Source organism: Clostridium sp. C105KSO13 (assembly GCF_001517425.1).
Lineage (GTDB): Bacteria > Bacillota > Clostridia > Lachnospirales > Lachnospiraceae > Muricomes.
The window spans coordinates 57,672-115,342 of the sequence record NZ_FBWL01000171.1; the positions used below are offsets into that span (position 1 = coordinate 57,672).

51 protein-coding genes (2 of these 51 cut by a window edge) are annotated in these 57,671 nt (G+C 43.1%); 43 read left to right on the plus strand and 8 right to left on the minus strand.

Annotation, left to right across the window (positions count from 1 at the left end):
- The 8 genes from BN3456_RS13805 to dnaJ form a co-directional block, all read left to right on the plus strand.
- On the plus strand, positions 1 to 1,499 hold the 3' portion of the coding sequence (locus BN3456_RS13805) for a DNA internalization-related competence protein ComEC/Rec2 (RefSeq protein ID WP_176699210.1). Its footprint begins 766 nt before the window's first position; the window shows 1,499 of its 2,265 coding nt (coding positions 767-2,265); its start codon lies off the left edge, out of view; it ends in the stop codon at positions 1,497 to 1,499.
- Positions 1,500 to 1,546: 47 nt separating this feature from the next.
- Entirely contained in the window at positions 1,547 to 2,530 is a 984-nt protein-coding gene (gene holA, locus BN3456_RS13810; protein ID WP_089985010.1) for a DNA polymerase III subunit delta, read from the plus strand.
- 52 nt (positions 2,531 to 2,582) lie between these two features.
- Positions 2,583 to 4,397: a translation elongation factor 4 gene (gene lepA, locus BN3456_RS13815; RefSeq protein WP_089985012.1), complete on the plus strand. Its 1,815-nt coding sequence runs from the start codon at positions 2,583 to 2,585 to the stop codon at positions 4,395 to 4,397.
- Entirely contained in the window at positions 4,387 to 5,586 is a 1,200-nt protein-coding gene (hemW, locus tag BN3456_RS13820; RefSeq protein WP_347458065.1) for a radical SAM family heme chaperone HemW, read from the plus strand. Before lepA ends, hemW begins: the two co-directional genes overlap by 11 nt.
- Before the next feature lie 179 nt (positions 5,587 to 5,765).
- Positions 5,766 to 6,821, plus strand: a complete 1,056-nt coding sequence (gene hrcA, locus BN3456_RS13825) for a heat-inducible transcriptional repressor HrcA (RefSeq protein WP_089985016.1) — start codon at positions 5,766 to 5,768, stop codon at positions 6,819 to 6,821.
- A gap of 3 nt (positions 6,822 to 6,824) precedes the next feature.
- Positions 6,825 to 7,535, plus strand: coding sequence for a nucleotide exchange factor GrpE (gene grpE / locus BN3456_RS13830; protein WP_347458066.1), 711 nt, complete (start codon positions 6,825 to 6,827; stop codon positions 7,533 to 7,535).
- 37 nt (positions 7,536 to 7,572) lie between these two features.
- On the plus strand, positions 7,573 to 9,444 hold the full coding sequence (gene dnaK, locus BN3456_RS13835; RefSeq protein WP_089985018.1) for a molecular chaperone DnaK: 1,872 nt from the start codon (positions 7,573 to 7,575) through the stop codon (positions 9,442 to 9,444).
- A 93-nt stretch (positions 9,445 to 9,537) separates the two neighbouring features.
- Positions 9,538 to 10,731, plus strand: a complete 1,194-nt coding sequence (dnaJ, locus tag BN3456_RS13840) for a molecular chaperone DnaJ (protein WP_089985020.1) — start codon at positions 9,538 to 9,540, stop codon at positions 10,729 to 10,731.
- A gap of 93 nt (positions 10,732 to 10,824) precedes the next feature.
- Here dnaJ and BN3456_RS13845 read toward each other — a convergent pair whose 3' ends face one another.
- Together BN3456_RS13845 and BN3456_RS13850 are read right to left on the minus strand one after the other, a co-directional pair.
- Entirely contained in the window at positions 10,825 to 12,012 is a 1,188-nt protein-coding gene (locus BN3456_RS13845) for an MBL fold metallo-hydrolase (protein WP_089985022.1), read from the minus strand.
- A gap of 18 nt (positions 12,013 to 12,030) precedes the next feature.
- Positions 12,031 to 12,672, minus strand: coding sequence for a DUF542 domain-containing protein (locus BN3456_RS13850; RefSeq protein ID WP_089985025.1), 642 nt, complete (start codon positions 12,670 to 12,672; stop codon positions 12,031 to 12,033).
- Between the two features lie 299 nt (positions 12,673 to 12,971).
- On the opposite strand from BN3456_RS13850, the gene BN3456_RS13855 reads away from it, so the two are divergent.
- Positions 12,972 to 13,670 carry a S1 RNA-binding domain-containing protein gene (locus tag BN3456_RS13855; RefSeq protein ID WP_347458067.1) on the plus strand — a complete coding sequence of 233 codons (699 nt, stop codon included), beginning with the start codon at positions 12,972 to 12,974 and terminating at the stop codon, positions 13,668 to 13,670.
- Positions 13,671 to 13,888: 218 nt separating this feature from the next.
- On the opposite strand, the gene BN3456_RS13860 is transcribed toward BN3456_RS13855, so the two are convergent.
- The gene (locus BN3456_RS13860) at positions 13,889 to 14,776 is read right to left on the minus strand and encodes a LysR family transcriptional regulator (RefSeq protein ID WP_089985029.1); all 888 of its coding nucleotides are present in this window, start codon (positions 14,774 to 14,776) and stop codon (positions 13,889 to 13,891) included.
- A 112-nt stretch (positions 14,777 to 14,888) separates the two neighbouring features.
- Here BN3456_RS13860 and mdcA point away from each other — a divergent pair, with 112 nt between their 5' ends.
- The 5 genes from mdcA (at position 14,889) to BN3456_RS13885 (ending at position 21,412) form a co-directional block, all read left to right on the plus strand.
- Positions 14,889 to 16,535 carry a malonate decarboxylase subunit alpha gene (mdcA, locus tag BN3456_RS13865; RefSeq protein ID WP_089985032.1) on the plus strand — a complete coding sequence of 549 codons (1,647 nt, stop codon included), beginning with the start codon at positions 14,889 to 14,891 and terminating at the stop codon, positions 16,533 to 16,535.
- Between the two features lie 44 nt (positions 16,536 to 16,579).
- Positions 16,580 to 18,019, plus strand: a complete 1,440-nt coding sequence (locus BN3456_RS13870) for an aldehyde dehydrogenase family protein (protein ID WP_176699211.1) — start codon at positions 16,580 to 16,582, stop codon at positions 18,017 to 18,019.
- A 75-nt stretch (positions 18,020 to 18,094) separates the two neighbouring features.
- The gene (locus BN3456_RS13875; protein ID WP_089985037.1) at positions 18,095 to 18,994 is read left to right on the plus strand and encodes a sugar phosphate isomerase/epimerase family protein; all 900 of its coding nucleotides are present in this window, start codon (positions 18,095 to 18,097) and stop codon (positions 18,992 to 18,994) included.
- 16 nt (positions 18,995 to 19,010) lie between these two features.
- Positions 19,011 to 19,979 carry a D-2-hydroxyacid dehydrogenase gene (locus BN3456_RS13880; protein WP_089985039.1) on the plus strand — a complete coding sequence of 323 codons (969 nt, stop codon included), beginning with the start codon at positions 19,011 to 19,013 and terminating at the stop codon, positions 19,977 to 19,979.
- A 167-nt stretch (positions 19,980 to 20,146) separates the two neighbouring features.
- Positions 20,147 to 21,412 (plus strand): SLC13 family permease, encoded by a 1,266-nt coding sequence (locus BN3456_RS13885; RefSeq protein ID WP_089985041.1) that lies wholly within the window; start codon positions 20,147 to 20,149, stop codon positions 21,410 to 21,412.
- 218 nt (positions 21,413 to 21,630) lie between these two features.
- Here the strand turns inward: BN3456_RS13885 and BN3456_RS13890 are convergent, their stop codons facing one another.
- Positions 21,631 to 22,458, minus strand: a complete 828-nt coding sequence (locus tag BN3456_RS13890; RefSeq protein WP_089985044.1) for an Mrp/NBP35 family ATP-binding protein — start codon at positions 22,456 to 22,458, stop codon at positions 21,631 to 21,633.
- Positions 22,459 to 22,627: 169 nt separating this feature from the next.
- On the opposite strand from BN3456_RS13890, the gene BN3456_RS13895 reads away from it, so the two are divergent.
- Both BN3456_RS13895 and BN3456_RS13900 read left to right on the plus strand, forming a co-directional pair.
- Entirely contained in the window at positions 22,628 to 24,280 is a 1,653-nt protein-coding gene (locus tag BN3456_RS13895) for a putative manganese-dependent inorganic diphosphatase (RefSeq protein WP_089985047.1), read from the plus strand.
- A 26-nt stretch (positions 24,281 to 24,306) separates the two neighbouring features.
- Positions 24,307 to 24,906 carry a flavin reductase family protein gene (locus tag BN3456_RS13900; protein ID WP_089985567.1) on the plus strand — a complete coding sequence of 200 codons (600 nt, stop codon included), beginning with the start codon at positions 24,307 to 24,309 and terminating at the stop codon, positions 24,904 to 24,906.
- Here BN3456_RS13900 and galT read toward each other — a convergent pair.
- Entirely contained in the window at positions 24,890 to 26,380 is a 1,491-nt protein-coding gene (gene galT / locus BN3456_RS13905) for a UDP-glucose--hexose-1-phosphate uridylyltransferase (RefSeq protein ID WP_089985050.1), read from the minus strand. The genes BN3456_RS13900 and galT overlap by 17 nt on opposite strands.
- A gap of 14 nt (positions 26,381 to 26,394) precedes the next feature.
- Positions 26,395 to 27,600 carry a galactokinase gene (locus BN3456_RS13910; RefSeq protein WP_089985052.1) on the minus strand — a complete coding sequence of 402 codons (1,206 nt, stop codon included), beginning with the start codon at positions 27,598 to 27,600 and terminating at the stop codon, positions 26,395 to 26,397.
- Positions 27,601 to 27,813: 213 nt separating this feature from the next.
- Between BN3456_RS13910 and BN3456_RS13915 the strand changes: the two genes are divergently transcribed.
- From BN3456_RS13915 to BN3456_RS13925, 3 genes are all read left to right on the plus strand, one after another.
- Complete coding sequence (locus BN3456_RS13915; protein WP_089985055.1) at positions 27,814 to 28,665, plus strand: AraC family transcriptional regulator; 852 nt, start codon at positions 27,814 to 27,816, stop codon at positions 28,663 to 28,665.
- Positions 28,666 to 28,831: 166 nt separating this feature from the next.
- Positions 28,832 to 29,551, plus strand: a complete 720-nt coding sequence (locus tag BN3456_RS13920) for a polysaccharide deacetylase family protein (RefSeq protein ID WP_347458068.1) — start codon at positions 28,832 to 28,834, stop codon at positions 29,549 to 29,551.
- A gap of 35 nt (positions 29,552 to 29,586) precedes the next feature.
- The gene (locus BN3456_RS13925; protein ID WP_089985569.1) at positions 29,587 to 30,903 is read left to right on the plus strand and encodes a replication-associated recombination protein A; all 1,317 of its coding nucleotides are present in this window, start codon (positions 29,587 to 29,589) and stop codon (positions 30,901 to 30,903) included.
- Here the strand turns inward: BN3456_RS13925 and BN3456_RS13930 are convergent.
- Together BN3456_RS13930 and BN3456_RS13935 are read right to left on the minus strand one after the other, a co-directional pair.
- Positions 30,880 to 31,392 (minus strand): DUF4364 family protein, encoded by a 513-nt coding sequence (locus BN3456_RS13930; RefSeq protein WP_089985057.1) that lies wholly within the window; start codon positions 31,390 to 31,392, stop codon positions 30,880 to 30,882. The two genes, BN3456_RS13925 and BN3456_RS13930, sit on opposite strands and share 24 nt — an antisense overlap.
- Complete coding sequence (locus tag BN3456_RS13935; protein WP_089985060.1) at positions 31,385 to 32,311, minus strand: TIGR01212 family radical SAM protein; 927 nt, start codon at positions 32,309 to 32,311, stop codon at positions 31,385 to 31,387. The genes BN3456_RS13930 and BN3456_RS13935 overlap by 8 nt, the downstream gene beginning before the upstream one ends.
- Before the next feature lie 284 nt (positions 32,312 to 32,595).
- On the opposite strand from BN3456_RS13935, the gene rho reads away from it, so the two are divergent.
- From rho to BN3456_RS14045, 24 genes are all read left to right on the plus strand, one after another.
- Positions 32,596 to 33,945, plus strand: a complete 1,350-nt coding sequence (gene rho, locus BN3456_RS13940) for a transcription termination factor Rho (RefSeq protein ID WP_089985062.1) — start codon at positions 32,596 to 32,598, stop codon at positions 33,943 to 33,945.
- A gap of 115 nt (positions 33,946 to 34,060) precedes the next feature.
- Positions 34,061 to 34,261, plus strand: coding sequence for a 50S ribosomal protein L31 (rpmE, locus tag BN3456_RS13945; protein WP_089985065.1), 201 nt, complete (start codon positions 34,061 to 34,063; stop codon positions 34,259 to 34,261).
- 70 nt (positions 34,262 to 34,331) lie between these two features.
- Positions 34,332 to 35,327 (plus strand): DUF1385 domain-containing protein, encoded by a 996-nt coding sequence (locus BN3456_RS13950; protein ID WP_089985067.1) that lies wholly within the window; start codon positions 34,332 to 34,334, stop codon positions 35,325 to 35,327.
- 2 nt (positions 35,328 to 35,329) lie between these two features.
- The gene (prmC, locus tag BN3456_RS13955; protein WP_089985070.1) at positions 35,330 to 36,199 is read left to right on the plus strand and encodes a peptide chain release factor N(5)-glutamine methyltransferase; all 870 of its coding nucleotides are present in this window, start codon (positions 35,330 to 35,332) and stop codon (positions 36,197 to 36,199) included.
- Positions 36,200 to 36,232: 33 nt separating this feature from the next.
- Positions 36,233 to 37,309, plus strand: coding sequence for a peptide chain release factor 1 (prfA, locus tag BN3456_RS13960; protein ID WP_089985072.1), 1,077 nt, complete (start codon positions 36,233 to 36,235; stop codon positions 37,307 to 37,309).
- Between the two features lie 557 nt (positions 37,310 to 37,866).
- Positions 37,867 to 38,046, plus strand: a complete 180-nt coding sequence (locus BN3456_RS13970; protein WP_089985078.1) for a helix-turn-helix domain-containing protein — start codon at positions 37,867 to 37,869, stop codon at positions 38,044 to 38,046.
- Between the two features lie 20 nt (positions 38,047 to 38,066).
- Entirely contained in the window at positions 38,067 to 39,101 is a 1,035-nt protein-coding gene (locus BN3456_RS16640) for an SNF2-related protein (protein ID WP_347458069.1), read from the plus strand.
- Positions 39,098 to 39,469, plus strand: coding sequence for a hypothetical protein (locus tag BN3456_RS16645; protein WP_347458070.1), 372 nt, complete (start codon positions 39,098 to 39,100; stop codon positions 39,467 to 39,469). The genes BN3456_RS16640 and BN3456_RS16645 overlap by 4 nt, the downstream gene beginning before the upstream one ends.
- Positions 39,470 to 39,560: 91 nt before the next feature.
- Positions 39,561 to 39,971, plus strand: a complete 411-nt coding sequence (locus BN3456_RS16650; protein ID WP_347458071.1) for a hypothetical protein — start codon at positions 39,561 to 39,563, stop codon at positions 39,969 to 39,971.
- The gene (locus BN3456_RS13980; protein ID WP_347458072.1) at positions 39,968 to 40,171 is read left to right on the plus strand and encodes a restriction endonuclease; all 204 of its coding nucleotides are present in this window, start codon (positions 39,968 to 39,970) and stop codon (positions 40,169 to 40,171) included. Before BN3456_RS16650 ends, BN3456_RS13980 begins: the two co-directional genes overlap by 4 nt.
- The gene (locus tag BN3456_RS15985; RefSeq protein ID WP_176699212.1) at positions 40,164 to 40,301 is read left to right on the plus strand and encodes a hypothetical protein; all 138 of its coding nucleotides are present in this window, start codon (positions 40,164 to 40,166) and stop codon (positions 40,299 to 40,301) included. Before BN3456_RS13980 ends, BN3456_RS15985 begins: the two co-directional genes overlap by 8 nt.
- A 29-nt stretch (positions 40,302 to 40,330) precedes the next feature.
- A complete protein-coding gene (locus BN3456_RS13985; protein WP_089985570.1) occupies positions 40,331 to 42,067 on the plus strand; it encodes an ABC transporter ATP-binding protein in 1,737 nt (578 codons plus the stop codon).
- 56 nt (positions 42,068 to 42,123) lie between these two features.
- Complete coding sequence (locus BN3456_RS13990; protein ID WP_089985080.1) at positions 42,124 to 43,023, plus strand: DUF2156 domain-containing protein; 900 nt, start codon at positions 42,124 to 42,126, stop codon at positions 43,021 to 43,023.
- Between the two features lie 13 nt (positions 43,024 to 43,036).
- On the plus strand, positions 43,037 to 44,224 hold the full coding sequence (locus BN3456_RS13995; RefSeq protein WP_089985082.1) for a pyridoxal phosphate-dependent aminotransferase: 1,188 nt from the start codon (positions 43,037 to 43,039) through the stop codon (positions 44,222 to 44,224).
- 13 nt (positions 44,225 to 44,237) lie between these two features.
- Positions 44,238 to 45,320 (plus strand): histidinol-phosphate transaminase, encoded by a 1,083-nt coding sequence (hisC, locus tag BN3456_RS14000; protein WP_089985085.1) that lies wholly within the window; start codon positions 44,238 to 44,240, stop codon positions 45,318 to 45,320.
- Positions 45,317 to 45,826, plus strand: a complete 510-nt coding sequence (locus BN3456_RS14005) for a COG2426 family protein (protein WP_089985088.1) — start codon at positions 45,317 to 45,319, stop codon at positions 45,824 to 45,826. Before hisC ends, BN3456_RS14005 begins: the two co-directional genes overlap by 4 nt.
- 113 nt (positions 45,827 to 45,939) lie before the next feature.
- On the plus strand, positions 45,940 to 46,398 hold the full coding sequence (locus BN3456_RS14010; protein WP_089985572.1) for a hypothetical protein: 459 nt from the start codon (positions 45,940 to 45,942) through the stop codon (positions 46,396 to 46,398).
- Positions 46,399 to 46,471: 73 nt separating this feature from the next.
- Complete coding sequence (ispG, locus tag BN3456_RS14015; protein ID WP_089985091.1) at positions 46,472 to 47,533, plus strand: flavodoxin-dependent (E)-4-hydroxy-3-methylbut-2-enyl-diphosphate synthase; 1,062 nt, start codon at positions 46,472 to 46,474, stop codon at positions 47,531 to 47,533.
- A complete protein-coding gene (locus BN3456_RS14020) occupies positions 47,521 to 52,020 on the plus strand; it encodes a PolC-type DNA polymerase III (protein WP_089985092.1) in 4,500 nt (1,499 codons plus the stop codon). Before ispG ends, BN3456_RS14020 begins: the two co-directional genes overlap by 13 nt.
- Before the next feature lie 93 nt (positions 52,021 to 52,113).
- Positions 52,114 to 53,349, plus strand: coding sequence for a serine hydroxymethyltransferase (gene glyA / locus BN3456_RS14025; RefSeq protein WP_089985095.1), 1,236 nt, complete (start codon positions 52,114 to 52,116; stop codon positions 53,347 to 53,349).
- Positions 53,350 to 53,497: 148 nt separating this feature from the next.
- Positions 53,498 to 54,808 carry a phenylacetate--CoA ligase family protein gene (locus BN3456_RS14030; RefSeq protein ID WP_089985097.1) on the plus strand — a complete coding sequence of 437 codons (1,311 nt, stop codon included), beginning with the start codon at positions 53,498 to 53,500 and terminating at the stop codon, positions 54,806 to 54,808.
- Positions 54,809 to 54,812: 4 nt separating this feature from the next.
- On the plus strand, positions 54,813 to 56,558 hold the full coding sequence (iorA, locus tag BN3456_RS14035; RefSeq protein ID WP_089985574.1) for an indolepyruvate ferredoxin oxidoreductase subunit alpha: 1,746 nt from the start codon (positions 54,813 to 54,815) through the stop codon (positions 56,556 to 56,558).
- A 2-nt stretch (positions 56,559 to 56,560) separates the two neighbouring features.
- Positions 56,561 to 57,130 carry an indolepyruvate oxidoreductase subunit beta gene (locus BN3456_RS14040; protein WP_089985100.1) on the plus strand — a complete coding sequence of 190 codons (570 nt, stop codon included), beginning with the start codon at positions 56,561 to 56,563 and terminating at the stop codon, positions 57,128 to 57,130.
- 86 nt (positions 57,131 to 57,216) lie between these two features.
- Positions 57,217 to 57,671 carry the 5' portion of an ACT domain-containing protein gene (locus BN3456_RS14045; protein WP_347458073.1) on the plus strand. 25 nt of this gene lie beyond the right edge of the window, so the window shows 455 of its 480 coding nt (coding positions 1-455); it begins with the start codon at positions 57,217 to 57,219; the stop codon falls past the right edge of the window.

Here is a 57,671-nt window from a genome sequence, read left to right on the forward strand (position 1 = left end):
TGTTCTGGATCAGGATAGGAGCTGATATAACCGGAAGGGACTACGATATGCCTACCAGTCTTGCACTATCAGCGGCAGTAATCGCGACATGGCAGCCACTGTACCTTTTTGACGCCGGATTCCTGTTATCGTTCGGTGCCCTTGCAGGAATCATTGTGGTGGCTCCTTGCATGGAATTCTGTTTTATTAGAGATAAGAAGGGGGAGCGATATCTGAAAGGGTTTTGCTCCGGCCTGGCAGTCAACACGGCACTTCTTCCGATTATGCTCTATTTCTTTTTTGAATTTCCGCCTTATTCTATTCTTTTAAATCTCTTTGTAATACCCCTGACATCGGCTTTGATGGGGGGAGGAATCATAGGCTCTGTGGCTGTACTTGTAAGTAGTCATGCAGGGAGACTTTTTTTCCTTGGCTGCAAATGTATCCTTTATTTGTATGATAAAGCATGCCAGGTAAGTCTGGGGCCTCCGGGGAGCAGGATTGTGACAGGACAGCCATCTAAAATAATGGTTTTTGTTTATTATGCAGTTCTGGTCTTGTTTTGCGCTATTATTGGCAGGTGCAGAGAGCATCAGGAATATGAGAAGGAAGGCATCTTTGTATTGAGTGACAGCAGGCAAAGAAAAGTGATAGGAGGTATGATACCGGCGGTACTGGTTCTGGCCCTCATATTATCATGTCAGCTTACTTATGGTGTGCGAGGTAAACTTAAAGTAACCATGCTGGATGTAGGGCAGGGTGACGGTTTATACATAAAGGGTCCTGAGGGTACCAACTTTTTTGTGGATGGCGGGAGCAGTGATGTCTCCTCTGTGGAGAAATATCGGATAGAACCTTTTCTGAAATCCCAGGGAGTGGCAGCCCTGGATTATGTTTTTATTTCTCACGGCGATATAGATCATATGTGTGGGATAGAAGAGCTGTTGGAAAATCAGGGTATGGGAATTCATGTAAAAAATCTTGTGCTGCCTCCGGAAGAAGTACAGGATGATGCACTAAAAGATCTTGCGGTGAAAGCAGACCGATACCAGACAAGAGTTGTAACAATGAAGAAGGGGGAGGTCCTAAAAGAGAGGGAAATGAAGTTTACCTGCATAGCGCCATCTACAAAATATCAAGGAGAAACAGGAAATGCTGCCTCCATGGTACTGGAGTTACAATATAAAGAATTTGATATGCTTTTTACAGGAGATTTAGAGGGAGCTGGAGAAAAACTTTTAGAGGAGAGCGGAGACCTGAGAGAATATGACGTATTAAAGGCAGCACATCACGGTTCAAAAAATTCCGGATCAGAGGAATTTCTGAAACAAACTGTTCCTAAAATCACATGGATATCATCAGGACAAAATAACAGGTATGGGCATCCCCACGAGGAGACACTAAAAAAATTAGAGGCAATAGGAAGCCGGATTTACAGTACACAAGAATCGGGGGCTGTAAATCTGACTACAGATGGGAAAAGAATACGGGTTTCACCCCATATTGCAGAGGCAGATTAAGGTTTATCTTTACAAATTAGAGAGCTTTCCTATATAATAGAAGCGTTATGAAGAGTTTGAATGAAGATTTAAAGACAGGACAATTCAAGCAGATATATCTTCTCTATGGCGAAGAAAATTATCTGAAGAAACAATACAGAGACCGCCTCACAAAAGCGATGATTCCAGACGGGGATACTATGAATTATGCCTATTTTGAAGGGAAAGGCATAGATGTCAGGGCAGTGATCGATTTAGCTGAGACGCTGCCTTTTTTCTCCGACCGTCGTCTGCTTGTACTTGAAGACAGCGGCCTTTTTAAGAGCGCGGGAGCAGATCTGGCCGAATATGTCAAGGATATGCCGGAGACTACCTCTTTGATTTTCATTGAAAAGGAAGTGGACAAGCGCAGTAAACTGTATAAGGCTGTGAAGGACAAAGGGCATATTGTAGAGCTGCCGTTTCAGGATGAGAGAACTCTGAAAAAATGGATTCTGGGGCAGGTTCGCAGAGAAAATAAGCAGATCTCGGAATCTACCGTCATGCATTTATTGAATAAAGTAGGTACAGATATGGAAAACATTCAAAAAGAGTTGGAAAAACTGCTGTGCTACACTTTGGACAAGAAGACCATTATGCCGGAGGATGTGGATGCAGTCTGCATCACTCAGGTATCCAATCATATTTTTGATATGGTGGATGCAGTGGCGGATAAAAAACAGGAGCAGGCCCTTCATCTATATTATGAACTGCTGGCTTTAAAGGAGCCTCCCATGCGGATTCTGTTTATGATGACCCGGCAGTACAGGATATTGTATCAGGTGAAAGATCTGTTGAAAAAGGGTTATGGAAGAAAAGAAATTGCATCCAGGGCCGGCCTGCATCCTTTTGTAGCAGGAAAATGTATGGAACAGGCAAAGCATTTTCAGTCCCGGGAGCTTCGGTCTGTTATGGAGGACAGTGCTGGGATAGAAGAAAGTGTAAAGACGGGGCGCCTTACGGATACACTTGCTGTGGAGCTATTTATTGTGAAGCATTCATCGAGAAATTGACGGTGATATTAAATTTGAGTAATTATATATGGAAATGTGGGAGGAATGGAAATTGTCGGAGATAGATCAGAGTAAAATACGGAACTTTTGTATTATTGCACATATAGACCATGGGAAATCCACTTTGGCGGACCGGATTATTGAAATGACGGGGCTTCTGACCAATCGGGAGATGCAGTCCCAGGTTCTGGATAATATGGAACTGGAGAGGGAAAGAGGAATTACGATTAAAGCACAGACTGTACGTACCGTATACAAGGCGAAAGATGGGGAAGAATATATCTTTAACCTGATTGATACACCCGGACACGTGGACTTTAATTATGAAGTGTCCAGGAGTCTTGCTGCGTGTGACGGTGCAATCCTTGTAGTGGATGCAGCACAGGGGGTGGAAGCCCAGACACTTGCAAACGTATATCTGGCATTAGACCATGATCTGGATGTCATGCCGGTAATCAATAAGATTGATCTTCCAAGTGCAGATCCGGACAGAGTAAAAGAGGAAATTGAGGATGTCATAGGAATTGACGCCGATGATGCACCTTTGATTTCCGCAAAGACAGGACAAAATGTAGAAGAAGTGCTGGAACAGATTGTGGAGAAGATACCTGCCCCCCGGGGAGATTCATCTGCCCCTCTGCAGGCACTGATATTTGATTCGGTTTACGATTCCTACAAAGGGGTCATTGTCTTCTGTCGTTTAATGGAAGGAACAGTGAGAAAAGGAAACAGGATTCAGATGATGGCCACAAAAGCAACGGCAGAGGTTGTGGAAGTAGGCTATTTTGGAGCGGGACAGTTTATACCTTGTGAAGAACTTGCAGCAGGGATGGTAGGATACATTACCGCCAGTCTGAAGAATGTAAAGGAGACTCATGTGGGCGATACAATAACAGATGCTCAAAGGCCTTGTAATAAGCCGCTTCCGGGTTACAAGAAGGTAAATCCTATGGTGTATTGTGGTCTTTATCCTGCAGATGGAGCTAAATATCCGGATTTGAGAGACGCTTTGGAAAAGCTGCAGCTTAATGATGCCTCTCTTCAATTTGAGGCAGAGACATCTGTGGCGTTGGGCTTTGGCTTCAGGTGTGGCTTTCTCGGACTTCTTCATTTGGAGATTGTGCAGGAACGGCTGGAAAGAGAATATAATCTGGATCTGGTGACCACAGCACCCAGCGTTATCTACAAAGTGTATAAGACAAACGGGGAAATGATAGAACTGACCAATCCCACAAATCTGCCGGATCCTGCGGAAATCGAGTATATGGAGGAGCCGGTGGTAAAGGCTGAAATTATGGTTACCTCTGAATTTATCGGTGCAATCATGGACTTGTGTCAGGAGCGCCGGGGCGTTTATCAGGGTATGGAATATATGGAAGAGAACCGTGCGGTTTTGAAGTATCATTTACCACTCAATGAGATTATCTATGATTTCTTTGACGCCCTTAAATCTCGTTCCAGAGGATATGCTTCTTTTGATTATGAAATGTTGGGTTATGAAAAATCTGAACTTGTGAAACTGGATATCCTTATTAATAAAGAAGAAGTAGATGCCCTTTCCTTTATCTTACACGCCAGCACTGCCTATGACAGAGGCAGAAAGATGTGCGAAAAATTGAAGGAGGAGATTCCAAGGCAGCTGTTTGAAATTCCGATTCAGGCAGCAATCGGCAGTAAGGTGATAGCCCGGGAGACAGTAAAGGCAATGCGCAAGGATGTCTTAGCAAAATGTTATGGCGGCGATATTTCACGAAAGAGGAAACTCCTGGAGAAACAAAAAGAAGGAAAGAAGAGGATGCGTCAGGTGGGCAATGTGGAAATCCCACAGAAGGCCTTCATGAGCGTACTGAAGCTGGATGATGATTAAAGAGATGGAACTGTATCTGCACATTCCTTTTTGTGTCAGAAAATGCGCATACTGCGATTTCCTTTCCTGGGCAGCGGACGAAAAGATACGGCAGAAATACGTGGATGCTCTGATAAAGGAAATAAAAGGGTATGGAAATATTTATCATGACAGGGTTAAAATATCCACGATTTTTGTGGGAGGGGGGACACCTTCCGTTTTAACGGGGGAACAGATACGGCATATATGCGGGGCATTACGTCAAAGTTTTCAAATTTCGGAAGATGCAGAAATTACAATGGAAATCAATCCCGGAACAGTAACGGATGAGAAACTTTGCCTCTGGAGGCAGGCGGGAATTAACCGGTTAAGCATTGGTCTTCAGTCTGTAAATAATGAAGAATTGAAAATGCTGGGACGAATTCACACCTACGAAGAATTTTTGGATACTTACGGTGCAGTGAGAAGGCAGGGATTTCAAAATGTCAATATTGATTTGATATCTGCCATACCGGGGCAGACCTTGGAAAGCTGGAAGGAAACACTTGCTAAGGTGGCTGAACTAGAGCCTGAGCATATTTCCGCCTATAGTCTGATTGTGGAAGAAGGGACACCATTTTATCAGAGGTACAAAGGAAGTGGAAAGATTACGAAAAAGACCGAGGACTCTTTACAATCCGGGGAAGGTACAGACAGGTATCTTCCCCTTCCTGATGAGGAGACGGAACGGTCTATTTATGAGTCAACAGGTGAGCTGTTAAAACGATACGGCTACAGCCGGTACGAAATATCTAATTATGCAAAAGAAGGGTATGCATGCCGTCACAATTTGGGATACTGGGAGCGTAAGGATTATCTGGGAATCGGATTGGGAGCATCCTCTCTTGTAAATCATACCAGGTATCACAATACTGCAGACTATAAAAAATATATGAGAGGAATAAAAGAGCAGAAGGATATTCGTGAGGAGATAGAAGAACTGTCCAGGTCTGATGAAATAGAGGAGTTTATGTTTCTCGGTCTTAGAGAGACAAGAGGAGTCTCGGCAGCGGAATTTGAAAAACAATTTGGAAAAACAATAACGGAGGTTTACGGAAAAGAATTAAAAAAGCTGGAATCAAGAAATCTGCTTGTGTGCGCAGGGGACAGAATTTACCTTACAAAACGGGGGGTCGATATCAGCAATACAGTTTTTGTTGAATTTTTGTAACTATTTAGAAGGGCAAAAAATACATGAACGGTCTGAACTGCTATATCTTTTAATAAAAAATGTATAAACAGTGTTGACAAAAAGAGATGCCGGTGATATCTTAATATACGTAAGGTATTAGCACTCGAAACAAAAGAGTGCTAATAAACATAAAAAGCTGACTTAGGGAGGAGGGTTCTATGCCTGCAGATATAAGTGAAAGAAAATTGACAATACTCAAGGCCATTATTCAGAATTATCTGGAGACAGGGGAACCGGTAGGTTCCAGAACTCTTTCAAAATATACAGATCTTAACTTGAGTTCAGCGACCATCCGCAATGAGATGGCGGATTTGGAGGATTTGGGCTATATTTTCCAGCCTCATACTTCAGCAGGGCGGATTCCTTCAGATAAAGGATATCGGCTGTATGTGGATATGCTGATGGAGGACAAAGAGCAGGAAATCACAGAACTGCGTAACACCATGCTGGAGAAGACCGATAAGGTGGATAAAGTATTAAAGCAGGCTGCTAAGGTGCTGGCTGCAAATACGAATTATGCGACTATGGTGTCAGCCCCGGTCAATAACAGGAATACTCTGAAATTTATTCAGCTTTCCCAGGTGGATGCAGAACAAGTTGTGGCCGTGATTGTGTTGGGCGGCAATGTTATTAAGAACAAGATTATTCAAGTGGGAGAGACCATAAGTAATGAAAACTTACTGAAGTTGAACATGCTTCTAAATACAACTTTGAATAGCATGTCTATTGAGCAGATTAATCTGGGTCTGATAGCAAGGCTGAAAGAGCAGGCAGGAATTCACAGTGAAGTGATCGGTGAGGTTCTGGATGCAGTAGCTGATATTATCCATGTAGATGAAGATATGGAGATTTATACAAGCGGTGCCACTAATATCTTCAAATATCCCGAGTTGAGTGATAACCAGAGTGCACAGGAGATTATCAGTGCATTTGAAGAAAAGCAGCAGCTGGCGGATCTTGTTACTGAGACACTGGCCAGTGAAGACAGTCATGGAATTCAAGTATATATCGGTGATGAAACTCCGGTCAAGACCATGAAAGACTGCAGTGTTGTAACTGCAACATACGAACTGGGAGAAGGTATGAAAGGTACCATAGGCATTATCGGCCCTAAGCGCATGGACTATGAACATGTTATGAGGACGCTGAAAACTCTGCAAAGTGAGTTGGACGCGATATATAATAGGGAATCAAAAGAACAGGAAGGTGAATAGCTGGTGGGAGAAAAGATGAGCAATGAAGATATGGTAAAGGAAGCAGTGGAAGAAGCAAAAGCTAAAGCAGCTGTGGAAACCGAAGAAGAGACAGCTAAAGACGAGGCTGCAAAGAATGCAGCAGACCGGCCGGCCCCCCCCGTGGAAGATGTTTCGGATGACACACCGGATACCCAACAGGAAGAAAATTCCGGTGCAACAGCAGAAGAGCAGCCAGAGCCCAAGGATGAGAAAGAACAGTCCGGCAGAAAAAAGTTTGGCAGAAAATCAAAGAAAGATGAAAAGGACGAGAAGATAGAGGAACTGACAGACAGACTCACTCGTCAGATAGCAGAGTTTGATAACTTCCGCAAACGTACTGACAAGGAGAAATCCCAGATGTACGAAATAGGTGCGAGAGATATCATAGAAAAGATTCTTCCGGTGGTTGATAATTTTGAACGCGGCCTTGAGGCTGTGTCGGAGGGAGAAGAATCCAATCCCTTTGCAGAGGGCATGGAGAAAATTTACAAACAGCTTATGGCTGCATTTGAAGAGATCGGCGTTAAGCCGATTGAAGCGCTCGGCGCTGAATTCAATCCGGATTTCCACAATGCGGTCATGCATGTGGAGGATGAAAATCTTGGTGAGAATATTGTAGCGGAAGAATTTCAGAAAGGCTACACTTACCGGGACAGCGTAGTGAGACATAGCATGGTAAAAGTAGCAAATTAAGTATTATCCGTAATTAAAATTTTTAGGAGGAAATATTATGGGCAAAATAATTGGTATTGATTTAGGTACAACAAATAGCTGTGTAGCAGTAATGGAAGGCGGCCAGCCTACAGTTATCGCAAACACGGAGGGTGCAAGAACGACTCCATCCGTAGTAGCATTTACAAAGACAGGGGAGCGTTTAGTGGGGGAGCCTGCAAAACGTCAGGCAGTAACGAACGCTGACAAGACAATTTCTTCCATCAAGAGAGAGATGGGAACAGATTACAAAGTAAAAATCGATGACAAAAAATATTCTCCTCAGGAGATTTCAGCAATGATTCTGCAGAAGATGAAAGCTGATGCAGAAGGATATCTGGGCGAGAAAGTAACGGAAGCAGTCATCACCGTACCTGCATATTTCAATGACGCTCAGCGTCAGGCAACAAAAGATGCCGGAAAAATTGCAGGCCTGGATGTAAAGCGTATCATTAATGAGCCTACAGCAGCAGCTCTTGCATATGGCCTGGACAATGAAAAAGAGCAGAAGATAATGGTGTATGATTTAGGTGGCGGTACATTCGATGTGTCCATCATTGAAATCGGCGACGGAGTTATTGAAGTATTATCTACAGCAGGAAACAACAGACTTGGCGGAGATGACTTTGACCAGAAGATTACAGATTACATGCTTGCTGATTTTAAGGCAAAAGAAGGTGTAGATCTTTCTACAGACAAGATGGCACTTCAGAGATTAAAGGAAGCTGCGGAGAAAGCTAAAAAAGAACTTTCTTCAGCGACAACAACCAATATTAACCTTCCGTTCATCACAGCAACATCAGAGGGACCGAAGCATTTTGATATGAACCTGACAAGAGCGAAGTTTGATGAACTGACCCTTGAGCTGGTTGAAAAGACAGCAGAACCGGTTAGACGTGCTCTTTCTGATGCGGGTATTAATGCATCCGATCTTGGGCAGGTACTGTTGGTAGGTGGTTCTACACGTGTTCCTGCAGTTCAGGAAGAAGTAAAACGTCTGACAGGAAAAGAACCAAGTAAATCTTTGAACCCCGATGAATGTGTTGCCCTGGGTGCGTCCGTACAGGGAGGTAAGCTGGCAGGAGATACAGGTGCAGGTGACATTCTTCTTTTGGATGTTACTCCGCTGTCACTTTCCATTGAGACAATGGGCGGTGTTGCAACAAGGCTGATTGAGAGAAATACAACAATTCCGACTAAGAAGAGCCAGGTATTCTCCACAGCTGCAGATAATCAGACAGCAGTTGATATTAATGTCGTACAGGGCGAAAGACAGTTTGCAAGAGACAACAAGTCTCTGGGACAGTTTAGACTGGATGGAATTCCGCCGGCTCCACGAGGAATCCCACAGATCGAGGTAACCTTTGACATTGATGCTAACGGCATTGTTAATGTATCGGCGAAAGATCTTGGAACAGGAAAAGAACAGCATATTACAATTACAGCGGGCTCCAATATGTCTGACAGTGATATCGACAAGGCAGTAAAAGAAGCAGCTGAATTTGAAGCACAGGACAAGAAGCGCAAAGACGCGATTGATACAAGAAATGAGGCTGACGCGCTGGTATTCCAGACCGAGAAGGCTATCAAAGAAGTGGGAGATAAACTGGATGCCGCAGACAAGAGTGCTGTAGAAGCAGATTGCCAGGCTCTCAAAGATCTCCTTGCTAAATCTGCTCCTGAAGAGACAACAGAGGCCCAGGTTGGTGAAATTAAGGCAGCAAAAGAAAAGTTGACAGAAAGTGCCAATAAATTATTCACTAAGATGTACGAGCAGGCTCAGGCAGCTGCAGGTGCACAGGGACAGGGAGGCCCGGGATCTGAAGGTGGTCCGGCACCGGACGGCTTCCAGGGAGATGATGTAGTAGACGGAGACTATAAGGAAGTTTAAGACCCTGCTTAAAAGGGATGTTTCTACGAAGCCGCACAAAACGGCTTCGTAGGACTTTTTATGTTATTATTTATAAATGAAAGGTAGAGTGTTATGGCAGAGTCAAAAAGAGATTATTACGAGGTGCTTGGCGTAAGCCGGGATGCTGATGATGCGGCGCTAAAAAAAGCATATCGTGTGCTGGCCAAAAAGTACCATCCGGATATGAACCCGGGCGATGCTGAGGCTGAGAAGAGGTTCAAAGAGGCATCAGAAGCGTATGCAGTGCTCAGTGACCCTGAAAAACGCCGCCAGTATGACCAGTTTGGACATGCAGCATTTGAAGGAGGCGCCGGCGGTGCAGGCGGCTTCGGAGGATTTGATTTTAACGGTGCTGATTTCAGCGATATATTTGGCGATATATTTGGCGATTTATTCGGCGGGAGCAGCAGAAGAGGGGGCCGTGCAAGCAATGGACCTATGAAAGGCTCCAATATACGCAAAAGTATCAGAATCACATTTGAGGAGGCAATCTTCGGATGCGAGAAAGAGCTGGAGGTTGTGTTAAAGGATCCCTGTAAAACGTGTAATGGAACAGGAGCAAAGCCGGGCACATCTCCCGAGACCTGTCCGAAGTGCGGTGGTAAGGGACAGGTGGTTTATACATCCCAGTCCTTCTTTGGCACTGTGCAGAACGTCCAGACTTGTCCGAACTGCGGTGGTTCAGGAAAAGTTATTAAAGAAAAATGTCCATCCTGTTATGGAACGGGTTATGAGTCCAGCAAAAAGCGGATTAAGGTATCCATTCCTGCCGGAATTGATAATGGACAGAGTGTCCGTATCCGTGAAAAGGGTGAGCCAGGTGTCAATGGCGGGCCGAGAGGAGATTTACTGGTAGAGGTGAACGTCTCCAGGCACCCTATTTTCCAAAGACAGGATGTTCATATTTTCTCAACTGTTCCGATTTCATTTGCACAGGCAGCTCTGGGCGGCGATGTGAAAATTCCTACAGTGGACGGTGATGTGCTTTACACGGTAAAAGCGGGAACAAAGACCGACACAAAAGTTCGTCTGCGAGGAAAGGGTGTTCCTTCCCTGAGAAATTCACAGGTGCGCGGTGACCACTACGTTACTTTGATCATACAGACACCGGAGAAGCTGAGTTCCGAGGCAAAGGATGCTCTTCGTGAATTTGACAGACTGACCGGAGGTTCACTAAATCCGGAATCCGGTTCAGAGAGCGGTGCTAGGTCAAAAGGAAAGAAAAAAGGTTTCATGGGGAAGGTAAAAGAAGCTTTTGATGAATGAATTAATAGGAAGCATTAAATAGAAAACAGCAGCTTTTATGGCAGAAGAAAAATACCTGCTCCATAAAACTGCTGTTTTTTATATACAAGTTCACTATCCAAGTACAGCCTTTACAAGTGCATTGGCTTTCTCAAAATCCCCGGCTTCGGGATTCCACAGCGATTTAATATTTTCATCGACCACATCGAATCCGGAGTCCTTTAATTGTTCTGCCAGAACCTTGTTTCCTTCGCCGCTCCATCCGTAACAGCCGAATACAGCCGCCTTTTTATTCCTGAATTTCAAAGATTTCAAGAAATGAAGCAGCCCGGCCAAATTGGACAGTATATCATTGCCGACGGTTGGAGAGCCTACTGCGATTGCTCTGGATTTAAAAACCTCGGTCATAATTTCATTTTTATCTGATTTTGAACAATTAAACACTTTTACAACAGTATCCGGGCTTACGTTCTGAACTTCTTTTGCAATGCGGTGAGCAATCTTTTCCGTACCCTGCCACATCGTATCATATATGATGGTAAACTGGTCCTCCTGATACGCCTTTGACCATGTGGCATATTTTTCCACAATCTGTAAGGGGTTATCTCTCCAGATAGCCCCGTGGCTTGGCGCAATCATGTCAATCGGAATATTTAATCCCACAATCTCATCAATCTTTTTAGAAACCAGAGGAGAAAATGGATTTAATATATTCGCATAATACTTCATGGCTTCTTTGTTGAGCAGGCATTGGTCAGCTTTATCGTTGAACAACTCCTCCACGGCGTAGTGCTGTCCGAAAGCATCATTGGAGAATAAGACATTGTCACTTGTCAGATAAGTCGCCATACTGTCCGGCCAGTGCAGCATACGCATTTCCACAAAGATTAATTTTTTACCGTTGCCGATATCTAAGGAGTCTCCGGTTTTTACAACATGAAAGTCCCATCCGTGCTTACCAAATTGCCCTTCCAGGCTTTTGAGAGCGTTAGCGGTACAGTAGACAGGCGTATCGGGAATTTCCTTCATCAATTCTACAAGGGCTCCGGAATGATCCACCTCTCCGTGATTAGCTATAATATAATCAATTTTATTTAAGTCGATTTCTTTCTTTAAATTCTCTATAAATTCAAATCTGTGAGGAGCCCATACAGTATCTATTAATACCGTTTTCTCTTCTTCTACCAGATATGCATTTTGACTTGAACCATTAAAAATGGAATAGTCGTCTCCATGAAAATGTTCCAGTTCCCAATCTATATAACCAATCCAGCTTACATTACCTTTTATTGTTCTTTTCATTGTGTCATTCCTCCTGATTTATTTTACAAATAATATACTGTTTTCTAAGAATATGTGATTGTGAATATCATCCTGTAAATCCTTCAACTGTTTGAAAGTAAACTGATAGGTTGCACATCCATCCGCTGGAGCGGTATAGTTGTTGGTTTTCTCGGCAAGGCTTTTCAGCATATTGCCTACGTGCTCATGTTCCCTCTCCAGTTCAGAAAAATCCACATCATTGCCTGCTGTAAAATCCGGAAATTCACGTTGTTCCTCTTTTGCAAAATGAGGAATTAAGTCCGCCTTTATTGATAAAAAAGTATCATAGACATCTGAAAGTTCTTTCCCGTGATTCTCATAGTGGACATTTATGAGTTTTTGCAGACTTTTATCCATTTCGTCTATCCATTTAAGTTCCGGTACATGATGTGTTTTCACGATATAAGCAATTAAATCTTTCTTGCTTAAATCCAAGGGGTTTTCTGTTACATTAACATTTTTCTTCTGGCGGTTCAGCAAATTAATAAAAGAATCTACATCCAGTTTCTTTTCCTCGAGGGCTGTTGCCAGAGGTCTGTTTCCTCCACAGCAGTAATCGATGTTTTCATCGGACAGAATTTGAATAATCTCTGGATTGTCCTGTATAGCCTTTGCTACAGTCATTTCTTTAGTAATCATAAAAAACACCTCCTTTTCATTGGATAATTCTTTGTTTAAGTAGAGTATACCCAACAAAGGAAATAAAAACATTGATTTGAATCAAGTTTTTCAATTTTTCGGAATTTATAAGCTTTATTTGTTTTGTCCCATATGCTTTATATAGTTGTGTCATGGATTCGTTCACTGCGTTCCAAAATCAATCGTGCAAAGGAATTCATCTGTTTAAAATTTCAAGATTAGGTGTTTTTTTGGTGTCAGCTATGTTATACTTAAAACATGTGATTTATACGAATTATGAAAGAAAAAGTTGAGGTGCTATGATGAGTGAAAAGATGAAATCAGAAGAGTTACAGACAAGGGAAGAGCGTGAAGAGACAATGGCAGACTATGAAGAACATTTTGACGATGCCAACCCATGGAATCGAGTTCTTGATTATATGGAGAAGAAGACCATTTTACCGATTAAAGTAGAAGGCATTGTAAATGGCGGAGCTATAGCGATGGTGGAGGGACTGCGCGGATTCATCCCGGCATCAAAGCTTTCACTTTCCTATATCGAAGATCTGGAGACATATTTGCTGAAAGACATGGAAGTACGAGTTATTGAAGTCGATCAGGCTAATAACCGCCTTGTATTGTCTGCCCGCGAAATATTAAAAGAGAAAGAAAAACAGGCACGAAAAGAACAGATTGAGAATATTAAGATTGGTACAGTCATGGAAGGTAAGGTAGATAGTCTGCAAAGCTATGGTGCATTTGTCAATCTGAAAGATCATCTTTCCGGGCTCGTTCATATTTCACAGATTTCTAAAAAGCATATTAAGACTCCGGGAGAAGTACTTAAAGTAGGCGATTCTGTCAAAGTTAAAGTTATTGGAGTTAAGGATGGGAAAATCAGTCTGAGTATAAAGGCTCTTGAGGACTCCCAGGAAGAAGCAGCAGAAAAAGTAGAGCTTCCCAAGAGTGAACAAATCGGAACAAATTTAGGTGATTTATTTAAAAACTTAAAACTGTAGCAATTATTCAAGAGCACAGGGCAAGGAAATTTGAGCTTTTGATAGAAAATAACTTCTTTTTAACAAGAATAATGATATTAAGATTCTTGTTAAGAAGGAGTTTTTTTTGTGTCGAAATCAAAGACAAAATTGATATAAAAAATACCTATATCATGATAACACTCTGGTATTAAACTAATAACGGCTTTTCCATATATTAATTATAAGAAGGACACAACCTATGAGAACTGCCTTGATTCAGAACGGTTATGCATGAAATTAATTAAATTTTTCATCCCACTTTTCTGCTTTCGATTTTTATTCCAAATCAGACGCGCCCTAATATTCGGGCAGTCAGAAAGAGAGATTGAAACGATGTTTTCGTTGGGGGACAAAGTACCGTCGTATAGGAAAGTAGATGCTGTATTATTATCCACCAGCTTTTGAATCGTGTGTAACTGGTCTGTATGAAAGAGAATATTCGGCTGCAGGTTATACTGTCGAAAGTGCTGGACCACGAAGGAAGTGATGAAGCTGTCCTCATTTAGCAATACCAGAGGAATATTGCGAAGCTGTTCAAAATTAATCTCAGTCATACAGGCAATTGGGTTTTCGATGGATGTATAGAACAGGACATCCAGATTACATATATCGATGTAGTTAAGTGCTGAAGACAGCGGTCCGGTACTGGATATGATGGCTGCGTCGAGAGTTCCGTCTGTCACCATGGATTTATTAGTGAGGGAGCCGTGTTCGATAATAGAAAGCCGGGTGTTGGGATAAGCCTCCTGCAGATTCGCCAGAATATCTGGAAAAACCAGGGATCCGACCATGGGCGGTAACCCAAGATTGACTGCTGGATTTGTATTTCCCATAGCGGTCATTTCTGATATAAGCGCATCTGCCTGTTCTAATATATCAGATGCCTTGTCCAGAAAAAGAGTTCCTTCTTTTGTAAGAATAAGTCCTTTGCTCAGCCGGTAAAACAAAGTAACACCGAATTCGTCTTCCAGATCTTTGATGACATTAGAAAGGCTGGGCTGAGAAACGTGCAATTCATTCGATGCACGGGTTATGTTGTTATATTTACAAATGGTTTTAAAATACCGGAGCTGCGAGAGTTTCAATTCTTTACCTCCTAATAAATATTCTTTTTTGGGATTTTTACATTATATAGCGCAAAAAAATAAATATTCAATAATTTATTAAATGTAATGAAAAGTGAAAGGAGAAATGCAAATGATCAGACATGAAGTAACGGAGTGGAATACTCAGCAAAAGAAGAAAAGGGGGAAAATAGAAACAATCTGCCGCTTTTCAGATGGAAAGGTAATAGGGGAGGATCAGATTGTGGACCTTTTAGAGACGGCAATCCTGCCTGGCGAGATTGTAGTTATTGAAGGAGATAACCAGAAACAGGCAGTTCAGTTGTCAAAAGGACTTGCTAAGGTAGACTCGAGGAAAGTACATGATTTACATATTGTGATGTCTGCTCCGCAAATGGAGGAACATTTGGACATCTTTGAACTGGGAATTGCAAGAGAATTAGATTTTTCCTTTGCTGGGAATTCCGCAAAGAGATTACCGATGATGATTAAGGCAGGAACAATTAAGATTGGAGCCATTCATACATATCTTGAACTGTTCAGCCGGCTGTTTACAGACTTAATTCCCAATGTATGCCTTTGTGTTGCAGAGGAAGCAGATAAGAACGGTAACCTATATACCGGCAATAACACAGAAGAAACTCCGACGATTATTGAAGCAACTGCATTTAAGAGTGGCATCGTTATTGTACAGGTAAATAAACTGGTAGATAAGGTTACGAGGATTGATATTCCGGGGGAATGGGTTGATTTTGTAGTGCCCACCAAAGACCCGAGTATCATTGAACCTCTAATGACCCGTGACCCGCAGTATATCAAAGATGTACATGTGTTGCAGGGTATGATGGCCATAAAGGGAGTCTATGCAAAGCATCTTGTAACGAGAATGAATCACGGTATTGGATTTAATACAGCGGCAATTGAGCTTCTGCTTCCGACCTATGGTGAGGAGCTGGGACTCAAAGGCAAAATATGTACGAACTGGGTTTCTAATCCAATTCCAGCGATGATTCCGGCAATTGAGACTGGATGGATTAAGAGTGTGGTCGCATTTGGGAGCGAGGCTGGTATGGAGGATTATGTGGCAGCAAGACCGGATGTGTTTTTTACCGGTATTGACGGAAGTTTGAGGTCTAACCGCTGCTATGCACAGATGGCCGGGCTCTACGGTATGGATATGTTCACAGGTGCCACCTTACAGATGGATGGGATGGGTAATTCCTCTACTGTCACCAAAGGCAGGATTACAGGCTTTGGCGGAGCGCCGAATATGGGATCCAATCCTCATGGAAGAAGACATTCCTCATCAGCCTGGGACAGCATGATTCTTGATAGGAGCGACCCGATGGCCAAAGGACGGAAGCTGGTAACACAGATTGTCCGTACGCAGACTAAGGCCGGGCCAACCTTTGTGGAAGAGCTGGATGCAGTAAAGGTGGGAAAACAGGCAGGCTTCCCGGAGCCCCCTGTAATGATTTATGGAGAGGATTTGACACACTTGATTACAGAAGTCGGACTTGGTTATGTATACATGGCTGAAAATGTTGAAGAGAGAAAAAAGATTATTGCGGCAGTGGCAGGAGACACACCGATTGGACACACGATTACAACTAAGGAGATAAATGAGCTTCGGGCAGCAGGCAAAGTGATGTTCCCTGAGGACTTGGGCATTGATCCGTCCGAGGCAACCAGAGAGCGGCTGGCGGCAAAGAACATGAAGGAAATCACAGATTGGTCCGAAGGTCTTTACAAGGCACCGCCGAAATTTAGGAACTGGTAAGATACAAAAACATATATGAATAAAAAATGAGAGGAGAAACGAAGATGGCAGAGCAGCAGGAATCAAATTATGAAGAGTATATGAAAGGTCTGGTGGCGAGAGCGAGCGCAGCGCAGAAGATTGCAGAGACTTATAATCAGGAGAGGGTTGACGAGTTATGTGAGGCGGTATCTTATGCTGCCTGTAATGAGGATTTTAGAAAGAAAGCGGCCAGAATGCTGGTAGAAGAGTCTAAAATGGGCGTATATGAGGACAAATTTAACAAGATTCGCAATAAGGCTATGGGCGTATATCGTGACATGAAAGGTGAAAAATCTGTAGGCATCATTGAAACAGATTCTGATAAAAATCTGGTAACCTACATAAAACCTATGGGTGTAATTGGAGCTATCACTCCAGTTACCAATGGTGAGGCAACCCCAATTGTAAAGACGCTGTGGATATTAAAGAGCAGAAATGCGCTGATCATCTCCCCCCACAGAAGCGGAAAGAATACTGCTGTGTATGTAGTGAATTACTTAAGAAATGTATTAAAACAGATGGGGGCACCAGAGGATCTGGTGATCTGTGTTGATCCGGAGTATGTGGGCCGCCCATGTGCTGCAGAGATGATGAAGCAGTGTGATTTTCTCGTAACAACTGGTGGATCGGGACTCGTGAAGACTGCGTATTCTTCTGGGACGCCAACGATCGGTGTCGGAGCCGGCAACGCGACTACTTACATCGATGACACGGCGGATGTTAAAGATGCAGCGGCAAAGATTTGTAAATCTCAGATATTTGATAATTCCTCCAGCTGTTCTTCAGAGAATAATATCATCGCCAACGAGGCTATATACGATAATTTTGTTGAAGCCTGCAGAAATGAGGGAGGATATCTAATTGAAAATGGTTCCCCGGAAAAAGAAGCGCTGGTTAAGACGATTTGGCCAGAGTGGCCGGCAAACCATAAGCTTAACCGCAAGATTGCAGCGAGAAGCCTTCAGACTATAGCAGAGCTTGCAGGGATTACACTTCCGTTCTCAACCAAGTTTCTATTGTTAGAAGAGTTGGATGGCGTTGGAAAGGAGTTTGTGACAACAGGTGAGAAACTGTGCCCGGTTGTAAGTCTAATCAAGGCAAAGGACTTTGAAGATGGCCTTGAGAAGATGGAGAGAATCCTGGATTATCAGGGAAACGGACATAGTTGCGGTATACATACTAAGGATGATTTAAAGATAAATCAGATGGCGCTTCGGATTAAAGTGGCAAGAATTCTGGTAAACCAGCCACAGTCGCTTGGAAACTCGGGTGCGTACTTCAACGGACTACCGATTACTATGTCTCTTGGATGTGCCACATGGGGCGGAAACAGCACCTGCAGAAATGTGACGTGGAGAGACATCACTAACACGACGACAGTCTCCAGACCGGTGGAGGAAATAATTCCGACGGAGGAAAGTCTATACTCAGAAAAAGTGAGAAACATGATATTCCAGCCATAGATAGTTTTTCCAAAAAGTTTGTAAATGTAACTTCTCAGATAGGTAACGAAAATTTAAGAGTAGGAGTGAAGGATCATGACAGAATCAATTCATAAATATTTTCAGATTGGAACCATCCAGTGGATGAGCCATCCGCCAAACAGCTACGAACTTCTGGATTCTGTAAAGACTATAGCGTGTGATGAATTTTTTGATGCGCTGGAAATATCAAAAATAGCGGATGATGGGACAAGAGAAAAAGTAAAAAACATGTTGGAACAGGCTCACATGAGAGTTTGCTACGGTGCCCAGCCAAGACTCTTGGGACCAGGATTAAACCCCAATGACATTGCCGAAGAGGAGAGGAAGAAAGCGGAGACTACCTTGATAGAAGCTGTAGACGAGGCAGAGTATCTCGGTGCCAAAGGTATAGCTTTCTTGGCTGGAAAATGGCAGGAAGAGACGAAAGATCAGGCATACATCCAGCTCATAAAGACAACAAGAAATGTATGTGACTATGCAGCGTCCAAAAGCATGATGGTGGAGCTCGAAATCTTCGATTTTGATATGGATAAAGCAGCTCTCATTGGTCCTGCACCTTATGCGGCACAATTTGCGGCAGATATGCGTAAGACAAATAACAACTTTGGGCTTTTAGTGGATTTATCTCACTTCCCGACGACCTATGAAACATCTAAATTTGTTATTCAAACTCTGCGTCCGTATATTACACATTTCCATATTGGAAACGCCGTGGTTAAGAAAGGATGCGAGGCGTATGGCGATCAGCATCCGAGATTTGGCTTCCAAAATAGTGCTAATGATATAAAGGAGCTAACGGACTTTTTTACAGTATTGAAGCAGGAGGGCTTCCTTTGTGCAGATAAACCATATGTACTGTCGTTTGAAGTGAAGCCGTGGGGTGAGGAAGATTGTGATTTAATTCTTGCTAATACAAAACGAGTTATCAACAGAGCATGGGCACTGGCAGAGTAGGAAGGAGGAGTATAGCATGAAGATTGTTATTCTAGATGGATATACAGAGAATCCCGGCGATCTCAGCTGGGAGGAAATGGAAGCACTGGGGGAACTTACGGTATATGACAGAACATCTCTCACAGATACCCAGGAGACGATTGACAGAGTTGGGGATGCAGAGGTTGTTATTACTAATAAGACCCCCATCCCGAAAGAGGTCTTTGAAAAATGTCTGCACATCAAATATGTAGGCGTGCTGGCAACCGGGTATAATGTGGTAGACGTTGACACTGCAAAAGCAAAGGGCATCCCGGTTACTAATATTCCCACCTATGGAACCGATGCCGTGGGACAGTTTGCCATTGCACTGCTGCTGGAAATCTGCCACCACATAGGACATCACTCAGATGCTGTACATGGAGGCAGATGGAGCAGCAATGACGATTGGTGTTTCTGGGATTATCCGCTTATCGAACTGGCAGGAAAGACCATGGGTATCGTCGGGTTTGGGCGTATCGGGCAAACAACAGGCCGCATTGCTAAGGCTCTTGGAATGAATGTTATTGCAAACGATGAATTTAAGAGCGAGTCCGGAAAAGCCATTGCTGCTTATGTGGACAGAGATACTCTTTTTGCTCAGTCAGATGTTATTGCACTGCATTGTCCACTATTCCCTGAAACGAAAGGAATGATTAACAGGGGAAATATAGCAAAGATGAAGGAGGGTGTCATCATCTTAAATAACTCTCGCGGTCCGCTTATCGTAGAACAAGATTTAAAGGACGCACTGGACTCAGGAAAAGTCTATGCAGCTGGCTTGGATGTTGTGTCCACAGAACCAATCAATGCGGACAATGTTCTGCTTCACGCAAAGAATTGTTTTATTACACCTCATATTTCTTGGGCCCCAAAGGAAAGCAGACAGCGTTTGATGAATATTGCAGTCAATAATTTGAAGGCATTTGTGGAAGGTAAACCGGTTAATGTAGTGAATCAACAATAGAAATAGATATACAAAAGATAAAGATTATGAAAGCTCATACAACAGAATATAATCTAATAGAAAGCTTGTATAATATGCAGACAATTAAAATATAGGTGCCAAAAAATGTAAAACATACCGATCCGGGGAGGGACTTTTACAATTGTATGTGAAAGGAGTATTATAGTATGGGTATAGCTGGTATATCTCTGTTACTGTTGGTATTGGCAATTTTAATAGGATTTTTCCGAAAGATTAACGTAGGGGTAATCGCAATTTTGTTCGCGGTCATTCTTGGGTACGGTAGTGGGTTATTTACAGGAAAGGAAGTCATAGCCGGATTTAGTGGATCGCTGTTTCTGACGCTTGCAGGAGTGACGCTTCTATTCGCAATTGTACGGTCCAACGGTGCACTGGAACTTCTGATGAAGAAGGTGATCGCGAAGACGGGACGCGCGGTCGTACTGGTACCAATCATTGTATTTGTTTTCTCGTGGCTGGTTTCTGCCAGCGGTCCCGGATTGATTCCAACGGCGGCTCTCATCGCGGTACTGGTTATTCCAATCGCTCATGAGACGGGTTTTCATCCTGTCATGCTTGCTGCTATCGGCGTACATGCAGCAAACGCCGGACGTTTTACCATGCTGACCGTAGAGGGAAATCTGGTTACGTCTCTTTTAGCGGAACAGGGGTACACGGAGAATATCATGTTCCCATTGTGTTTAAGTGTAACTATTTTGGCAGTTATCCTCTCTGTGCTTGCATACATATGGTATAAAGGTTACAAAGTAAAAGCATCCGACATCTATATTACGGGATTTGAGCAACATTTTACGAGGCAGCAGATTTTGTCTTTAGGTGGTATGCTGGTGATGGCAGTACTGATTCTCATATTCAAGTATGAGACGGGATTGGCGGCCTTAAGTGTATCTGCAGTACTGATTCTTCTGAAGGTCTGCGATGAAAGTGTTGCGATTAAAAATGTACCCTGGGGAACAATTATCCTGGTGACAGGAGTTGGCGTTTTGATGAATCTGGTTATTGCGTGCGGTGGTATCGATATACTGTCTGGTTTCCTTGGAAGTATCATGACACCAGCGACAGCCTCCGCCCTAAGTGGAGTTACTGCAGGTATCTTGTCTTGGTTTAGTTCCACGCTGGGGGTTGTAATTCCCACACTGGTACCGACGGTAGGTAATATCATTGAACAGGTGGGAGGTAATGTAACTGTACTGGAAATCGTGGCGGCTATCGGCTTTACTTCCTCCAGCGCAGGTTTAAGCCCGGCTTCCACAGCAGGTGCTCTGATCATGGGGGCGATTGGCGGTGACTCGGAGTTCTCCCAAAAATATAAAGCAGATAAGCTGTTTGTGGAATTATTTGCATGGGCGGCAGTCAGTATTGTTTTTATAGCATTAATTGCACTTACAGGGTATTTTCGGTGGTTTGTATAGGAAAAAATATCAATCAGAAACTGCATCGGTCTGGCATATGACAGAGGAATCATCCAAACTCTTAATGTTATAGCATATTTGCGGATAGAAAATAATAGCACAAAAATAAGAGCAGATCAACAATGCAAAGGTCTGCTCTTAAGCTTTGTTTTATACTAATATACCCAAAAACTCTTTCGCCGGAGAAGAACAAAAAGGCTTAATTTAGAAGGTGTGGGTTAAAGCTCGGTATACTGCAGATACGGGTTTTCTGTCTCATAGAATTTCTCTTCTTCTACAGCCTCGGCAATTTTCGTATCTATTGGCATTTTCCCGAGTACCGGAATTTCTAATTCTGCGGCAATTTCCTCCAGGTGGCTCTCGCCGAATACGTTGATTTTCTTGCCACAGTCAGGACATTTTACATAGCTGTAATTTTCCACCACTCCCAGTACCGGAATATTCATCTGTTTTGCCATATTGTAAGCTTTCTTTACAATCATACGGACAAGATCCTGAGGGGAAGTCACAATTACAACTCCGTCTACGGGAAGAGACTGAAATACGGTAAGTGGGACATCTCCGGTTCCCGGCGGCATATCTACAAACAGGTAATCCAAATCGCCCCACATAACATCTGTCCAGAATTGGGTTACAACTCCGGAAATAACAGGTCCTCTCCATATGACCGGAGCATCTTCATCTTCCATTAAAAGGTTTACAGACATTATCCTTGTTCCGTCTTTTGCGACACAGGGGAATATTCCATCTTCCGTTCCTTTGGCCATCTCGTGCACGCCATACATCTTGGGTATGGACGGCCCTGTAATATCGGCATCCAGAATTCCTACTGTATATCCTTTCTCGCGCATCATTCTTGCAAGGGAGCCGGTAATCAGTGATTTACCGACACCGCCTTTTCCGCTGATGACACCTATTACCCGCTTTACCTGTGAATGTGCATTTGCAGGTGCGCCAAAATCGGCTTTTTTACTTTGACATGTCCCGGCCTGGGCACATCCAGAACAAGATTCCTGGCTGCAGCCGCTGTTATATTCTTCTGCCATATTTATCTACCTACTCTTTCTTACTTTATATTAGTGTAATCGGCACAGCTAACTGTGTATTTGTTTATTATAGCATATTATTTTCAATTTTTGGTTGACGAATTCCATAAAAAATGGCAATCTTAGTATGTATTATGTAATGATAACAATGGTAAAAGGGGGATATGAGATGAATAACATGGTAAATACAAAGAAAATATATGTAGTGGGCCATAAAAACCCTGATACTGATTCTATTTGTTCTGCGATAGCCTATGCTGATCTAAAGTCAAAACTGACAGGGGAAATATATACTCCCCGGAGGGCAGGGCAGCTTAATGAGGAGACGCAGTATGTACTGGAGCGGTTCAAAGTAAAGACTCCAAAACTTCTTTCTGACCTGCGTGTTCAGGTAAAGGATGTGGAATTAAGGAAAATTGAGGGGATAGGCGGCTGTGTCTCTATTAGGACAGCCTGGGCCCGGATGAAGGAACTGAATATTAAGACATTGCCTGTCACCCGGGGAGGAAAGCTGGAAGGCCTGATTACAATCGGTGACATTGCAACCTCCTATATGGATGTGTATGACAGCTCTATTTTGTCTGAATCCAGAACACAGTACCGCAATATTGCCAGCACCATTGGCGGGAAAGTTGTTGTGGGGAATGACCATCGTTTTATGTCAAGGGGGAAGGTGGCAATTGCAGCTTCGGGCAGGGAGTTGATGGCTGACTTTGTAGAGAAGGACGATTTACTGATTCTGGGAAACAGACCAAATGTTCAGCAGGATGCTCTTGATTTGAATGTGAGCTGCATCGTTGTGTGTCAGAGTGCGGAGATTTCAGAAGATGTTATAGAGCAGGCAAGGAGAAAAGAGACTGTTATTATCAGTACACCTCACGATACTTTTACGGTAGCAAGGCTAATCAATCAAAGCATTCCGGTAAATTGCTTTATGACAAAAGAAGGTCTTGTCACATTCGGCATGAAAGATTACGTAGATGATGTGAAAGCAGTGATGGCGACAAAGAAGTTCCGAGACTTTCCTGTTCTGGATGAAAGTAGAAACTTTTTGGGGTTTATTTCAAGAAGAAGACTTTTGAACAGTAGAAGAAAACAGGTTATCCTGGTGGATCATAATGAAAAGAGCCAGGCCGTGGACGGAGTGGAAGAGGCAGAAGTGTTAGAGATTATCGATCACCATAGGCTGAGCAGCATTCAGACTATCGGGCCTGTATTTTTCAGAAATCAGCCGGTAGGATGTACCGCTACGATTATTTACCAAATGTATCAGGAAGAAGGAGTAGAGATTGAGCCAGTTACAGCATCACTTTTATGTTCAGCGATTATATCGGACACGCTGATGTTCCGTTCGCCTACCTGTACCCCTCTGGATGAGACGGCAGCGCGGAAACTGGCAGAGATTGGGAAGATTAACATAGAGGAACTGGCACTGGAAATGTTCAATGCAGGCAGTAACCTCAAAGGAAAGAGTGCAGAAGAAATTATTTTCCTGGATTTCAAACAATTTACGGTGAATGAGACGGTTATAGGTGTGGGGCAGGTTAACTCTATGAGCACTGAAGAACTGGAAGGAATAAAAATAACGGTACTGCCTCATTTGGAAGAGGTTAGAAAGAAAAATAATCTGGATATGATATTCTTCATGTTGACGGATATTGTGACCGAATCTACGAAGCTTTTGTGCTGTGGTCCCGAGTCCCTGAGCAAGGTGCTTATGGCTTTTGACTTGAATGAAGATACGGAAGATATTGTATTAAAAGGTGTTGTATCGAGGAAGAAGCAGCTTGTGCCTACGCTGGTAGGAGCATTGCAGCAGTAGTGGCAGAGAATAGAAAGGAAAAGAAAATGAGCAGACAATTATGGAAACCGGGAAACATGCTGTACCCTCTGCCTGCCGTAATGGTGAGTACGGGAGACTTAAAGGGAAAACAGAACATTCTGACTGTTGCCTGGACGGGCACTATTTGCACAAATCCGGCTATGGTCTACATTTCTGTAAGGCCGGAGAGGTATTCTTATCAAATGATAAAGAATACCGGAGAGTTCGTTATCAATCTTACAACAGAAAAACTGGTAAAGGTCACAGATTACTGTGGCGTACGGTCGGGAAAAGATGTGAATAAATGGAAAGAGACGGGACTTACTCCGGGAAAAGCTAAAAATCTGGAGTATGCCCCGATTATACAAGAGTGCCCTGTGAATATAGAATGCAGAGTAACAGAGGTAAAAGAGCTGGGCAGCCATCACATGTTTATTGCTGAGGTCAGGGGAGTTCAGGTGGATGATGTCTATATGAATAAGACAAATAAATTTGAACTCAATAAAACAGGCCTTCTGGCATATTCCCACGGTGAATATCTTTCTTTGGGAAACACCCTCGGAACATTTGGATATAGTGTGCGGAAAAGCACAAAAGGCAAAAAGAAATCTACAGGGAAGAAATAAATCTTTCGAAGGCTTGCAGTCCTTTTTCTGTATACTTGTACACACCGGCATCCTTCAGAACCTGACAGAATACCTTGCCGATTTCCTGCTTTAAGATGAAATCTATATTATTTTGATTCACCTGGCTGTAAGCCGGGAGAAATCCCTCCACCCAGTCTGCATGTTTTGCAAGTGTCTTATTGTTTCGGATATTTTCCCCTTCGAGAATATAATTTTTCAGCTGGTCCATCTCATCCTTAAGGCGGGAGGGCAGTACTGCCAGACCCATGACTTCAATCAGACCGATATTTTCTTTTTTTATATGGTGCAGATTATTATGAGGGTGATAGACTCCCAGTGGATATCTCTCGGTTGTTATATTATTGCGGAGTGTCAGATCCAGTTCATATTGATTGCCACGCATTCTTGCTATTGGAGTGATTGTGTTGTGAGGCGTTCCATCTGTCTGAGCAAAGATAAAAGAGTCTTCGTCTGTATAGCCTCTCCATGTACGAAGAATGTGGGCTGCAAGTTGTGCTACCCGCTTTTCGTCCTGTCCCTGTAACCGGATAACTGAAAGAGGCCATTTTATAATTCCGGTGGTGATATCCTCATAATTCTTCACTTCAAAGGTACGGATAACAGGAGCCTTTTCCATGGGAAAGGTATAATTTCCACCTTGAAAATGCTCATGGCTTAAAATGGAGCCCCCCACAATGGGAAGATCGGCGTTGGACCCTACAAAATAATGGGGGAACAGTTTTACAAACTCAAATAGTTTCTCGAATGTTTCTTTTTCTACCTTCATGGGAACGTGTTCTTTATTCAGTACTATACAGTGTTCATTGTAATATACATAGGGAGAATATTGAAATCCCCAGGGCCTGTTCTGTATGGAAATGGGAATAATGCGGTGGTTTTCCCTGGCCGGATGATTGGACCTCCCGGCATATCCTTCATTTTCCATACAGAGAAGGCATTTGGGATAGGATAAAGCTTTTGCGTTTTTGGCAGCGGCGATTGCTTTCGGATCCTTCTCCGGTTTTGAAAGGTTGATGGTGACATCCAGTGTGCCGAATTCTGTATCTACCGTCCACTTTATATCCCTGTTGATACGGTATCTGCGTATATAATCACTATCCTGGCTCAATTTATAATAATAATCAGTAGCTGATCGGGGAGATTCTTTGTATTTTTCCCAGAACTGCGCCTGAACCTGGGCAGGGCGCGGCATTAAAGTGTTCATCAGTTTCGTATCAAATAAATCCCTGTGTAAAATGCTGTCCTCTATGATTCCACGCCGACAGGCTTCATCCAGCAGTTCCTTTAATATATCCTCTAACACAATATGTTCTAAATCACAGGGGGTGTCTTCATAGTTATCTTCTCCAAAAAGTTCCAAAAGAAGGTTGACTGTATATATACGTTCACACTCTGGAGTCAGTCCGGTTTGAATTCCATACTGTACTAATTTTTTGATTGCTTCATATAACATAGATACTGCCTCCGTTAATCTCTTTTAGTACTGCAAAACAGCAGTTGTGAAGCATCCAGTTTACGGGCTCCATCGCCAATGTCCACAGTATAAAAATCTGCATCGTGCCCTACCTTGCTTTTGTAGGTTCTTCCAACTGTTTCAATAAATGCGTCTATACTGTCATTTTTTACAATGCTGACTGTACATCCTCCGAAACCGCCTCCCGTAATTCTGGAGCCGATTACGCCGGGAACAGACCAGGCAAGATCTGTGAGAATGTCAATCTCTTCACAGGATACCTCGTAGTCATCCCGCAGAGAAATATGTGATTTATTCATGAGCACTCCGAACTGCGTGATATTGCCGCTTTTTAGTGCTTCCACCGCTTCAATGGTACGCTGGTTTTCGGAAACGGCATGCTTTGCCCGCTTTATCAGAACCGGGTCTTTGATGACTTCCTTGAATTTATCAAAAGTGTCCATATCCAGATCTCCCAGAGAATCAATATCCAGCTCTTGCTGCAGTGCGGCCAGAGCTGCCCCACATTCCTGCCGGCGTTCATTATATTTTGAATCTACCAGGCTGTGCTTTACTTTACTGTTTGTGATAATGATTTTCGCATCTTCCAGTTCAATGGGAGCATATTCATATTGCAGTGTGGCAGTATCCAGGAAAATAGCATTGTACATTTTCCCCATAGCTACGGTAAACTGATCCATAATCCCACAGTTGCAGCCGTTAAAATTATTTTCGGAATATTGGCAGATGAGTGCCAGGTCAGTCCTACTGAATTTATGAACGTCAAACAAATCCATCAGGATAATTCCGGTCAATACCTCAAGAGAAGCGGAAGACGAGAGGCCGGAACCGTTTGGAATATTCCCCCATATTACCATATCAAAGCCGGTATTTAGAATGACTTTCCTTTGGGCAAAGGCCCATACAACACCCAGGGGGTAGTTGGCCCATCCATAATCTTGTTTATTTGTCAGATCATCAATAGAAGCTTCGACTACACCGAAGCTGTCCAGGTTCATGGAATAAAAGTGCATTGTCCTGTCTGTGCGTTTACGTGCGATACCGTATGTTCCAAGGGTAAGTGCACAGGGAAAGACATGCCCTCCATTATAATCAGTATGTTCGCCAATTAGATTGACCCGGCCCGGGGAAAAATAAAAACTGGCGCCGTCTGCATTTCCGAATAGTTTTCCAAATATTGAAGCCAATTGTTCTTTCATATAAAAACCTCACTTTCGTCAGATAAACATGCTGCAAAAATTCAATTGCATTTACTTGACATTATTATAGAGGGAAGGGAAAGAAATGTATATAAAAAAACTGCTCAAAAATATGTAATTATGTTGCATCAATGCAAAACGAAAGGGTATAATGAGAATTAGGGTTCGGTCATATGATGGCTTAGAATCTGGTCTACGGGAGGAGAAAAGAACATGGAAGATGTCTACAAGCATTCCTATAAAGCAGGAGAGAACCTCATGACATCGCTGTCGGTCTACAATGTAGGCCATCAGAAGTGCGAGCCTGGATATCAGTGGGGACCGGGAGTAAGGAATCATTATTGCATTCACCACATTATTTCGGGCAGAGGTTATTATATTGTGAATGGGAAAACATACCATCTTTTTGCCGGGGACACCTTTATACTTTACCCGGATACTGAGGTAAGATATTATGCTGATATACAGGATCCGTGGGAATATGCATGGGTGGGTTTCATGGGCGGAGATGCAGCATCAATCATTCATTCTACAGGTTTTGCGAGGGAACATCCCGTGATTTACAATGACGGCCCTCCGAAGGGGCTTTTATACAAACAGCTGACTCGAATATATGAGGTGAAAGGAAACAGCTATGAAGCAGCGGCAGCAATGACGGGTGCCCTATATACTCTGCTTGCCACATTCATGCAGTATGCCGTCCAAGCAGAGCAGTTAAAGGATATTCGGTTCAGTTATGTGGAGAAAGCCAAGGCGTACATATCCACAGGTTATTCATATCCTATATCGATAGAGGAAGTGGCGGATTATGTGGGAATCAGCCGGAGCCATCTCTACCGTGTTTTCAGGGAATGTCTGCACCTGTCTCCGAAAGAATACCTGAGCGACTTCCGCATTAAACAGGCCTCACGACTGCTGAAGGAAACCACACTGTCTATAGCAGCCATAGCATATTCTGTTGGATTTGAAAGTAACCTATACTTTTCAAAAGCTTTTAAAAAGCATACAGGTCAAAGCCCGTCAAAATATCGGAGAAACTATCTCACGACTCTTTTAAAACATTAATTTTTAATCGCATTTTCCTTTTGAATAGAAGTGAAAAGAGCGCGGCAGCAGCAATCTCTGCTATGGGAATAGCCTTCCCATCTTATTTTCGATATCATATTATCTATAAAAGTTTGCAATAATGCATATATTTATAAAGAAGTACTTATAAAGGACTGTATGTTGTTTGCGTTTAAAAAAAATGATGCAGGGAGTGGGACTTGTCTATGTGCTTTTATTGTTGGCACTGGTTTGCCCGACACCCTTTACAAAGAATCATACAAAAGAGAAGGCGCAGGAGGCCTCTGACCCAAATGACAATGTGCATGCAGCTGGCACAGAAGAAAAGCCTAAAATAGCGATTACATTTGATGATGGACCCAGTGCAGACTGTACTCCCACCCTTCTGGACGGACTCAAAGAAAGAGGCGTAAAAGCCACTTTTTTTCTGATTGGGCAGAATGTGGAGAAAGATCACAACTGTGAAATCGTGAAACGTATGTATGAAGAAGGGCATTTGATCGGAAACCATACATACCATCATGTAGAAATTACCAGAGTGAGTAATGAGACTGCCTATCAGGAGATTGTGATGGGCAATAATGCAATCAAGAATATAACAGGCCAGGAAGTAGAATATATGAGGCCTCCTTTTGGCCTGTGGCAGAAAAAGCTGGAACAGGAAGTTCACGTGCTGCCGGTTATGTGGACGATTGATCCACTGGATTGGGCAACGGCAAATACAGACGAAATTGTCAATAAGGTAGTGACGAAAGCGAGAGAAAATGATATCATTTTATTACATGACTGCTATGACAGTTCCATAAAAGCGGCCCTTCGCATTATTGATTTGCTGGAAGCGGAAGGGTTTGAATTTGTGACAGTAGATAAATTGATGTTGAATTAGTGTACTATAGAGTAAGAGAAAGCATGGTGAGAACAATGGATTTGTTTGATTATATGAGAGAGACCAATAAGGAAAAGGAGGCACCCCTTGCCTCCAGGATGCGCCCAGGCACATTGGATGAAGTAGTGGGGCAGCAGCACATTATAGGGAGAGACAAACTGCTGTACAGGGCGATCAAAGCGGATAAGCTGAGTTCCCTGATTTTTTACGGACCTCCCGGTACAGGAAAGACAACACTTGCAAAGGTAATCGCCAACACCACCAGTGCACAGTTCAGGCAGATCAACGCTACGATTGCCGGAAAGAAAGACATGGAAGAAGTCATTAAAGAGGCAAAAGACCTGCTGGGTATGTACCAGAAAAAGACGATTCTGTTCATCGATGAGATTCACAGGTTCAATAAAGGACAGCAGGATTATCTGCTTCCTTATGTGGAGGACGGTACTATAACACTTATAGGGGCCACAACGGAGAATCCTTACTTTGAAGTAAATAGTGCCCTGTTGTCAAGATCCAGCATATTTGAACTGAAGACGCTGAGCCGGGAAGAAATCAAAATCCTTCTAAAACGCGCAGTATATGACAAAGATAAGGGAATGGGCAGTTTCAAGGCGGAAATTGATGATGATGCCCTGGAGTTTCTCGCCGATGTATCAGGGGGGGATGCCAGACAGGCTCTAAATGCAGTGGAACTGGGAGTGCTGACTACGCAGAGGAGCGAAGACGGACTCATTCATCTCAACTTGGAGGCAGCTTCCGAATGCATCCAGAAGAGGGTGGTACACTACGACAAAGCAGGCGACAACCACTATGATATAATATCAGCTTTTATAAAAAGCATGAGGGGTTCTGATCCTGATGCGGCAGTCTATTATCTGGCTAAAATGTTGTATGCCGGGGAAGATGTTAAGTTCATTGCCCGGCGGATAATGATTTGTGCTTCGGAGGATGTGGGAAATGCAGACCCGATGGCACTCACAGTCGCGGTGTCGGCTGCCCAGGCGGTGGAGCGTATAGGAATGCCGGAATCACAGATTATCCTCTCCCAAGCTGTGACTTATGTGGCATGCGCTCCCAAAAGTAATTCTGCGGTAAATGCGATATTTGCGGCGAATGAAAGTGTAAAGGGGCAGAAGACAACTGTTCCTTCCCACTTACAGGACGCACATTATAAAGGCTCACAGAAAATGGGGCGCGGGACCGGCTACAAGTATGCCCACGATTATCCCGGACATTATGTAAAACAGCAGTATCTTCCCAATGAAATCAAAGACGCCAGATTCTATGAACCAGGCGCCCTGGGATATGAAAAGACAATCAGAGAATATTTAGAGAAGCTTAGACAGGAGTAACGCATAGATGGTCTGACTATTTCCGGCCCAGTTATTGGCGATGGTTTCAGCTTCTGCTTTCGTAGGGACAGCTATTTTTAAATCAATCAGGCTGAAACCGTTTTCCACAATCTGACAGCTGACCTCATACTCGTGATTTGTGTTCAGGTAATAGTCTGATTTGACAGCGGATTCTTCCTTCAGATCATATTTTTTTTCTTTCAGGAATTCATTGATGTCTTTTTGGATGCCGGGTGATACTTTATTCGCGAAAAAACGTATAGTCTCAGCCCCGTTTTCTGTCAGGTGATACAGTGTGCGGTTATGGGTTGCCTCTACTTTCAGCAGTCCGGAATCTACCATGTCCGACAGGGCTTCCTGCAGTTTAAAATAGGTTGTATAACCTTTATCCAATATGAATTCTGATATCTGGGAGGTAGTAAGCGGAAAGTCTACTTTCTCCAGCATGTACAATACAATCAGCTTATATAAGGTAAATGTTTCAGTCATAATATTCCTTTCCCTGCCATATATCCTGCTCCTTCAGGTAACGGTGCAGTGTGTTTAAAACAGTTCTCTTATTGCTGGTCCAGAGAGGGGCAATCAGCAGATCTTCGGGCCCGTCCCCTGTCAGACGGTGTATGGTAATACGGGGATCCAGGCGGGCAATACAAATACCCAGAAGTTGGATATACTCCATCATATCGGGGATATAGAAGGGCTGCTTTATAAATTCGGCGGCAAGAGCCGTATCTTTTAAGACATGGAGAAGCTGTAATTTAATGCCCTGTATATTCATCTGGTTCAGATAATCCAGAGTCTCCAGCATGTCTTCGGAGGATTCTCCCGGAAGGCAGAGGATGGTATGAACGATTACTGTAATTCCCAAATCCCGCAAATTTCGAACTGCTTCATCAAAAACAGGAAGCTCATATCCTCTGCGGATGTATGATGCAGTTTTAGGATGAATCGTCTGAAGCCCCAGCTCTATCCATACAGGTTTTATCTGATTCATTCTTCCAAGAAGAGCAAGAACATCTTCACCCAGGCAGTCAGGCCTGGTTGCGATGGAAAGAATCTTGACCTGAGGGTCCCTGATGGCCTCCCGATATAACTTCTCCAGATACACAACGGGAGCATATGTATTAGTAAAAGCCTGAAAATACGCAATATATGAGTGTACCGGGCGCTTCTTTTCTAAAGCTTGTTTTCCCGCTGCAAGCTGTTCCGAAATGGTGGCGCCGGCGTCGTCTGCAAAGTCGCCAGAGCCCTTGCTGCTGCAGAAAATACAGCCATTTTGGCCAATGCTGCCGTCACGGTTTGGGCAGGTCATGCCGCCGTTTAATACGATTTTATAAACCTTTTCTCCAAAGGTGTTTTTTAAATCATAATCCAGTGAATGGTAACGTTTTTCTGCCCAGCGGTTCATCTGCGTCGCCCCTTAAACTTTTTAATTATCTATCCATTATCATAACACTCATAGAAATACAGTGCAAGGAGGAACATGAGACAAAGAGATTGCACGAAAAAACTTTGCTTTTTTCAAAAGATGATGTATACTAATAGCAGATTCCATTGATGTTTTATGAAGCTTTAGGCTTTCACCTAAATTCGGACAAGTCACTTCAGGCTTAGGTTCCCGCGATATTTAACATTATATTAAAACAGTTTTGAAAATTATATTATGGTTTCACAGGAAAGGAAATATATTGTATGACAAGAGAAAAATATGAATCTCTGCCCCTTGCTACGTTGAAAGATTTAGCAAAAGCCCGGAAAATGAAGGGCGTATCTACCATGAAAAAAGGTGAATTGATAGATGCCATGCTGGCTCAGGACGAAAAAGAAAGTATGGAAGCAGCAAGAGCAGAAGCAAAAGAGGAAGTAAAAGAGGAATTGAAGGAGAAGAAGGAAGGCACTGATATTGAACAGCTGGACAGTGGCAATGCTGCCAACGGGATACTGGAAGTGCTGCCAGATGGCTATGGCTTTATCCGCTGTGAAAATTATCTGCCGGGAGAGAACGATGTATATGTATCACCGTCCCAGATCCGCAGGTTCAACCTGAAGACAGGGGATATTATAGCTGGAAACACAAGAGTTAAGACACAGTCAGAAAAATTCAGTGCACTGCTGTATGTTTCTACGATTAACGGTATGAGACCTGCAGAAGCAGCCAAAAGACACAACTTTGAAGATCTGACCCCTATTTTCCCCAATCAGCGCCTTCGTCTGGAGACACCGGGCTGCACTACAGCGATGCGAATCGTGGATCTACTTTCCCCCATAGGTAAAGGACAGCGAGGCATGATTGTATCTCCGCCAAAAGCAGGAAAGACAACCTTATTAAAGGAGGTGGCCCTTTCCGCTCAGAAAAGGGAGCCTGATATGCATCTGCTGATTCTTTTGATTGATGAGCGCCCAGAAGAGGTGACAGACATCAAAGAAGCCATTGCAGGCCTCAACGTGGAAGTGATTTATTCTACCTTCGATGAGCTCCCGGAGCACCACAAAAGAGTATCTGAGATGGTAATCGAACGGGCAAAGCGTCTGGTCGAGCACGGAAAGGACGTTATGATTCTCTTAGACAGTATCACAAGGCTTGCACGCGCTTATAACCTGACTGTGCCGCCATCAGGAAGAACTCTCTCCGGAGGTCTTGATCCAGCTGCCCTGTATATGCCAAAACGATTCTTCGGAGCAGCCAGAAATATGCGGGAAGGCGGAAGCCTGACGGTTCTTGCAACAGCACTTGTAGAGACAGGAAGCAAGATGGATGATGTAGTTTATGAGGAATTTAAAGGAACTGGCAATATGGAACTGGTGCTGGATCGGAAACTGCAGGAGAAGAGAGTGTTCCCAGCAATTGATATTCCAAAGTCAGGGACGAGAAGAGAAGACCTTCTGCTTAGCAGAGAAGAACAGGAAGCAGTCTATATCATCCGCAGAGCTATGAACGGCCTGAAAGCGGAGGAAGCGGTAGATAATCTGCTAAATATGTTTTCACAGACGAAAAATAATGGAGAACTGGTTCAGATGGTAAATAGAAAAAAGTTCATCTAAGCTGAACTGTTATCACAATATAATCGAAAAAACTTGCAAAACAAAAAATCCTATGATATGATAATAGAGCTGTTTAAAGAGTGTAAGTAAATTTGAAAATAGAGAGGTGAAAATCATGAAAGAAGGAATCCATCCAGAATACCATCAGGCAACAGTAACCTGCAACTGTGGAAATACATTTGTAACAGGTTCAACAAATGAAAACATTCATGTGGAAATTTGTTCTAAATGTCATCCGTTCTATACTGGCCAGCAGAAATCTAACCAGGCTCGCGGACGTGTTGATAAGTTCAACAAGAAATATGGCATGAAATAAGAATGAGTGATGGCAGGCTGAGGTGAGATATCTCAGCCTCTTTTTCTGCTATAGAAAGACAGGAGGATGCATGAAATCATCGAATATAGGCGGTCAGGCAGTGCTGGAAGGCATTATGATGAAAAATCAGGATCAGTACGCTGTGGCAGTCAGAAAACCTAACAAGGAAATTGAAATTAATGTGCAGGAATACCACAGTGTGATTCCCTGGAAGCCTCTGAGAAAAATACCTTTTATACGGGGCGTTTTTAATTTTGTTGATTCTCTGGTGCTGGGGATGAAGACACTCACATTTTCAGCCAGCTTTTTCGAAGACGAAGAAGAAGCTAAGGAGAAGTTGACAGAGGCGGATATTGCAAGGAAGGAAAAACAGGAAAAGAGAATTATGCACTTGACTGTTGCATTTTCAGTTGTTCTTGCGGTCGGTATTTTCATGATTCTTCCCTATTTTCTCAGTAATGTCCTAAGACAGCATATTACCTCCAGGGGTATGATCACTGTTGTTGAGGGAATTCTTCGGGTTACAATTTTTCTGGGATATATCCTGCTGATATCAAGGATGGAAGACATCCAGAGGACGTTTATGTATCACGGCGCGGAGCATAAGTGCATTAATTGTATTGAACACGGACTTGACTTGAATGTGTACAATGTTCGTCAAAGTTCCAGACAGCATAAACGCTGTGGAACTAGTTTTTTGTTTTTTGTCATGATTGTAAGTATTCTATTCTGTTTTTTTATTACGGCCGATTCTCAAATTATGAGAGTTATTCTCAGAGTTGTCCTTCTGCCTTTGATTGCAGGAGTATCCTATGAGCTGATCAGGCTGGCGGGAAGCAGCGACAATTACTGGATTAATTTGCTAAGTAAGCCGGGTATGTGGATACAGAATATGACCACAAGTGAACCTGACGACAGCATGATTGAGGTGGCAATCTGTGCAGTGGAGGCTGTATTTGACTGGAAGACATATCAGGCAGAAAATTTTGGGAGCCTGCAGGAAAAATCCGGGAGTGAAAACGCCGGCGCACCAATACCGGTTGAGGCGGATGCCGGAGGACAGTAGATATGACGATTAAGGAAGCCAGGCAGCGGGGAAGCCGTATTCTTAAAGAGGCAGGCATTTCAGAAGCGGATTTGGACGCACAGCTTCTTTTGGAGTATATAAGTAAGATTGGTCTTGCCATGTATTATGCAATGCCGGAAAAGGCCCTGACTCCGGATGAGGAAGAAAAATATTTTGCCTGTATAAAGATAAGGGCACAGCATATTCCTCTTCAGCATATCACAGGTATACAGGAATTTATGGGCCTTAATTTTCAGGTAAATGAAGATGTACTGATTCCAAGGCAGGACACGGAAGTGCTTGTGGAGGAAGCTCTGAAGCTTATTGAAACAACGGCGGCAAAAACAGGAGAAATGTTTCGGCTATTGGATATGTGTACCGGGTCAGGATGTATCTTGCTCAGTATCTTGCAGTATGTTGAAAAATCGACAAAGGTTCACATAGAAGGAATAGGGATAGATATTTCTGAAAAGGCTTTAGCGGTTGCCTCAAAAAATTCGGAAACACTTCATATTCCGGCAGAGTTTTGCCTTAGCGATTTGTTCCAACAGGTAACAGGTCATTATCAGATGATCGTTTCAAATCCACCATATGTTAGAACCAATGTTATAGAGACTCTGCAGGAAGAAGTAAAGTATCATGATCCTGTTCTGGCCCTTGACGGGAAAGAAGATGGTCTGTACTTCTATAGAAAAATCACAGAGGCATCCGGCAGATATCTCACCAAAGGCGGACATCTGCTGTTCGAGATTGGAGCCGATCAGGGAGAGGCGGTGCAGTCTTTGATGTCCCTTTGGGGATATCGGGAGGTCACTGTAAAAAAGGATTTGTCAGGTCTTGACCGGGTTGTCATTGGCGTGTATGATAAATAACGGTAACGTGAACGCAGGAAAGGATAGAGAAAGATGTTTGATAAACTAGAGGATCTATTGATTCGCTACGAGGAGTTGATGGGAGAGCTGCAGGAGCCTGGTGTGGCTGATGATCCTGAACATTTCCGGAAGCTGATGAAAGAGCAGAGCGATTTAACTCCAATTGTGGAGGCATATAAAGAATATAAACAGAGCAAACAGGATATTGAGGATAGTCTTTCCATGCTGGAAGAAGAGTCCGATGAAGAGATGCGGGAGCTGGCTAAGGAAGAATTAAGTGCTTCCAAGAGCCATGCCCTGGAACTAGAACAAAAACTGAAGATTCTTCTCCTGCCAAAAGACCCTAACGATGATAAAAATGTTATTGTAGAAATCCGTGCAGGTGCTGGCGGAGATGAAGCTGCCCTGTTTGCGGCGGAAATTTACCGCATGTATGTACATTATGCAGAGGGCCGCAGATGGAAAATTGAAATGATTTCTCTGAATGAAAATGGAATTGGCGGATTTAAAGAGTGTGTTTTCATGATTTCGGGCCACGGGGCCTATTCCCGTCTCAAGTATGAAAGTGGTGTTCATCGTGTGCAGCGGGTTCCGGAGACAGAAAGCGGCGGCAGGATTCACACCTCTACCGTTACGGTAGCAATCATGCCGGAGGCAGAAGAAGTGGACGTTGTGATTGATGATAAGGATATTCGCATCGACGTTATGCGTGCTTCAGGAAACGGAGGTCAGTGCGTCAATACAACGGACTCGGCAGTGCGTCTGACACACTATCCAACAGGAATTGTCATTTACAGCCAGACAGAAAAGTCGCAGCTTCAGAACAAGGACAAAGCTTTCCGTCTGCTACGGTCTAAGCTGTATGATCTGGAAATGGAAAAGAAGCAGGCATCAGAGGCTGAGGCACGAAGAAGCCAGATTGGAACGGGAGACCGTTCCGAGAAAATCAGAACCTACAATTTCCCCCAGGGAAGAGTCACAGATCACCGCATCAAGCTGACACTACACAAACTGGATACAGTGCTCAACGGAGATCTTGATGAGATCATAGACAGTCTGATCGCTGCAGACCAAGCGAAGAAGTTAAGCAACATGGAAGATAACGCCTAGAACCCTTGATTTTACTGGATTCTTTGGAAAATAGTAAAATAATAAATTGAATAGAAATCGATAAAAGACGAGCATTGATACCTTAACAGCTCGTCTTTTTGTTACCTATAAAGGATTGCCACACTGTCACCCCCTAAATTTGAAGCTTGACATACTTGCAGCTAGTGGTAATAAATGCGTAATTATTCAGCACATCCAAGCACCATACGCCTGCCCGTCCACAGTTTTGGTAACAAATACGCGGTCAGCCAGTTTTGCTCAGAATATTAATTATGCCTTTGCAAGACTTGGCTTTGCCCTTAGTAATCACTTGAAGAACAATGGGAAAAATATCCGGCAGGAAAAGTCAGACAGTGGAAAAAGAACAGGAGGGATTGAAATAATTTAGACGATATTTAGTTGATTGGAGAAGGTTAGAGATAGCCTTCTTTTTGTTTGCCAGAATAGGCTCAGAAAGAGACGATATTGGCAATATTGTTATTGCGATTATTCCGATAACGGACTATAATAGAGAAACAGTACTTGAAGTTGTGAGATTTGAATGAGAGGTATTAAGAATGGAATATTCAACAACAACAGAAATTTCAAAGGAATGGAATATTTCTTCCAGAAGAATAGGCACATTATGCACAGAGGGTCGCATTGAAGGAGCTATCAAGAAAGGCAAGATGTGGCTCATACCATCAGATGCAAAGAAACCTGAAGATGGAAGGCTTAAAAAGAAGAGCGAAAAATAATACGAAGGAAGGTGCATTTCTTGGAACTGATAGACAATGTCTCTAAGACATTAAAGGATGATTTGTCAGAAGAAATTGAAAAAGGAAGCAAGGTATCTATTGCAGCCGCCTGCTTTTCTATCTATGCATTTCAGGAACTGAAGAAGCAACTTAAGAATGTGAAAGAACTGCGATTTATTTTCACTGCGCCTACATTTGTTAAGGAAAAAGCGAAGAGAGAAAAAAGAGAGTTCTATATTCCACGCCAGACCAGAGAACGTAGTTTATATGGTTCTGAGTTTGAGGTAAAGCTAAGAAATGAAATGACACAGAAGGCAATCGCCAAAGAATGTGCTGAGTGGATTAAACAAAAAGCAGTATTTAAATCCAATATTACGAATGAGAATATGATGGGATTTATGAACGTTGATGATAAGAGTTATATGCCGCTAAATGGCTTTACCACTGTTGACCTCGGATGTGAGAGGGGTAATAATGCGTACTATATGGTACAGAAGACAGATGTTTCAATGAGTCAGGCATACATCTCTTTATTTGAACAGATATGGTCGGATAAAGCAAAGCTACAAGAGGTCAGAGATGAGGTGATAGACAGCATTACCACAGTCTATAATGAGAATTCTTCTGACTACATATACTTTGTTACCCTTTACAATATCTTCAATGAATTCCTAGAAGATGTGTCAGAAGACGTTCTGCCAAATGAGGCTGCTGGTTTTAAAGATAGCAAGATTTGGAATATACTTTATAATTTCCAGAAGGATGCATCACTTGCAATCATAAATAAACTTGAAAAGTATAATGGGTGTATTCTTGCTGATAGTGTAGGTTTAGGTAAGACTTTTACAGCATTGTCAGTGATGAAGTATTATGAGAACAGGAATAAATCTGTACTGGTTCTGTGTCCTAAGAAACTGGCTAATAACTGGAATACATATAAAGATAATTATATGAATAATCCAATTGCCGCAGATAGAATGAGATATGATGTATTGTTCCATACTGATTTGAGCAGGGAAGTGGTCAGTCAAATGGCTTGGATTTGGACAGATTGAACTGGGGTAATTATGACTTGGTCGTGATTGATGAATCCCATAACTTCCGTAATGGAGGTAAGATTTCCAAAGATGGTGACAAAGAAAATCGTTACCTGAAACTGCTCAATAAAGTAATTAGAAAAGGTGTTAAAACGAAGGTTCTGATGCTGTCAGCAACACCAGTTAATAATAGATTCGTAGATTTAAAGAATCAGATTGCACTTGCCTATGAAGGCGAAAGCACTGTTATGGATGCAAAACTCAATACAAGCAGAAGTATGGAGGATATCTTTAAGCAGGCACAGACAGCTTTTAATACATGGAGCAAGTGGGAACCAGAGGACAGAACCACAAGCAAGTTTAACAGACTTAGATACCGTAATTAATTATAATGAAATCTTCGAGCAGTTGAGTCTACTGGAATTATGCATATACACACCTACATTATACATACTGCCAAGTAAGATGGAAAAGTATATGGATTTATATGATTCTAAACACGTAAAGGGTGGACTTACACAATCAGGACGTGAGCAGGGAATCAGAAGACTTACTGCAATCAATCTTATGAAGCGTATGGAGAGTTCAGTGTATTCGTTCAGGCTTACACTCACTCGTATTAAGGATTTGATTGATGATACGATAACGAGGATTAATAATTTTGAAAAGAGTGCTCAGAGGATAACTTTATCAATGAAAGACATATCAGATATCAGGGAATCAGATTTTGATGAAGACGACCAGAATGATGATATCTTTGCAATTGGTAAAAAAGTCAAGATAGACCTTGCAGATATGGATTATAAGACATGGAGACATGAGCTGGAGAAAGATAAAGAAATCTTAGATCGCCAGACTGGGCAATTGCATTTAATGAGGGAACTGTGAAACATATTTTCTTTGTAGCTGAGACAAAAGGTACAATGGAGACGCTTGAACTAAGACCTATAGAGAAAGCAAAAATTTCATGTGCAAGAAAATTATTTAATGAGATTTCAACTGACAATGTAGTTTACCACGATGTAGACAGCTACCAGAATCTTTTGAATGTGATGAATTCTATCAACAAGGAAGTGAAACATGGATAAGATATTTGATTACGATGAAATTGAAAAAACAGCCTATATTAATTGGAGAACAAGAATACATGACCCCCTGTTGATATTGCCGCAGGGGGTTTGCAATCAGGCTGAAATTGCGGTAATATGTTATCTATGACACAAACGACAGAAAAAAAGGAAATGGATATGGTAGAAAAATTAAAAAAATTATTTTCTTATTACAAGCCCTATAAGGGGCTGTTTTACAGTGATATGGTATTTGCCATACTGGGGGCAGCGGTGACATTGGTGATTCCCATGATTGTCAGGTACATTACCAATGAAGTTGTTTATTTCGGAGCATCTCAGGCGAGACAGGCAGTTCTGTTGCTGGGAGCGGTTATGCTGGGGCTGGTAGCCCTGGAAATGTTCTGTAACTTTTATATTGCAAATTTTGGGCACATTATGGGGGCAAAGATGGAAGCAAATATGCGCCGGGATATTTTCGGACATTATCAGAAGCTTACCTTTGCTTTTTATGACAACCAGAAGGTCGGCCACTTGCTTTCCAGAATTACAAGTGATCTGTTTGACATTAGCGAACTACTTCATCACGGGCCGGAAGATCTGGTGATATCTGTTATTAAAATGGTGGGTTCACTTGTTATCCTGCTGACCGTAAATGTCAAACTTACTCTTGTCGCATTTATATTTATACCGCTTATGGTAATCTTTGCATCCTATACTAACAGAAAAATGAAGGTTGCTTTTAAAAGAAACAGGGAAAAGATTGGGGAAATCAACAGCCAGATTGAGGACAGCCTTTCTGGTATCCGGGTAGTAAAATCCTTCGCAAATGAAAACATAGAAATGAAAAAGTTCAAAATCGGGAACGATAATTTTGTAAAGGCGAAGAAAATGAGTTATAAATATATGGCTGTTTACAACTCCGGTCTTGGCGCCATGAGCACTATGATTACAGTTGTCGTATTAATTTCCGGGGTGGGAATGATGTTGTCTGGAAGACTTGCCGTGACAGATTTGATTACTTTCCTGCTATATATTAATAATCTTACAGATCCTGTAAAGAAACTTGTGGCCCTTACAGAACAGTTCCAAAATGGTTACTCCGGCTTTGAAAGATTTTTGGAAGTTATGTCCATCGCACCGGATATTGCAGACGAGCCTGATGCAGTTTCGCTGTCTGAAGTAAAAGGGAATATCGAGTTTAAGAAAGTTTCCTTTTATTATGAGGATGAAAATAAGAAAGTGCTGGATAACTTGAATCTGAAAGTGAAAGCAGGAGATTATATTGCTCTTGTAGGGCCATCCGGCGTGGGGAAAACTACGCTTTGCAGTTTGATTCCAAGATTTTATGAGGTGTCGGAAGGCGGAATTTATCTGGACGGAACAAACATCCGCCATATTAAACTTGATGAATTGCGCAGCCATATCGGAATTGTACAGCAGGATGTTTACCTGTTTGCCGGCAGTATAATGGACAATATCAGGTATGGAAAACCGGGGGCTGCAGATGAGGAGGTAGTCAAGGCAGCCAGAAACGCAAATGCCCATGAGTTTATTATGGACTTTCCGGAAGGATATGATACAGATGTGGGCCAAAGAGGTGTAAAGCTATCAGGCGGCCAAAAACAGAGACTGTCCATTGCCCGGGTATTCTTAAGAAATCCGGAGGTCCTTATTTTTGACGAGGCCACATCTGCACTGGATAATGAAAGCGAACATGTTGTTCAGCAGTCTATGGAAAGCCTGTCAAAAAATAGAACAACATTTGTCATTGCCCACCGCCTCTCTACTATACGCAACGCCGGACGGATTCTTGTGCTGACCGAAAATGGAATCGCAGAGCAGGGAACCCATGAAGAATTGCTGGAAAAAAGAGGTATCTATGCAGGGCTTTATGATGCAAATATTGTCAAATAAATGAAAAGTATGGTATACTAACAAAATCTAAGAAAGGAGACATAGAAAGGATAAGCATGGAGGAAATAAATTTTAAAAGACCTGAATTGGAGGACAAAGATATTATCACAACCTATTTTAACAAAGCTCCCAGCAGAAGCTGTGAAAGAACCTTTAGCAATGTATTTCTCTGGTCCAGATTTTATAAAGTAAAGTATGCAATTATAGAGGACACCCTCGTGTTCCAGGATGAAGAGGCCGGACCGGCATTTACCTATCCGGCCGGAGAACCACAGTGTGTAAAAAGTGCACTGGAGTTCCTTATGAAATATAATGAAGAGCAGGGGTATCCTTTTAAGCTTTACCATGTAACTAAAGAGTTTTTCACACAGCTTGACGGGTGGTATCCGGGAAAATTCCGGGTAAAGTATGTTCGTGATGCGGCAGATTATGTTTATGATGCAGAGAAACTTTCTACATTATCAGGAAAGAAACTGCACAGTAAAAGAAATCATCTCAATAAATTCAAAGCATTGTACTCTGATTGGAGCTATGAGCCTTTAAACGATACAAACCTGGAAGAGTGTTTTCAGATGGCTTTAAAGTGGCGGAATCTCAATGATGTCGATGACGACCCGGAAAAGAATGCAGAAATGAGTGTAACTCTCAATTCGCTCCGTTTGTATAAAGAATTGGGAGAAGTCGGAGGCATTCTGCGGATAAGCGGCGAGATTGTCGCATTTACAATCGGAGAAGCCATATGCGACGATACATTTGTCGTCCATATCGAGAAGGCGTTTACTGATGCACAGGGAGCTTATGCCATGATTAACCAGCAGTTTGTGGAGCACGAATGCGTGGGCCGATATAAATATGTGAATCGTGAGGATGATACCGGAGCGGCGGGTCTGCGCAAAGCAAAACTTTCATATAAACCGATCTTTATGGTGGAAAAAGGAATTGTTACCAGAAAATAAGGGAGGAAATGTAATGATTTCAAAGAAAATGGAAAATATGGTCGCAAATAGTTCTGCAATCCGTGCTATGTTTGAAGAAGGCAACCGTCTGGCTGCAATTTACGGGGCAGATAAAGTCTATGATTTCAGTCTTGGAAACCCGAACGTGCCGGCACCTAAGGCAGTCCAAGATGCGGTCCGGCAGATATTTGATGAAGAAGATCCGGTTGTACTTCACGGCTATACAAATAGTAATGCGGGCTACCAGGATGTAAGGCAGTCTGTGGCAGAGTCTTTGAATGCCAGATTCCGGACGAATTTTGCGGCGAAAAATATTACCATGACAGTGGGAGCAGCAGGAGGCCTGAACGTAATCTTAAAATCCCTGTTGAACCCGGGTGACGAGGTTATTGCTTTCGCACCTTATTTCGGCGAATACAGGAGTTATGCCGATAATTATGACGGTGTGCTTGTAGAGATATCTCCGGACACAGATAACTTTCAGCCAAAGCTTGATGAGTTTGAGACAAAAATAACTTGCAAGACAAAAGCTGTTATTGTGAACACTCCAAATAATCCGACCGGAGTCGTATATTCTGAAGAAACCATCAAAAAGATGGCGGCAATTCTGGAGAAAAAGCAGGAAGAGTACGGCACAGCAATTTATCTGATATCAGACGAACCGTACAGAGAACTGGCTTATGACGGTGTTGAAGTTCCTTACCTGACGAAATACTATGCAAATACAGTGATAGGATATTCCTACAGCAAATCTTTGTCACTTCCGGGAGAGAGGATTGGCTATCTGGTTATACCGGATGAGGCAGCCGACAGTGACAAGCTTATGGATGCGGCGAACGTGGCAACCAGAATCCTTGGATTTGTCAATGCACCAACTCTGCAACAGAAGATTGTGAAGAAGTGTCTCAATGTAAAGACTGACATTTCTTATTACAACAGAAATCGTGAGACCCTATACAATGGATTAAAAGAACTGGGGTTTGGATGTATCAAACCTGAAGGAGCATTTTACCTTTTTATGAAATCTCCTGTCGAGAATGAGAAGGAATTCTGCGCTGCAGCTAAAAAGTACAATATTCTTATTGTTCCGGGATCATCTTTTGCATGTCCGGGGTATGTCCGTCTGGCTTATTGTGTATCTTATGAAACAATCGTAAATTCTCTGCCGAAATTTGCGGAGCTGGCAGCAGAGTATAAATAGATGGGAGCGGCAAATGAAGTTAAATGTAGACCTTCTGAAAAATATCCGGCAAGTGGAGCCCTATGTACCCGGTGAGCAGCCGCAGAATAAGGTTGTTAAGCTAAACACCAATGAAAATCCATATCCGCCTGCACCGGGAGTGCAAAAAGTGTTGCGGGAGCTGGCATATGACCGTCTCCGCCTGTACCCGGATCCGGCGGCAAAAGACCTGGTGGATGTACTGGCAGACTATTATCATGTAGGAAGCAATCAAGTGTTTGTGGGTGTGGGTTCCGATGATGTTCTGGCAATGTGTTTTCTGACGTTTTTTAACTCCGAAAGACCTATATTGTTCCCGGATATAACATATTCTTTTTACAAGGTATGGGCCAAACTCTATGGTATTTCGTATGAATGTCCAAAACTTGACAGAGAATTTCGCATACAAAGAGAGGATTATTACAGTGACAATGGGGGAATCATATTTCCAAACCCCAATGCGCCTACAGCTATATATGAGGATCTTGAGTTCATAGAGGACATTCTGGATCACAATCAGGACGTGGCCGTAATTGTGGACGAAGCCTACATAGATTTTGGGGGCAGGTCCGCACTGGAGCTTTTGCCGAAACATCAAAATCTCATAGTCGTGCAGACCTTCTCAAAAGCAAGATCCATGGCAGGTATGAGAGTAGGCTATGCAATCGGGAGTCCTGAATTGATTAAGTGCTTAAATGACGTAAAATATTCATTTAACTCTTATACTTTGAATCTGCCTTCTTTAGTTTCCGGAGTTGAGGCAGTAAAAGATGGAGAATATTTCGAAAAAACAACTGCGAAGATTATGGATACAAGAGAATGGGCAAAAGAAGAGTTGCATCATCTTGGTTTTCAGTTCCCTGATTCAAAGGCCAATTTTATATTTGCGGCACACCCGGATTACAGTGGGGAAGAACTGTTCCGGGCATTAAAGAGAGAAAATATTTATGTCAGACACTGGGACAGTGAAAGGATAGAACAGTATCTGCGGATTACGATGGGAACAAGAGAAGAGATGAAAATACTTTTTGAGTCTTTGAAGAGATATATAGGGAAACAGGGGGATTATAATCAATGAGTCATGCTTTAATGAATTGGTTTATCGTAAATTTGGGCGGCAAGGTAGGCAAAAAACTAATTGTTTTTATCATTTCTATGGTCCCCATTTTGGAACTTAGGGGAGGACTGCTTGCTGCCGGCCCGGCCTTTTTAGATGTGCAAAAATGGCAGGCGATACCCATTTGCGTTATTGGAAATCTGCTGCCGATTCCTTTTATATTACTGTTGATCACAAAGGTTCTTGACTGGATGAAAGGTACAAAAAAGTTGAAGCCCATGGTGGAAAAACTTGAAAAAAAAGCCATGAGTAAAAGCGCTAACATTGAGAAATATGAGTTTTGGGGGCTCCTGATTTTTGTGGGAATTCCGCTTCCCGGTACGGGAGCTTGGACAGGGGCACTGATTGCTGCACTTTTGGGCATTCGATTCAAAAAAGCATTTTTCGCCATTGCGCTTGGAGTCCTTATGGCGGCGATTATTATGACCATCCTGTCTTATGGAATAATCGGAGGCATATTTGCATGAGTTTTTCCTTTCTTTATTTAGACTTTTTAAATATCCTTCACTGTAAATGCATATCCGTTGACACAGTGGGGGAAAGTTCGTATAATAAGGAATTAAAGAAGGGAAGAAGATTCATGAATGAAATAAATGGTGAGGAAAAAAGAAATCAGATCTGGAAAATAATAATGGCTGTTTCTACAGTGGTGATTATCTGCATAGCTGCGTTTTTCATAACGAAGTTTTTTATGGCCAATCCATTGGAAGGCAAATGGAGCAGCGAAGACACTGATTTGGTAATGACCATCCGGGGAGATGGCAAAGTGGAGCTCGAATGGCCGCAAGAGTATGAGGACGCAGAAGTGTCTGTGGTGACAAAATACAATCTTGACAAGGAGACAAAGACATTTACAATAAATGTTTCAGAAGAAGCACTAAGGGAGGCTGCAGAAGATTCAGACGACAGCGTAACCGCGGATACTTTAGAATCAGCGGCGAACCAGATGGAAGGCACCTTTGATTACAGTATCGAGAACAAACAGTTAATTCTGACAGACAGGGAATACGGAGAAAAGATGGTCTTCGTTAAGAAGTAATGGGTAAACAGGGAAGACGTTCCCTGTTTATTCTTTCATAAGGGGAAACATACCGGAGAAAGGAAGTGTGGCTATGGGTCTTTTAAGGGAGAACACAAAGGAAATAAAAATAGGGAATGTGATAATCGGAGGAAACCATCCGGTTGCAGTCCAGTCTATGACGAACACAAAAACAGAGGATGTTAAGGCCACTGTGGCACAGATATTGAAGCTGGAGGCGGCAGGATGCGAGATTATACGCTGTGCAGTGCCTACAATGGATGCAGCACTGGCGTTGAAGGAGATTCGCAGGAAGATTCATATCCCACTGGTTGCAGATATTCATTTTGACTACCGGCTTGCCATTGCCGCTATAGAAAATGGGGCTGATAAAATCCGGATTAATCCCGGTAATATCGGAAATGAAGAAAGATTGCGTGCAGTGGTGGAAAAGGCAAAAGAGTATAAGGTTCCCATTCGGGTGGGGGTCAACAGCGGCTCTCTGGAAAAGCATCTTGTCGAAAAATACGGCGGCGTCACTGCAGAGGGACTTACAGAAAGTGCTATGGATAAGGTGTCCATGATTGAAAAGATGGGATATGAAAATCTGGTCGTGAGCATCAAATCCTCAGATGTAATGATGTGTGTGAAGGCTCATGAATTGATTGCCGACAGATGTTCTTATCCTTTACACGTGGGTATTACGGAAGCAGGTACTGTATATTCGGGAAACATAAAGTCTTCCGTAGGACTGGGTATTATTTTGTATGAAGGAATTGGCAATACAATCCGCGTTTCTCTCACAGGAGACCCCTTGGAGGAGATAAAGACTGCTAAGCTGATATTAAAGAATCTTGGCCTTCGTAAAGGTGGAATTGAAGTGGTATCCTGTCCAACCTGTGGTAGGACAAAAATAGATTTGATACAGCTTGCAAATCAGGTAGAGAACATGGTAACGGACATACCACTTGATGTTAAGGTGGCTGTCATGGGCTGTGCAGTAAACGGACCTGGGGAGGCGAAGGAAGCAGATATCGGTATTGCAGGCGGAGACGGCATGGGACTGCTGATTAAAAAGGGTGAGATTGTGAAACGGGTGAAAGAAGAAGAACTTCTTGATACTTTGCGACAGGAGCTGTTAAATTGGAAAAACTAGGAAACGAGAAGATTTTTTTCAATGTCTTTCCCACATTAAAGGTGGAAGGTGACATACAAATGTTATTTCAGGATGTGGAGGTTCGGAAAATCTCCACAAACTCACAACATGACTTTTTAAATGTACATATCCTCAGCAGACATCTGATACAAAAAAAGCATATATGGCAAATGGAGCAGAAGATTAAAGAGCAGCTCTTCGGAAACGTCAGAATTACTATCCGACTGGCCGAGCAGTATATCCTCTCTGAACAGTATACGCCCGGTACATTGATGATGGAATACCATGACAGTATTGTGCAGGAATTGAAGCAGCATAGTGTACTGGCTGGAAATATGTTTGAGCGGGCTAAAATACACATGGAGGGTACAGATATTTTATATCTGGAAATGAATGATACCATAGTAGCCGAAGGCAAAAGAGAGTACATTGTTGATCTTCTCCATGAAATCTTTCGAACAAGATTTCATATGAAAATAGACATCCGTGTTTCCTGCCTGGAATGCCAGGATGATAAGGAACGCGAATATGATGAACAGAGAGTTCAGCAGGAAATTAATGCGATTTTTGAGCGCCGGGCAAGACAGAGGGGGGAATTGCAGACAGAAAATGCAGATTCTTCTCAAAAGGATGAGAAGAAAAAGCAAAGCACTCAGGAGAAGAGAAATGTTTCTGCGAAAAAAGGCGGATTTAAGAGAAAAGAATTTTACAGACCATTAAAGCAGGGGGATGATCCAAGTCTTATTTTCGGAAAGAATTTTGAAGATGAGCCAATCAGTCTGGACCAGGTTGTCAGCGAAATGGGAGAAATTACAATACACGGTAAGATTATCAATTTTGATACCAGGGAGATCAGAAATGAAAAGACGATCCTCCTGTTTGCCGTCAGTGATTTTACGGATACTATTACAGTGAAGATGTTTGCCCGCAACGAGCAGCTCCCGGAGCTTTTAGGAGAACTTAAGAAGGGGGTTTTTGTTAAGATAAAAGGAATTACAACGATTGATAAATTTGACGGTGAACTGACCATAGGCTCAGTGACCGGCATCAGAAAAAGCAGTGACTTTACAGTATCCAGAGAGGATTTAAGTCCAAGAAAACGGGTAGAGCTCCACTGTCATACAAAGATGAGTGATATGGATGGTGTCTCCGAGGTGAAAGATATTGTAAAAAGAGCGCATGACTGGGGGCACCCTGCAATTGCAATCACAGACCACGGGGTGGTACAGTCTTTTCCTGATGCCAATCACTATATTGAGACACTGGATAAAGATGATCCTTTTAAAATTCTCTACGGTGTGGAGGGCTATATTGTTGATGATCTGACGAATATCGCAGTAAATGCCGGGGATGAGGACTTAAGTGGGACTTATATTGTATTCGATTTGGAGACCACCGGTTTCAGTGCTATAAAGGATAAAATTATTGAAATAGGAGCGGTGAAGGTTGTAAACGGCAAGATTGTTGACCGATTTAGTACATTTGTAAATCCCAGACGCCCGATACCCTTTGAAATTACAAAGCTTACAAGTATTACAGATGAGATGGTTATGGGATCCCCGGATATTGAGGTTGTTTTACCGGAGTTTCTCGAATTTGTGGGGGACGGTGTTCTTGTGGCCCACAATGCTGGGTTTGATGTTGGTTTTATAGAGCAGAACTGCAGGTATCAGGATATCACGCCTCATTTTGTCTATGTGGATACGGTGGCTCTTGCCAGAGTGCTGCTTCCCGCTTTGTCCAGATACAAACTGAATACAGTAGCAAAGGCTTTGGGTATTTCACTGGAAAATCATCACAGAGCAGTGGATGACGCGGCGGCTACAGCAGAAATATTTATAAAGTTTGTGCAAATGCTTAAGGAACGGAATATTACAACATTAAGAGATATAAACCAGTTTGGAGATATGAATCCCAATGCAATCCGAAAAATGCCTACTCATCATGTGATTATTCTGATTCAGAATGATATTGGAAGATATAATTTATATCAGCTGGTATCTCAATCTCATATTACCTACTATAGCAGAAGACCGAGAATTCCCAAAAGTGCTTTGAATAAGCATCGGGAGGGACTGATTGTGGGCAGCGCCTGTGAGGCAGGAGAGCTGTATCAGTCCATTCTCGAAGGAAAGTCTCCGGAATTTATTGCCCGGCTTGCTGATTTTTACGATTACTATGAAATTCAGCCTCTTGGGAATAATAAATTTATGCTGGAAAGCACAAAACATCCAAGCATCAATTCTATGGAGGATCTCCAGGATATTAACCGGCAGATCGTGGAGCTGGGAGAGAAGTTTAAAAAACCTGTGGTGGGTACCTGCGATGTACATTTTCTTGACCCGGAGGATGAGGTGTACAGACGTATTATTATGGCAGGAAAAGGTTTTAATGATGCGGACGAGCAGTCGCCTCTTTATCTGCGGACTACGGAGGAGATGCTAGAAGAGTTTGAGTATCTTGGAGCGGCTAAGGCAAGAGAGATTGTCATCGATAATCCCAATAAAATCTGTAACATGATTGAGAAGATATCACCTATTAATCCAAATAAATGCCCCCCGGTCATTGAGAATTCAGAGCAGGATTTAAGAGACATTTGTTATAACAGAGCTCATGAAATATATGGACCTGATTTGCCTGCGCCGGTGTCCGAACGACTGGAAAAAGAGCTGAACTCTATTATATCCAATGGATATTCCGTGATGTATATCATTGCACAGAAGCTTGTGTGGAAATCAAATGAAGATGGATACCTGGTGGGATCCCGGGGTTCTGTAGGGTCCTCTTTTGTAGCCACTATGGCAGGAATCACAGAAGTTAATCCTTTAAGTCCCCATTATTACTGTCCTAAATGCTACTATAATGATTTCTATTCTGACGAAGTTAAGGCATTTGCGGGGGGATGTGGTTTTGATATGCCTGACAAAGTATGTCCCGACTGCGGCGGGCAGCTTATAAAAGCCGGCTTTGATATTCCTTTTGAAACGTTCCTTGGGTTTAAGGGAGATAAGGAGCCGGACATTGATCTGAACTTCTCGGGGGACTATCAGGCAAAAGCGCATAAGTACACGGAAGTGATCTTCGGAGAAGGGCATACGTTTAAGGCCGGAACAATCGGAACTCTGGCAGATAAAACTGCTTTCGGATATGTGAAAAATTATTATGAGGAGCGAGGACACAGAAAGCGTAAATGTGAGATTGACAGAATCACTCAGGGGTGCACAGGCATCAGAAGAAGTACCGGGCAGCACCCGGGAGGAATTGTGGTACTTCCCCACGGACATGATATTAACGAATTTACACCGGTGCAGCATCCGGCCAATGATATGGAAACGGACATTGTTACAACACATTTTGATTACCACTCCATTGACCATAATTTACTGAAACTGGATATTCTGGGGCATGATGATCCTACGATGATACGCACATTAGAGGAATATATTACATCGGATGCAATGGATAATGAGTACAATAAGGATAATCCTTTTATTGCAACGAATATTCCGCTGGACGATAAAGATGTTCTCTCTTTATTCCATGATACTAGTGCATTGAAGATTAAGCCGGAGGATATTGACGGATGTAAACTGGGCTGTCTCGGGATACCTGAGTTTGGTACTGATTTTGTTATTCAGATGGTTCAGGATGCGAAACCACAGACTCTTTCTGATCTGATTAGGATTTCCGGTCTGTCCCACGGCACCAACGTGTGGCTGGGCAACGCGCAGGAACTGGTAAAATCTGGAAAGGCTACGATTTCCACCTGCATCTGTACCCGTGATGATATCATGAGTTACCTGATTAATAAGGGGGTAGACAGTGCACTCTCCTTTACAATTATGGAAAGCGTCCGTAAAGGAAAAGGTTTGAAGCCTGAGTGGGAAACAGCTATGAAGGAGAAAGATGTCCCTGACTGGTACATCTGGTCCTGCAAGCAGATCAGCTACATGTTCCCCAAAGCACATGCGGCAGCCTATGTTATGATGGCTTATCGCATTGCCTACTGTAAAATAAATTATCCGCTGGCATATTACGGGGCGTATTTTGGAATCCGTGCCAATGCATTTTCCTATGAAATTATGTGTCAGGGAAAAGAAAAATTGAACTATTATATAAAAGATTATAAGAGAAGAGCAGATTCTCTCAGCAACAAGGAGCAGGATGTAATGAAAGATATGAAAATTGTTCAGGAAATGTATGCCAGAGGTTTTGAATTCATTCCCCTGGATATTTACAAGGCAAAGGCAGCCAGATTTCAGATTATAGACGGTAAACTGATGCCGCCTTTGTCCAGCATTGAAGGAATGGGAGAGAAGGCGGCAGAGGCAGTGGAAGAAGCATCCAAGGACGGGCCCTATCTTTCACTGGACGATTTCCGTCAGCGCACAAAAGTCAGTAAGACAGTCATCGATTTTATGGCTGATCTGGGGCTGTTCGGCAATCTGCCTCAGAGCAACCAGTTATCCTTGTTTGATTTTGTGTAGGGGTGTGATATAATGCTCTTACTTGGCAAGGTGTTTTCGAGCTTAGTATTTATGGTGCAATGCTGACAATAGAATTCAGGGAGGAGAAGGATTATGTACGATTTTGAGGAAATCAAAAACGAAGATGTTCAGATTGCGGATGCAATTCAGGCGGAGATGGAGAGACAGAATTCTCATATTGAGTTGATTGCGTCCGAGAACTGGGTGAGCAAAGCTGTTATGGCGGCCATGGGAAGTCCCCTGACCAATAAATATGCAGAAGGGTATCCGGGAAAGAGATATTACGGCGGATGCCAGTGTGTAGACGTAGTGGAGAATCTTGCAATTGAACGAGCAAAGGAATTATTCCACTGCGAATATGCTAATGTGCAGCCTCATTCCGGAGCCCAGGCAAATATGGCAGCCATGTTTGCAATGGTACAGCCGGGGGATAAGGTGATGGGTATGAATCTGGACCACGGCGGACATTTAACTCACGGATCACCAGTGAATATATCAGGAAAATACTTTGATTTTGCATCATACGGTGTGAACGAGAACGGTGTTATTGATTATGATAAAGTACTTAAAGTTGCAAAAGAGCACAGACCCAAGCTAATTATAGCCGGCGCCAGTGCCTATGCCAGGACCATTGACTTCAAAAGATTCCGTGAAATTGCGGATGAAGTAGGTGCTTACCTTATGGTTGATATGGCTCATATTGCCGGCCTAGTTGCAGTTGGGCTGCATCCAAGCCCGATTCCATACGCCCACGTTACAACTACAACGACTCATAAAACGCTGCGCGGCCCACGTGGCGGCATGATTCTTTCCAGCAAAGAGATGAATGAAAAGTTTCATTTCAATAAAGCCATCTTTCCAGGAACCCAGGGGGGACCTCTGATGCACGTGATCGCGGCCAAGGCTGTCTGCTTCAAAGAAGCTCTTTCTCCTGAATTTAAAGCCTATCAGGAGCAGGTACTTAGAAATGCAAAGGCACTGTGCCGGGGGTTACAGTCCCGGGGAATAAAAATTGTCTCCGGCGATACCGACAATCATCTGATGCTCGTAGATTTGACTGAAAATAGCATCAGCGGCAAGGAACTGGAAAAACGTCTTGACGATGCCCATGTAACCTGTAACAAAAACACCATCCCCAACGATCCGCGCTCCCCCTTCGTGACAAGCGGAGTACGTCTCGGAACTCCCGCAGTAACTACCCGAGGCATGAAGGAATCAGACATGGACACCATAGCTGAAATTATAGCCATGGTTATGGCCGATGAGGCTAACGAGAAAAAGGCAAAAGAACAGGTGGCTGAGCTTACTAAAAAATACCCACTGATATAATGGTCAAAGACCCTGCAGCTTGCTGCGGGGTCTTTGACTGCTGATTTGCAGTAATTTCTCTTTTGGATCGTGAATTTAATGCTTTAAACCGACAAAGTATTGTGCTATACTAATGTTTGACGATTGCTATGTCAAAGGGGGTTTTAGAATGATTTGGGCAAAGGAAGAGACTCTGTCAAGAGCTGAGATCGAAGCAATTCAGCTGAAGCGTTTAAAGGATACGGCCGCTTATATATATGAGCGTGTGGAGCCTTACCGTAAAAAGATGGATGCGGCCGGGGTGAAGCCGGAAGATATTCTGACTTTACAGGATTTAAGAAAGCTGCCGTTTACATATAAAGCTGACTTTAGAGAAAACTATCCCGATGGCCTATTTGCGGTAGATAAAAAGGATATTGTGCGATATCATGCCAGTTCGGGTACTACAGGGAAGCCTACAGTCGTAGGATATACGGCCAATGACCTGGAGGTATGGCTGAATAACGTGGCAAGAGTTGCCTGTATGGGAGGAGCCAATGCCGATGATGTGGCACAGATTTCCTTTGGATATGGCACATTTACGGGGGCTCTGGGGCTGCACGGAGGTCTGGAAAAGATAGGGGCATCGGTGATCCCCATGTCTTCAGGAAACTCTGCCAAACAGATGATGTTTTTGCAGGATATGGGAGTAACCCTGCTGGTGGCAACACCGTCCTATGCACTGCATTTAGGGGAGTCTTTAAGAGAACGGGGGATTGACCCCTCTGTTGATTTAAAACTTAGAACAGGTCTCTTTGGGGGTGAAGGAATGACGGAACCTATGAGAGATGAGATGCACAAGGTGTGGGGGGAACAGTTTATCTGTACACAGAATTATGGGATGAGCGAGCTGTGTGGTCCCGGTGTTGCAGGGGAATGTACTCAGCTGTGTGGAATGCATATAAATGAGGACTGGTTTATTCCGGAGATTATTAATCCGGATACAGAGGAGGTGCTGCCCTACAAAGCTACAGGGGAACTGGTGGTTACCTGCCTGAATAAGGAAGCTCTTCCTCTTGTCAGATACCGCACCGGTGATCTGACAAGACTCATGTATGAGCCCTGCAGATGTGGAAGAACAACGGTACGCATGGCAAATCTATCCGGCAGGGCGGATGATATGCTTGTCATACGTGGAGTAAATGTATTCCCAGGTCAGATTGAAGAGGTGCTGTTTAGAATAGAGGAGATAGGTCCTCACTATGAGATTCTGGTGGAGAGAAAGAACAGGCTGGATGTGATGACAATTACAGTAGAGTTGACAGATGACAGGCTACTGGACAGTTATTCCAAACTGAGCAGTCTGGAACAGGGTATCAAGGCGGCTTTGAAGTCACAGCTTGGACTTGCAACTCAGATCAGACTGGTTGCACCGAACTCACTTCAGCGGTTTGAGGGAAAAGCAAAGAGGGTTACAGATTTACGGAAGGATGGTTTATAAAAATATGTCAGAAAAGGTAATTATGCTGGGGAATGAGGCTATAGCCAGAGGGGCTTACGAGGCGGGAGTGAAGGTCTCTTCTGCATACCCGGGAACCCCCAGTACAGAGGTAAGTGAATATCTGGTTCAGTATAGAGAGGATGTCTATGAGGAATGGGCACCCAATGAAAAAGTAGCTGCCGAAGTAGCGGTGGGTGCAAGCCTGGCAGGTGTGCGTTCTATGGTCTGTATGAAGCATGTAGGATTGAATGTGGCTTCGGATCCTCTTTATTCTGTATCTTACATGGGCGTGAACGGTGGGCTTGTGTTTATGGTTGCAGATGATCCGGGATTGTACAGTTCCCAGAATGAGCAGGACACAAGAATGGTAGCCAGAGCTGCCCAGGTTCCGGTTATAGAGCCTTCCGACAGCGCGGAAGCAAAAGATTTCTTTAAAATTGCCTTTGATTTAAGCGAGCAGTTCGACAGACCGTTCATATTTAGGACAACCACCCGTTTATCTCATTCCCAGGGTATTGTGGAACTTCACGATCGAAAAAACATTCCGGATAAGTCTTATGAGAAGAATATACGAAAAAATGTTATGATGCCGGGAAATGCAAAGTACCGTCATGTAGAGATTGAAAAGCGTAATATGGAGCTGGCAGAGGCTGCCAATACCCTGTCAATCAACAAAGTTGAAATGAACGATAAGAAGATTGGTGTGATTACAAGCGGTATTCCATATCAATATGTGAAGGAAGCTCTTCCTGATGCCTCTGTTCTGAAACTTGGGATGGTAAATCCCCTTCCAAGAAAACTGATAAAGGATTTTGCATCCAAGGTTGATACTTTATATGTTGTAGAAGAACTGGATCCGGTAATCGAAGAACAGGTAAAATCCTGGGGAATTAAAGTGCTGGGGAAAGAAATTCTCACAGTACAGGGGGAATACAGCGCCAATATGCTTAAGAAAGCTATTTTAAGAGAAGATCTTGAGACAGATCATCCGGCCGAGATTCCACAGCGCCCGCCGATTCTCTGCCCGGGATGTCCTCATCGGAGTGTATATCATGTGATGAATAAGTTAAAGCTCCATGCTGCCGGTGATATCGGCTGCTACACACTTGGTGCGGTTGCCCCATTAAGTGTTGTGGACACTACCATGTGTATGGGCTCCAGCATTTCCACCTTACATGGAATGGAAAAAGCAAAGGGAAAGGAATATATCAAGGACTGGGTTGCGGTAATCGGAGACTCCACATTTTTACATACAGGTGTAAACTCTCTAATGAACATGGTTTATAATAATGCCACTGGTACGGTTGTGATTCTTGACAATTCGACGACCGGAATGACTGGGCACCAGGACCATGCCGCAACCGGGAAAACACTCCAGGGAAATCCCACATATATGATCAATATTCCCGCACTCTGCCGTGCCATAGGGGTAAAGAACGTAACGGAGATTAATGCGTTTGACATTGTCCAGCTGGAGAAGATTTTAAAGGAGGAAGTGGCAAAGGATGAGGTATCTGTGATAATTACAAAGACGCCCTGTGTCCTTTTAGATAAATCCAGAAAGCCGGTTTATGTTTCTCACGAGAATAAATGTAAGAAATGTGGTATGTGCTTAAAGCCCGGCTGCCCTGCAGTCACAAAAAATCCAGACGGTACAGTGCAGATTGACGATACAATGTGTACAGGATGCGGCTTGTGTGAAACACTATGTAAATTTGGTGCAATAGAACTGGTAAAGGCGGGTGTGTAAAAATGGCAGTAACGAATATTATGATAGTAGGAGTAGGCGGGCAGGGGACGCTGCTCACCAGCAGAATATTGGGCAGTCTTGCAATAACAGGGGGCTACGATGTGAAACTTTCAGAGGTCCACGGCATGGCTCAGCGTGGAGGAAGTGTTGTTACCTTTGTCCGCTACGGCGAAAAGGTTGCAGAGCCTATCGTGGAAGAGGGGCAGGCAGATGTGCTGATTGCCTTTGAACGGCTGGAAGCCTTAAGATACGCCCATTTCCTGAAAAAAGACGGCGTAATGATTGTTAACGACTGGCGGATAGACCCTATGCCGGTCGTAATCGGAGCAGCCGAGTATCCGAAGCGCATTCTGGAGAACTTGGGAAAAGACCATAGAGTTTATAAAGTCAATGCAACTAAGGAGGCCGGGAAGCTGGGCAATTCCCGTGTGTTCAATCTAATCGTGCTTGGAATTGCAGCTCAGCATATGGATTTTACCAAGAACCAGTGGTATGATGTGATTGAGAAGACCGTGCCGCCAAAAACAATCGAAATTAACAAGAAAGCATTTGATGCGGGCTATACCCTATAAGTCAAAGACCCCGCAGCAAGCGGACGGGGCATCAAATTTGCAGCGCAGCAAGCTGCGAGGTATTTGACCCTCGCGGCAGTCGCCAAATGGAAATGCTTGCATTTTTGCTTGGCTCGTTGCTCGTGGGAATAAAGGCAGGTGATACAATGATTAAGCAGCTATCGATATTTGTAGAAAACAGGCCCGGCAGCATTATGAGGGTGACTTCAGAGCTTAACTCGGCATGGGTTAATATCCGTGCCATAGCCTCTTTTGATACACCGGAATTTGCAATTCTGCGCCTGGTTGTAGATCAGACAGCCAAAGCCAAGGAGTATCTGACAGCCAAAGGCTTTGTCGTCAAAGTGCATGATGTAATCGGGGTAGAACTAAAAGACAAAAAAGGAAATCTAAACAATATGCTGTCCGTACTCGCGGAAGGCGGAATCAATATTAACTATATCTACTCATTTGTAATCAGGGAGGGAAAAGCCCCGGTTATGGTGTTTAATACAGATAATTATGAAAAGGCCTGGAGAGTCTTAAGAGCAGCCGGTATAAA

Bases quoted from the DNA above. Each gene is read 5' to 3' on its own strand.
- BN3456_RS13850 (WP_089985025.1), bottom strand. From the start codon at position 12,672: ATGATTACTAAAGAAATGACTGTAGCAAAGGCTATACAGGACAATCCA.
- BN3456_RS13930 (WP_089985057.1), bottom strand. From the start codon at position 31,392: ATGACTGAAACATTTACCTTATATAAGCTGATTGTATTGTACATGCTG.
- BN3456_RS13880 (WP_089985039.1), top strand. From the start codon at position 19,011: ATGAAGATTGTTATTCTAGATGGATATACAGAGAATCCCGGCGATCTC.
- BN3456_RS15985 (WP_176699212.1), top strand. From the start codon at position 40,164: ATGGATAAGATATTTGATTACGATGAAATTGAAAAAACAGCCTATATT.
- BN3456_RS13990 (WP_089985080.1), top strand. From the start codon at position 42,124: ATGGAGGAAATAAATTTTAAAAGACCTGAATTGGAGGACAAAGATATT.
- hisC (WP_089985085.1), top strand. From the start codon at position 44,238: ATGAAGTTAAATGTAGACCTTCTGAAAAATATCCGGCAAGTGGAGCCC.
- BN3456_RS13915 (WP_089985055.1), top strand. From the start codon at position 27,814: ATGGAAGATGTCTACAAGCATTCCTATAAAGCAGGAGAGAACCTCATG.
- BN3456_RS13900 (WP_089985567.1), top strand. From the start codon at position 24,307: ATGAGCAGACAATTATGGAAACCGGGAAACATGCTGTACCCTCTGCCT.
- rpmE (WP_089985065.1), top strand. From the start codon at position 34,061: ATGAAAGAAGGAATCCATCCAGAATACCATCAGGCAACAGTAACCTGC.
- BN3456_RS16650 (WP_347458071.1), top strand. From the start codon at position 39,561: ATGGATTTATATGATTCTAAACACGTAAAGGGTGGACTTACACAATCA.
- BN3456_RS13985 (WP_089985570.1), top strand. From the start codon at position 40,331: ATGGTAGAAAAATTAAAAAAATTATTTTCTTATTACAAGCCCTATAAG.
- BN3456_RS13925 (WP_089985569.1), top strand. From the start codon at position 29,587: ATGGATTTGTTTGATTATATGAGAGAGACCAATAAGGAAAAGGAGGCA.
- hemW (WP_347458065.1), top strand. From the start codon at position 4,387: ATGATGATTAAAGAGATGGAACTGTATCTGCACATTCCTTTTTGTGTC.
- BN3456_RS13950 (WP_089985067.1), top strand. From the start codon at position 34,332: ATGAAATCATCGAATATAGGCGGTCAGGCAGTGCTGGAAGGCATTATG.
- prfA (WP_089985072.1), top strand. From the start codon at position 36,233: ATGTTTGATAAACTAGAGGATCTATTGATTCGCTACGAGGAGTTGATG.
- ispG (WP_089985091.1), top strand. From the start codon at position 46,472: ATGGGTCTTTTAAGGGAGAACACAAAGGAAATAAAAATAGGGAATGTG.
- BN3456_RS14005 (WP_089985088.1), top strand. From the start codon at position 45,317: ATGAGTCATGCTTTAATGAATTGGTTTATCGTAAATTTGGGCGGCAAG.
- dnaJ (WP_089985020.1), top strand. From the start codon at position 9,538: ATGGCAGAGTCAAAAAGAGATTATTACGAGGTGCTTGGCGTAAGCCGG.
- BN3456_RS14010 (WP_089985572.1), top strand. From the start codon at position 45,940: ATGAATGAAATAAATGGTGAGGAAAAAAGAAATCAGATCTGGAAAATA.
- holA (WP_089985010.1), top strand. From the start codon at position 1,547: ATGAAGAGTTTGAATGAAGATTTAAAGACAGGACAATTCAAGCAGATA.
- BN3456_RS13910 (WP_089985052.1), bottom strand. From the start codon at position 27,600: ATGAAAGAACAATTGGCTTCAATATTTGGAAAACTATTCGGAAATGCA.
- hrcA (WP_089985016.1), top strand. From the start codon at position 5,766: ATGCCTGCAGATATAAGTGAAAGAAAATTGACAATACTCAAGGCCATT.
- mdcA (WP_089985032.1), top strand. From the start codon at position 14,889: ATGATCAGACATGAAGTAACGGAGTGGAATACTCAGCAAAAGAAGAAA.
- BN3456_RS13845 (WP_089985022.1), bottom strand. From the start codon at position 12,012: ATGAAAAGAACAATAAAAGGTAATGTAAGCTGGATTGGTTATATAGAT.
- galT (WP_089985050.1), bottom strand. From the start codon at position 26,380: ATGTTATATGAAGCAATCAAAAAATTAGTACAGTATGGAATTCAAACC.
- rho (WP_089985062.1), top strand. From the start codon at position 32,596: ATGACAAGAGAAAAATATGAATCTCTGCCCCTTGCTACGTTGAAAGAT.
- BN3456_RS13890 (WP_089985044.1), bottom strand. From the start codon at position 22,458: ATGGCAGAAGAATATAACAGCGGCTGCAGCCAGGAATCTTGTTCTGGA.
- BN3456_RS13970 (WP_089985078.1), top strand. From the start codon at position 37,867: ATGGAATATTCAACAACAACAGAAATTTCAAAGGAATGGAATATTTCT.
- BN3456_RS13935 (WP_089985060.1), bottom strand. From the start codon at position 32,311: ATGAACCGCTGGGCAGAAAAACGTTACCATTCACTGGATTATGATTTA.
- BN3456_RS13870 (WP_176699211.1), top strand. From the start codon at position 16,580: ATGGCAGAGCAGCAGGAATCAAATTATGAAGAGTATATGAAAGGTCTG.
- glyA (WP_089985095.1), top strand. From the start codon at position 52,114: ATGTACGATTTTGAGGAAATCAAAAACGAAGATGTTCAGATTGCGGAT.
- BN3456_RS13885 (WP_089985041.1), top strand. From the start codon at position 20,147: ATGGGTATAGCTGGTATATCTCTGTTACTGTTGGTATTGGCAATTTTA.
- iorA (WP_089985574.1), top strand. From the start codon at position 54,813: ATGTCAGAAAAGGTAATTATGCTGGGGAATGAGGCTATAGCCAGAGGG.
- BN3456_RS13895 (WP_089985047.1), top strand. From the start codon at position 22,628: ATGAATAACATGGTAAATACAAAGAAAATATATGTAGTGGGCCATAAA.
- BN3456_RS14030 (WP_089985097.1), top strand. From the start codon at position 53,498: ATGATTTGGGCAAAGGAAGAGACTCTGTCAAGAGCTGAGATCGAAGCA.
- prmC (WP_089985070.1), top strand. From the start codon at position 35,330: ATGACGATTAAGGAAGCCAGGCAGCGGGGAAGCCGTATTCTTAAAGAG.
- dnaK (WP_089985018.1), top strand. From the start codon at position 7,573: ATGGGCAAAATAATTGGTATTGATTTAGGTACAACAAATAGCTGTGTA.
- BN3456_RS13875 (WP_089985037.1), top strand. From the start codon at position 18,095: ATGACAGAATCAATTCATAAATATTTTCAGATTGGAACCATCCAGTGG.
- BN3456_RS13995 (WP_089985082.1), top strand. From the start codon at position 43,037: ATGATTTCAAAGAAAATGGAAAATATGGTCGCAAATAGTTCTGCAATC.
- BN3456_RS13855 (WP_347458067.1), top strand. From the start codon at position 12,972: ATGATGAGTGAAAAGATGAAATCAGAAGAGTTACAGACAAGGGAAGAG.
- BN3456_RS14040 (WP_089985100.1), top strand. From the start codon at position 56,561: ATGGCAGTAACGAATATTATGATAGTAGGAGTAGGCGGGCAGGGGACG.